The sequence below is a fragment of the Pseudoclavibacter sp. RFBG4 genome (genome assembly GCF_002931515.1).
Lineage (GTDB): Bacteria > Actinomycetota > Actinomycetes > Actinomycetales > Microbacteriaceae > Pseudoclavibacter.
Genome location: NZ_PSYC01000040.1, coordinates 1 through 56679, shown reverse-complemented (window position 1 = coordinate 56679; position 56679 = coordinate 1). Strand labels below are relative to the sequence as shown.

Sequence of the window (56679 nt, the reverse complement as noted above, 5' to 3'; positions counted from 1 at the left end):
CCGACCGCCAGGAGCATGAGGACGTCCATCAGCGCACCCCACCAGCTGGCGCTCCGCCGTCGGGGCCGAATGTGTCGTGGCTCGGCGCGGCTGGGCCTCGGCCGGCACCTGGCGGAGGGGAGATGAGACGCCCGATGGCTCGCCCCGCGACGATGGCGAGGATGCCGCCGACGGTGCCGGCCGCGAACGCGACGACCGCCCATCCGGAGTTCGAGAAGACGAGGGCGAGCGCCAGGGCGATGAGGGAGAACGTGGTGAAGCCGCCGCAGAAGCCGGGGCCGAGGGCCGCCCGCAACGTGGCCAGCCGCTCCGGCCAGTGCGCTCCCGCGACGATGCCGAGCGCGAGGGACCCGGCCACGTTGGCGATGAGCGCCGCGATGATGTCGGAGTCGAGGACGTGCAGGTTCGCGGAGAGTGGGACGTACGTCGTCTGGTCGCCATCGAGCATCGACATCGTCGTCAGGGACGTCACCCAGACGCGCGTGAGCGTCCCGAGGGCGCCGCCGAGGAACACGGCGAGGAGGAGGCGGGCAGGCGAACGCACGCGGCAACCGTACTCCCGGGCTGAGCCGCGCGCCAGCAGCCCGCGGCGACGGCGATCCTGTGGCGCGCTCGTGGCGAGGGGCGCTCCCCGTGGTGGAGAGCGCCCCCGCGCCTGGCGTCTGGCGAGCGCCAGGGCCGCGGCTCAGGCGTCGGAAGTGCCCCCGCCGTTGCTGCTCCTCTCGTCACGCGAGCCGAGGGCGTGCGAGATGCGTTCTCGCACTCGCTCCAGCTCCTGGTCGAGGAACGTCACGATTCCGGGGGAGAGCCGCTGCTCGCTCTGCGCGGCGCGCAGCTCCTGTCGCAGCTCGTGTCGGAACCTGTTGAGCACCAGGTCGGCCTGAGACAGGGCCTCGAGCTGCGCGCGCAGGGCGTCCCGCGGCGGTCGGCTGTCGCCTGCCGGCTCGGATCTCGCGGCCCCGTCGTCTGCCGTGCCGCTGCTCCAGACGTGCGAGCTGCTCGCGGAGGACCACGTGTCGTAGCGCCCATGCGTTCGGTGGCCGTCGCCCGCTTCTGTCGGAGCCTGCGGAGTCCGCGGCGCCTCGGGGGCTCCAGGTGCGTCTGGTCCTGACGGGGGTCGGGGCGGGTCCTGCGGGCGCGGTTCGCCCGCGGCGCTCGAGCCGCCCGTGAACCCCGGCGGGACGAATCCGGGCGGGGTGTCGCCTGGCGTGGTGATCGGGCTCTCGCGCGGCGCATCCCATCCCTTGCCTGCGCCGGAGAAGAAGCCACGAGCGGATGCGGCTCCCGCGGCTCCCGCGCTCGCGGCCTTCTCGAACCCGGCACGTGCATCCGGCCCGAGCTCCTGGGCGAGCCGCGCGAACTCGGCACGCAGCTCCTCGCGGGCACTCGCGAGTCCGTGCCGGACGTCGGCGGCGAGACGGCGGACCGACGAATCGACGTCCTGCTCGATGGAGGCGAGCTCCTCTCGGCGCGAGTCGAGCTCACGCCGGCCGGCTTCCGTGATGCGGTAGACGCTCTTGCGGCCGTCGTTGTGCTTGGTGACGAGCCCTTCCTCCTCGAGTTTCGCGAGGCGCGGGTAGATGGTGCCGGCGCTTGGCGAGTAGGTGCCGTCGAAGCGCTCGGAGAGCGCCTGGATGAGCTCGTATCCGTGGCGCGGCTGGTCTTCGAGCAGGCTCAGCAGGTAGAGGCGAAGGTGTCCGTGGGCGAAGACTGGCGGGGTCACGCGGTGCCTCCCGGCTGTGTGGGGTCGTTCTCGGGCTCGTCGCCCGCGTTCTCGGATGCTGGGGCCGCGGTCTTGCTGTCGCTGTCCCTGGCGGGGTCGCCGTCGGGAACGGGGCGGGTCGCGATGCGGGCGTCGATGCGCTCGTCGAAGTCCGGCGGCGCATCTCCCGCACGCGGCGTTCGGGCGGAGAGGAGCACGGAGACCCGACCGGTGACGGTGCTGATGCGCACGTCGGTGACGGCGCCCTCGGTGGGCTCGGAGCGGTACGTGGTCCCGCGCAGCGGTTCGAGGTGGAGGCCGTCGAGCTGCACGGAGGAGCCGACCGTGGAGACCTGGTAGCTGGGGTGGGTGCCGCCGGGGAGGCGCACCGTGGTGGCGCCGCTGACGGACCTGTTCGCGATGAGGCTGGGGGCGCCAGAGGTGACGTCGACGATCGTGGCGCCCGAGACGGTGCTGCCGTCGAAGCTCACGAGAGCTCCGGTGGCGGTGACGTCCCCTGACGCGGTCTTCACGACGGCGGTGCCAGCGTGGCCGCGGACGCTGATCTCGCCGCCGATGGAGTTGAGGTGCAGCTCGCCGCGGGTCGCATCGAGGAACTGCTCTCCGCCGACCGTGTTGATGTCGATGCGTCCGCTGATCCCGGCGACGAGCACTTCCGCGCTGACGCCGAGCACATCGACGTCCACCCCGGCGGGGACGAGCACGCTCACGACGACGTTCGGCTGGTTCCAGATGGTCTTCGCCGAGGTCTGCACGTCGGTCCAGGACAGCTGGGGGTGGTCGATGAGGAGCTGGTCTCCGTCGATGGCGATCTTGAGATCGCGGCCCGTGATGCCGGACACCTCGATGCGGGTGCTCGGCTCGTCGTGCGCGAGCACGCTGATGGCGCCGCCTGCGAGTCTCGCGCGAACGCTGCGGACGGTCTGCACGTCGATGACGCGGGGTCCGTCCACGATCCACTGTTCAATAGCCACTGCTGCTCCTCGGGAAGGGTTCTCGATGCGCGTCGGCCTTCGCGCCCGACGACTGCAACTCACGTTATATCGCGAGTCTGGGGATTCGCGTGCGCTCGCGACTCTCTCAGCTGACTTCTGGCGTGCGGCATACTGGGCGCACCGTCGGCGGCCCCCGGCGGGTGTGTCGCGAGGGAGCAGGACATCATCACGCAGGAACTGTCATGGGTGTCGGTGCTGCTCACCCTCGTCGTCGGCGCGGGACTGGCCTTCATCGCCGTTCGGCGCACGAGGAACGAGCCTCGGCGCCTCAGCAACGGCGTGTGGATCGTCGCCGCGGCCGTCGTCCTCATCAGCGCCGTCTCCAGCTTCGACGGCCAGGTGTCGATGCTCGTCAGCACGCTGACGTGGCTGCCCTTCGTGCTCTCGCCCGCTCTGCTGCTGGCGCTCATCGTCCTGCTGTACGTCAACGGGGCCCGCATGATCCGACGCGAGGGGCGCTCGCTGGGGAACCTGCTGTCCCTCGCCCTGGCAGTCATCCTGACGGCGCTGGCGGCGCTGCCGTTCGCCGCCATCCTCGTCGGCGACGACGTCTTCATCTCCATCGCGCTCCTCCTCGCGGCCGGAGCCGCCTACCTCGGGGCGGCGTTCGCCCTGTTCCTCGCCTACTCGTGGCTCTACTCGCGGCTCGTTCGCGGTGCCGTCGGCACCTGGGTCGTCGTGCTCGGCTCCGGCCTCAGTGGAGGGCGGCGCGTACCGCCTCTGCTCGCCGCGCGAATCCGGGCGGGCCTGGACGCGGCGCACCGGGTCGGGGCCTCCGTCGTCGTCATGTCCGGCGGGCAGGGTGGCGACGAGGCACTTGCGGAGGGGCGCGCCATGCGCGAGTGGGCGCTCGACCCCGCCAACGCCGACCCCGCCAACTCCGGCGCCGACGGGCGCCACGGGGCCCTGCCGATGGCGGGGAACGCCGCCGAGCCGCGCATCCTGAGCGAGGAGGAATCGGTCAACACCGAGGAGAACCTCCGCTTCACGATGCGGATCCTCGAGCGCGAGGGCGTCACCGGCCCCGGCATCATCGCGACGAGCAACTACCACGCCATGCGCGCCGCGATGCTCGCGAGGGAGCTCGGCATCGATGCGCAGGCAGTGCAGGCACCTGTCGCCCGCTACTACTGGCCGAGCGCGATCCTGAGGGAGTTCGCGGCGATCCTCAGGCGCTACTGGCTGCTCAACCTCGTCGCCGGGGTGCTCTTCGCGTTCCCCATCCCCGCGCTCAGCCTGTGGGTCGCGCTCGGCAACGGCTGATCCCGTCGGCGGCCGGCGCGGCTGATCGGCGAGCGTGACTCGAACCACGGATTCGGGACGCACTCAGCGGGGTCCCCGGCTGTGTCGGCGGTGCGTGCGACACTGACGGAGTGCACAAACTCGCTGAGATGAGCTTGAAGAACCGCGCGCTGATCGCCCTCGTGACGCTCTCCGTGCTCCTCTTCGGCGGACTGTCCATGACCTCGCTCAAGCAGGAGCTCATTCCCTCGGTCTCCCTGCCGATCGTGTCGGTCGTGACGAGCTACCCGGGCGCGTCGCCGGAGATCGTCGACGAGGACGTGTCCAGGCTCGTCGAGACCTCCCTTCAGGGGCTTCAGGGGCTCTCCTCGACGCAGGTCACCTCCAGCGCGAACCTGTCGTCGGTGACGGTCGAGTTCGAGTACGGCACCGACACCGTCTACGCCGAGCAGCGCATCCAGCAGGCGCTCAACCGCATCGAGAGCCAGCTGCCGGAAGGTACGGAGACGACCGTGCTGAGCGGCTCGATCGACGACTTCCCGGTCATCCAGATCGCTGCGACGGGTGGCACGAGCACGGAGGAGCTCGCGGCCAGCCTCGAGAGCTCGACCGTGCCAGGGCTGACCGAGCTCGACGGCGTCCGCGAGGCGGCCGTCAGCGGTGCGCCGGTCTCCCGTATCGAGATCACGCCAGACCAGGCGGCGCTCGCGGGGGCCGGAGCCAGCGTCCAGAGCATCCGCGACACGCTCGACGCGGCAGGCACGCTCATCCCCATCGGACAGATCACCGAGGGCGACGACGCCCTCACCGTGCAGGCCGGAACGCTGCTCGACAACGTCGACGCCATCGCCGCGCTGCCCCTCAGCGGGGCCACCCCCGCCACGACGACCCTCGGCGACGTCGCGACGCTCGAGCTCGGGCCAGAGCCCGCGACCTCCATCTCCCGCGTCAACGGCGAGGACGCGCTCACGGTGTCCGTCACGAAGCTCGCGAACGCCAACACCGTCGAGGTGTCGCAGGCGGTCCGCGACGCGCTTCCGGCGCTGCAGGCATCCATCGGCGGGGGAGCGACCCTGCAGATCGTCTTCGACCAGGCCCCGTTCATCCAGCAGTCCATCGACACCCTCGTCGTGGAGGGCCTCCTCGGGCTCGTCTTCGCGGTCATCGTCATCTTCGTCTTCCTGCTGTCCTTCCGCGCGACGCTCGTCACAGCGATCTCCATACCGACCTCGCTGCTCGTGACGTTCATCGGCCTGCAGGCTGCCGAGTACTCGCTCAACATCCTCACGCTCGGCGCCCTCACCATCGCGATCGGGCGAGTCGTCGACGACTCGATCGTCGTCATCGAGAACATCAAGCGGCACATGTCGATGCACCCGGATGCGAGCCTGCGCGGCACCGAGCGCGTACGCGTCATCACGGAGGCGGTCCGCGAAGTCGCGACCGCTGTCACGAGCGCCACGATCGCCACCGTCGCCGTCTACCTGCCCATCGCATTCGTCGGCGACATCTCCGGAGAGCTCTTCCGCCCGTTCGCCCTCACAAGCGTCATCGCGCTCCTCGCGTCGCTCCTCGTCTCGCTCACGATCGTCCCCGTGCTCGCCTACTGGATGCTCGGAGGGCGGCACCGCAAGCGCCGCGCCCGCGTCGGCACGGCGGAGACCTGGGCCGGAGGCGGCACCCCCGCGGGCGAGACCGCCCGAGACCGGGAGGCAGTCCTCGCGAGCGAGGCGGCGCCCACTTCTGGCGGCGTCACCGCGCAGGAGCCGCTGCCCACCGCGGGCGACGACGAGGCTCCCGTCGAGCCCGTCCGCGTGCGCCCTCGTCGAGAGCGCGCCAAGCGCGACGCCGGTCGGTTCGCGCCGCTCGGCCTGCGCAGCGACGACGAGGACCTGCACCCTCGACGTGCACTCCGCCGCCAGGCGGAGCAAGAGGCCGCCGTCGCCGGCCGCGCAGAGAACGGCCCAGACTCCGAGCTCGCCTCGTCGAGTGAAGAGAGCAGCTGGCTGCAGCGCGGCTACGAGCCGGTCCTCGGCTGGACCCTGCGCCGTCCCTTCATCACGCTCGGCGCGGCGCTGCTCATCCTCATCCTCACGGGCGCGCTCGCGCCGCTCATGAAGACAAACTTCCTCGGCAACACCGGCAGCAACAGCTTCACGGTGACGCAGACCCTCGAACCCAACCTCACGCTCGCCGCCTCCGGCGAGGCAGCCTCCCAGGTGGAGGACCTCATCAGGGCCAAGGAGGGCGTCGAGACGGTGCAGCTCACGATCGGCGGAGGCGGAGCCGCATCGCTCTTCACCGGCGGCGGAGCCTCCCGCGCGAGCTTCTCCGTGACCACCTCCACCGACGCCGACTCCGACGCCATCCAGGCCGAGCTCCGCGAGGAGCTCGACGGCCTCGAGGGTGCAGGCGAGATCTCCGTCGGCGGTGGCGGCAGCGCCGGATTCTCGAGCGCGATCAGCGTCGACCTGACCGCACCGGATGCCGAGACCCTCCGCCAGGCGAGTGACCAGGTCGTCGCCGTGCTCGCGGGAGTCGAGCAGCTGGGCGAGGTCACGAGCGACCTCGACGAGACCCGGCCGTTCGTCGAGATGGACATCGATCAGGCAACGGCCGCCCAGTACGGGCTCAGCCAGACGGCCATCGGGGCGATCGTCGCCCAGCAGCTCCAGCCGACCCCGGTCGGCTCGCTCACGATCGACGGATCCAGCGTCCAGGTTGTGCTCCTGGGGTCCGAACCACCGGCGAACATCGACGCGCTCCGCGCCACGAGCATCCCAACGGCTCTCGGCCCCGTCCCGCTCACCACGCTGGCGAGCGTCGAGATCGTCGATGGACCCGTCTCCATCTCGTCCGAGCGCGGGGTACCGCTCGCCTCCGTCACGGTCGTGCCCACCGACGACAACCTCAGCTCAGCGAATGCGCTCATCACCGAGCAGCTCGACACGATCACCCTGCCAGAGGGTGCCACGGCCGCCCTCGGCGGCGTCAGCTCCGACCAGGCAGCCGCATTCCAGCAGCTCGGGCTTGCTCTGCTGGCGGCGATCCTCATCGTCTACATCGTCATGGTGGCCACCTTCAAGAGCCTCCTGCAGCCGCTGCTCCTGCTCGTGTCCGTGCCGTTCGCGGCGACGGGCGCGATCCTGTTGCAGCTCGCGAGCGGCGTGCCCCTCGGTGTGGCCTCCCTCATCGGCGTGCTCATGCTCATCGGCGTCGTCGTGACCAACGCCATCGTGCTCATCGACCTCGTCAACCAGTTCAGGGAGCGGGGCCTGGCCGTGCATGAGGCCATGCTCGCCGGAGGCGCCAGACGTGTCCGGCCCATCGTCATGACCGCGCTTGCGACGATGCTGGCCCTCACCCCGATGGCGCTCGGCATCACCGGTCACGGCGGCTTCATCTCGCAGCCGCTCGCGCTCGTCGTGATTGGCGGGCTGCTCTCCTCCACGGTGCTGACGCTGCTTGTCCTCCCCGCCCTCTACTCCGTCGTCGAAGGGCCGCTCGAACGCCGCCGGGCCCGCCGCGAGGAGCGCATCGAGCAGGAGCTCGCTTCCGCCGAGCAGAGCGAGGAGCGCAGCACCCCGCGACCTTAGCGGCCAACCGGCCCATGGGCGCTGATCGTGACGACCTCGATGAAGCAGAGGGCCACCGTCCGAACCTTCGCGAGTGCCGCCCTGGCCAGGTCGCGAGTTGTCGAGTATCCTGGCAAGTTGGGCATGCGCCGAATTCTGTGTGAGCAGCGTGCCGGACTGGAGAAGGCACACATGCCCAAGCGCAAAGCAAAGGGCGGGTTCAAGCCCGCGAGCAACTACATCCCCAAGGACTCCTCGGGTCGTGGCGAGCGACCGGCGCGTGCCGGTGGCGGCGCTGGCGCCAACGGAAACCCGCGCTGGGCGAGCGAGAGCCGCCGCGACGGTGCCGGCGGCGACGATCGCCGAGGCGGCCGCGACGAGCGACGTGGCTCCGGCTCCTCGGGCGGCGGCGAGCGCGGTTCGTACCGCGGCGACGACCGCCGTGGCGGCTCGGCAGGCGGCGACGACCGACGAGGCGGCGCGCGTGCAGGCGGCGACGACCGCCGAGGCGGCTACGGCGCACGCAGTGACGACCGACAGGGCGGTTACGGACGCGCCTCTCGGCCAGCCGCCGGCGACGACCGACGCGGCGCGAGCCGCGGCTCTGGTACCGACGAGCGTCGGGGCGGCTACCGTGCAGGCGGCGACGACCGCCGCGGCGGCTACGACGGTGCAGGACGGGCCGAGTCCTTCGACCGTTCCCGCGACAGCTCCCGCAGCTCCGACCAGAGCCGCCCCCGCGGCGAAGACCGCTACAGCACCCGCAAGGGGGCAGCATCCGCTCGCGGAGGTGCACCCACTCGCGGTGGAGCTCCCGCCCGTGGCGGCGGTCGCGGTCGCGACGGCCAGTTCTCGGACCGCAACGAGCGCATCGACCGGCACCACCACGACGCGCTGCGCCAGTCGCACGGCCGCCAGCCGGCGGCGGGTTCCCGCGGTGACCGCAGCGCGAAGCACTTCGACCCGACGGCGCCAGGCGCGAACCAGCCGCAGCGCGGGGCCATCCAGGACTACCGCAGCCACAGCCAGTCGGCTGCCGGTCGTGCCCCCTCTCACGACGAGGACCGCGTGCTCGAGCGCCTCGCCCCGACCGCGGTCGGAGCGAAGAACGCCGACGGCCTGAGCTTCGGCGACCTCGGCCTCGGCGCGAACATCGTCGACGCGCTCGCCGAGCTCGGTGCGCCGAGCCCGTTCCCCATCCAGGCGTCCACGATCCCGGATGCGATCCAGGGCCGAGACGTCCTCGGCCGTGGCCGCACGGGCAGCGGCAAGACGATCGCGTTCGGCGCCGCACTCGTGCAGCGCCTCAGCGTGGCCCGCGGACGCGACGCTGACGCGAGCAAGCGAAAGATCGGGCGCGCGCCCCGCGCCCTCATCGTCGCGCCGACTCGCGAGCTCGCCCTCCAGATCGACCGGACGATCCAGCCCATCGCCCGCAGCGTCGGCCTCTTCACGACCCAGGTCTACGGCGGCGTGCCGCAGCAGCGGCAGGTCACGGCCCTGGGGCGCGGCGTCGACATCGTCATCGGCACGCCCGGCCGCATCGAGGACCTCGAGCGCCAGGGCTTCCTGCGCCTCGATCAGGTCGAGATCACGGTGCTGGACGAAGCCGACCAGATGTGCGACCTCGGCTTCCTGGAGCCGGTGCAGCGCATCCTCCGCATGACGATGCCGGGCGGCCAGCGACTGCTGTTCTCGGCGACGCTCGACGCCGCCGTGCAGCGGCTCGTCACGGAGTTCCTCAAGAAGCCATCAGTGCACGAGGTCGCCGGTGAGGAAGAGCAGCACACCGACATCGACCACAGCGTGCTCGTCGTCGAACGCGACGACAAGCGTGCCGTGATCGAGCAGCTCGCCGGCTCGGGCGGACGAGTCCTCATCTTCACGAAGACCCGCGTGGCAGCAGAAGGCCTCGCGACCGAGCTCTCGATGGCCGGCGTTCCCGCGGCCGCCCTCCACGGCGACCTCACGCAGGGGCGCCGCACGCACAACCTGCGACTCCTCACGAGCGGCAAGGTCAACGTGCTCGTCGCGACCGACGTCGCCGCGCGAGGCATCCACGTCGACGACATCCGCCTCGTCATCCAGTCGGACATGCCCGAGGAGTACAAGTCGTACCTGCACCGTTCGGGCCGCACGGGCCGCGCGGGTCAGCGCGGCACCGTCGTCACGGTCATCCCGAAGCAGCGCCGCCGCCGGATGTCGGAGCTGCTCGAGCGCGCCGAGATCGAGGCTCCCATGATCCCGGCACGCCCGGGTGGCGCTGAGCTCGACGCCTTCATGGCCTACGCCGACTGAGCTGCCGAACGCCGATGACCGATGCCCCTCGGGATGGACGCTGCTCCAGCCCGAGGGGCATCTGTCGTCGCGGCGCACGCGGAACGTTGATGAAGCCCGCGTAGCGTTGCGCCCATGAGCGAACAGCAGGCGAACGACCCGCAGGCGCGGGCAGACCAGGCGAGTGCAGGCGAAGACGTCGCGGCGAACGGCGAAGGCTCTGCCGGCGAGCGTGCGGCTCAGGCGAGCTCGGCTCGCATGAGCACCGAGCAGCTCGAGAACGAGCGCGCGCACGGCGACGGCAACCTCTTCCCCGACGCAGGCTCGCTCTTCGAGCCGGAGCAGGTCGACACCCCGGAGGAGCTCGAGGCGGAGGTCGAGGAGGCGGAGGCGCACGACACGCGCTTCGCCACCGGCCCGGACGAGACGGGCGTGGCCGAGAGCAACTTCGGGCAGAACACCGCCGAGTAGCGCTGGCGCTGCTGCGCTTCGTTCGGCGGCGTCAGCTCAACAGGCTCGGCGCGAGCAGCGCGAAGGCCGTGGTCGCCCAGGCGATGGGCAGAAGCACCCAATCGCCCGTGTCCGTGTGCAGGACGTGACGCTCGGTGCGTGTGCTCGCGAAGCCGAAGGCACGTGCATCCATCGACAGGGCAACTCGGTCGGCGTGCCGCAGCGCGCCCGCGAGCAGCGGGATGGCGACGTCGAGTTGGGAGCGCAGCCACGCGATGGGCCCGCGTCCGCGGTCGATGCCGCGCACGCGGCGAGCTGCCCGGATCACGTCGAGCTCCGACCGGAACCTCGGCACGAACCGGAACGCCGCCATCGCCGCGTAGCCGAAGCGGTAGGGAACACGGAGGTGCTGCACCAGGGAACGCACGAAGTCGTCCCCGGCCGTGGCGATGCCGCCCACGAGCGACAGCAGCACGATCGCGACGAGGCGCAGCGCCGTGCCGAGACCCGTCGCCCAGGCGGCGACCGTGAACGGGCGCCCGGCGATCTCGAAGATCGTGGATGTCCCATCGAGCCCGAATACCGCGAGCAGGGGAGCGGCACTCGTCGTCTCCGCCGCAACGGTCGGGTCCACCCAGACGCCGAGCGTCACCGACAGCACGGCCAGCACGACCGGAACGCCCACGATCAGCAGCAGCGTGCCGCGTCCCGACAGGCGAGTGCCGCTGAGGATGACCAGCGCGCAGAGCAGGATCAGGAGGGCCGGGCTGAACGCGTCCCGTACGACGAACATCGCGACGATGGCGGGCAGCGTCGCCGCGATCTTCACGAGCGGCGTGCGCCGGTGCAGCCACGGCAGGTGCTCACGACGGGAGCGATCGACGCTCGGGCGCGAGACGAGGGCGTTCCCGGCGCCACTCACGAGGCGCCGCCGCGGATATCCGGGTGGCGAGCGAGCGCGACTTCCAGCTGCGAGATCGACGTGATCTCGCGCAGGTGGGCGTGCCGGTGCACCCCGGCGAGCGCTCGTGGCAGGGGCGGCAAGCCGAGACCCGCGGCCTCGAGCGCCCCGGAGGCCACGACCCGGTTCACCTCGCCGTGCGCCGCGACCACGCCGCCATCGAGGACGAGCAGGTGCGTGGCGAGCTCCGTGACGAGCTGCAGGTCGTGGGTCGCGAGCACCAGCGTCGCCCCGTCCCGGTGGAGCTCACGCAGGAGGGCGACGAGCTCTTCCGCCCGCGCCCGGTCCTGTCCGAACGTCGGCTCATCGAGCACAAGCACGTCGGCACCGTCGAGGAGTGCGGCGGCCACCGTGAGCCTTCGCTTCTGTCCACCGGAGAGGAGGAAGGGGTGCCGTGCCGCGTGCTCGGCGAGGCCGAAGCGCTCGAGCATGTCGTCGACGCGGGACCTGGCATCCGCCGCCCCGCGCTCGACCTCGAAGGCGAGCTCCTCGCGCGCCGTGTGGGTGAGGAACTGGTGCTCCGGGTTCTGGAAGACGTAGCCGATGCGCTTGCGCAGCGCGCCCGCCCGCATGCGAGCCGTGTCCTGACCGTCGAGGAGGACCGTGCCGCGCGGTGCCCGGCGGACTCCGGCGAGCGCCTGGAGCAGGGTCGACTTGCCTGCTCCGTTGTGGCCGACGACGGCCGTGATCGAGCCTGGTGGGATGCTCAGGGAGACGGGGCCGAGTACGCGTGTGCGGCCCCGCGTGACCGTGAGCGCACGGGTTTCGAGCCGGGGAGCTGGCTCCCCGGGAGTGCGCTTCCCGGCCAGGCTCGAGCTCGGCAGGTCGCCCGACTGCCGTTGCAGCTCTCTGGCTGCGGCACCCGCTTCAGGCTCCGCAGGAGTCGCCAGCGCGCGCCGACGCGCGTCGCTGTCGCCGGAGGCGGGCAGCGACGCGCGATCCACCCGCTCGAGACGCCGCGCGAGCTCGCTGCCGAGCAGGGGCAATGGGCCGGGGCCGAGATCCCAGCCCGCCGCCGTGAAGCACGCCGCGGCTTCGTGTGCGACCGGGAACCACACGCCGAGCTCGCGCAGCCGCGCGGCGTTCTGCCCGAAGACCTCGCGTGGTGTGCCGTCGAACGCGAGTCGCCCCTTGGTGTCGAGGACGATGACGCGCGTCGCGATGGTCAGGGCCTCGTCGAGGTCGTGCTCGATGAGCAGCAGGCCGTGCGTGCCCGCACGCACGAGCTCACCGAGGGCGAGGTAGATGGAGTGCTTCGCGGCCTGGTCGAGGTTCGCGGTCGGCTCGTCGAGGACAAGCAGGGGCGAGCCCATGGCGAGGGCGCTCGCGATGGCCAGCCGTTGCCGTCCTCCGCCGGACAGGATGTCGGGGGAGTCCTCGCGGCGGTCCCAGAGGCCGAGCTGGCGGAGCGCCCGCTCGACGCGCTCCTCGATGTCCGGGACGGGCAGTCGCAGGTTCTCCGGGCCGAAGGCGACCTCGTCGAAGACCTGCCCGGTGACGATCTGGGCGTCCGCATCCTGGAACACCATGGCGACCTGCTGGCTGGCGGCCGCGACGCCGAGCTCGGCGACATCGTGCCACCCCGAGCCAGGTTCGGAGTCGGCGCTCGGGTCCGACGCAGGGGGAGGAGCTGGCTTGGGATCTGGCTCCGCTTCGGCGAGCAGGACGCGCCCGGTCACCTCGGCTCCGAGGGACTGGGGGATGAGCCCGTTGAGTGCCCTCGCGAGGGTCGACTTCCCACAGCCGGAGGGGCCGAGCAGCAGGACGGCCTCGCCGCGCGAGATCGAGAACGAGACGTCGTGGGGGCGCGCGGCCGCAGCGTCGAAGTGGGTGACGGAGAGGTGCTCGACTCGCAGCAGCGGGGTCGTCACCTGGCTGCTCTGCGGTCTTCGGCGAGGCGCAGGTCGCGGCCGATGCCCGCTCGTTCGAGCTGCTTCGCGAGCCACACCGCGAGCATGGTGCAGAGCGGGGGCGAGATGAAGAAGCTGCCGATGAGGAGCACCGTGCCGAGCACGTCGTACTCGCCGCCACCGAGGATGCGGAATGCCGCCGCGGTCATGATGAGGCCGGCGAAGGCCGCACCAGCGAGGAACAGCCACGCATGCCAGCGCCGATACCTGGTGATGAGGAACGGCAGCTCCTGCAGGACGCCGATGCCGACGCCGATGAGGAACGCCCCGAAGGCGATCGGCTGGAACGGGCTCGCGACGAGCCCGGCGAGGGCAGAGGTGATGAGGCCGACCCAGGGCCGACGAAAGAGCGCCTGGGCTAGGGCGCCCGGAATGAAGTAGAGGCCGATCGTGAGCCCGTAGACCAGGGGGAGCAGGTTCGAGACCGCGCCGCCGATGTAGGCGTTGACGGTGAACACCACGCCGCCCGCGACGCCGATCGCGGCACAGCTCATGAGCAGACGAGTGCTGACGGTTCTCATTGGGCTCCACGCCTTCCCTCAGCGGGATACGGTCCCGCTGGGGTCACGGGCTGACCCAAGTCTACAAAATGTAGAGCGAGTCGCGCGACAGCCCTCCGGGCTTGATAGCCTGGAGATTCGCGGATGCCTGGGTGACGTTCCCCAGGGCGCCACCGCGACAAGAATTGGAGCAGCACAATGCCAGGAACTCGCACTCGAGCGCGGGGTGAGCTCGAACTCGTCGTGCTGCGGCTCCTCTGGGCAGCGGCGGAGCCCCTCACCGCGCGCGAGATCCAGGACCGCTTCCCGGGCCGGGTTCCCGCCTCCACGACGATCCTCACCGCCCTCGACCGGCTCAGGGCCAAGGGCGATGTCACCCGTGTCGGCCACGAGCAGCGGGGCATCCGCTTCGCCGCCACGCAGAGCGAGGCAGAGCACGCCTCCCGGGCCATGCTGAACGCCCTCAAGACGATCGACGGCCGCGAGGCCGCACTGCTGAAATTCGCCGGCAACCTCGACGCCCGCGACGCCGACCTGCTGCGTGCCGCCCTCCAGCACGCGCCTGCCGCGGCCTCCGAGGCCGCCACGGCGGGCTAGCCGGAGCCGGACTGGCATTCACCATGGCTCCGAGAGGGCGTTCGGGCTTGCTGCCCGAGCGCGAGTGATCTCCGATGTGGATCATCCCGGCCCTCGTGTGCCTCGCGTTCGCGGTGTTCACGATGCTCGCCGCGCCCTCGTTGCTGACGCGAGGCACCTGGCAGGTGCGACACCCGCAGCTCGCCCTCGGCCTCTGGCACGGGGCAGTCGTCGGCGGGTCGCTCGCCCTGCTCGCGGCCGTCGCCCTCTCGGTCGTCGCGGTGCTCACCTGGGAGCACGATAAGGGAAGCTGGCTGAGCGGATTCGAGATCGCGCTCGCCTCCGTCTTCGCGAGCGCCGGCCTGATCGCGATGTTCGGCTGGGGCTTCATCGTGACTCGCCGGTCCGGTCGCGCCTTCGCGGACGGACGTCGGGCGAACGACGAGCTCCGAGACGCCGCGCGCGTGCTGTCCTACCGGGACGAGCGAATCGGCGGAGCGCTCGTGCGCTTCGTCGACTCGCCAGTGCCCCACGCCCTCGCGGCCGCGGGGCGCGCGCCGGTCGTCATCGTGTCGAGCGGACTCGTGGAGCTGCTGACGCGGGACCAGCTCGAGGCCGTCGTGGCGCACGAGCGCTGCCATCTGATGCGCTTCCACGCGCTCGCGCAGCGCCTCGCGGAGGTCAACGAGGCCTGCCTGCCGCGGTACGCCGGCGCGAAGAACCTGTCCCGTGCGACGTCGCTGCTCATCGAGCTCATCGCCGACGACGCGGCTGCGAACGAGGTCGGGGCTGATGCTCTCGCCGGTGCGCTCCAGGCGCTCGCGGGTGCAGGCACCGAGGACGACGTGCTCGTGCAGCGTGCGCGGAGGCTCCGCACGCGGACCACCGGAGCAGCGCCGAGCCTCGACGCCTGAGCTCAGCGGGGCAGCGAGGGCGCTCAGCTCACGTCGATCGCTGGCGAAGCTGGACGCGCATCCAGGTGTTCGAATCCGTTCTGTGACGGGACGGAGACGGCCTCGGGGGCTCGACGTGGGAGGCTTGGGTCATGCCTGACTCCACCCCGTTCGAAGAACCACGCCCGGGCTACGACGTCGCGCGCGACGCTGAGCCAGAGCGCGCGCTCACGCCGTCCCGGGTCTCGAGGCTGCGCAAGCTCACGATCCTGCTCGCCGTGATGATCGCAGCCGGCGCGTTTGCCAACTGGCAGCAGGAGGCCGAGTTCCGCTCGGCGAGCGTGCTGAGCTTCGTGGTCATGCTCGTCGTCGTCGTGGTCGGCTACGGTGCGATCTGGAAGGTGCTCGGCTCGCCCAGGCGGAAGCGGGCGGAGGGTGCCCGCACGGCTGGCAGCATCCTGTCGGTCCTTGCCGTCACGGGCCTGCTCCTCACCGGAGTGCTCGCCATCACCGGTGCGAGCCCGACGGGCGCGGTGCAGCTGATCGTGGGGCTCGGCACGGGCGTCGTCGGCGCGATCTGGCTGCACGCCGCGTGGCGCCGCCTCCCAGCCGAGCCGACGGGGCTCCTCGACTGATGCGCTCGCGCGCCGAATGTCGGAGCCCCCGCCTACGCTTGGCCACATGATCTCGTCAGCACGTGGCAGCGAGCTGTGGCAACGGCTGCAGGGCATCGATGCCGAGCATCCCGCCGACTGGAAGCGTCCGGGGCCGTCGCCTCGCGCACTGCGCACCGACATCGTCGTGGCGCTGGTCGCCGTCGCGCTCATGGCCTTCTCGAACTGGGCCGTGCTCGAGCTGCGCAAGGGCGCAGATCCGGCAGAGGTCGGCGCGATCCTCCACGACTCCGACCCCGCCTCGGCGCTGGTCGGCATGTTCGTCGTGCCCGCCATGTACGGGGTCGCCATCGCGCTTCGGCGCCGCTTCCCGTTGTGGATGCTCGTGCTCTGCACGGTTGCGTTCGTCTCGGCATTCGCCTTCACGTACCTCGACACGATCGTCACCCAGATCGGCTACTTCCTGGTGCTCTTCACCGCGGGAGCGTGGAGCAACCAGCGTGCCCTGGTGACGCTGCTCCGCATCGGGATCACGATCGGCATGATCGTGTGGGCGCTCGTCGACTCCCTCACACGCGCCACGCTCGTGTTCACGTTCTCGGACGGGAGCGACAGCGAGAACTGGATCACGAGCGTCTTCGGCGCCTACACCCTGCTCATCAACGTGCTGTACTTCATCGGCGCGTTCTGGTTCGGGAACTCCGACTTCAGGAGGGCTGGCCAGCGGGCGGCGCTCGAGGAGCGCACGCGCGAGCTCGAGGAGTACACGGCGGCGCTTGCCGACGAGCGTCGCCTCGTCGAGGAGCAGGCCATCCGCCTCGACCGCGTCCGCATCGCGCGGGAGCTCCACGACGTGGTCGCACACCACGTCTCGCTCATGGGCCTGCAGGCAGCCGCCGCGCGCCGGACGGCGGAGACCTCGCCGGAGAAGTCCCAGCAGGCGCTCCTCGGCGTCGAGCAGAGCGCTCGAGTCGCGATCGACGAGCTGCACTCGCTGCTGACGACGCTGCGCAGCGCAGACGCTGACGCGGATGCCGAGTCCGCAGACGGCGGCCAGCGCGAGAACGACGGTGCCTCCGGAGCGCAATCCGGCGCATCCGCCCCCTCGACGCACACGATCGAGCAGGTGCCAGCGCTCATCGAGGAGCTGCGCGGGGCCGGCATGCGGGTGGAGTTCAGCACCCTCGGCGAGCCTCGGCCGGTGTCACCCCTGACGGGCATCGCCGTCTACCGGGTGCTGCAGGAATCCCTCACGAACACGCGGAAGCACGCGGGCCCCGATGCCCCGGCAGATGTGCGACTCCGCTACCTCGAGCGCGGCGTCGAGCTCGACGTGACCGACGACGGGCCAGCCTCCCTCGCGCATGCCGCGGCGTCGAAGCGCGCGAACGGCTCCGGCGGCCTTGGCCTCGTGGGCATGCGAGAGCGTGCCAGGGCCGCTGGCGGCGACCTCTCGACGAGCACGCGGGGCGGTGGCGGCTTCCGAGTGCTCCTCCGCGTCCCCTACGAGCGGCAGAGCTGACGGCATGCGACCGTGTCCCAGCACCGATCGGCAAGCTCCCGGTAACCTCGCCCCGATACGGTCACGAGAACGACACCGCTCCGGCGGGTGCCAAAGGAGGCCAAGTGTCTGAGAAGATCCGCGTAGTGCTGGTCGACGATCACCAGCTCGTCCGCATGGGGTTCAAGCTCATTCTCGAGTCGGAACCCGACATCGTCGTCGTCGGCGAGGCGACCGACGGCCGCGAAGCCGTCTCCGTCGTCGCCGAGCTCCGCCCCGACCTCGTCTGCATGGACGTGCAGATGCCGGTCCTCGACGGCATCGCAGCGACCCGCGAGATCACGCAGCTCAAGGGGTCCGTGCCGCGAGTGCTCATGCTGACGACCTTCCGCGACGAGGCTGCCGTCCGCGACTCGCTTCGCGCGGGGGCCAGCGGCTTCGTGCTCAAGAACTCCCCGCCGGAGACCCTGGTGGAGGCGGTGCGGGTCGTGCACTCCGGTGACGCGCTGCTCGATCCCCAGGTGACCCGCGGCGTGATCGCCGGCATGCTGCAGGACCCCGCGGAGGGTGCGCCGTCCCAACCGGGCGACGCGCTCCAGGCCGTGCCAGTCTCGCAGTCCGCCGCCGAGCATCCCGCTCTCGCGAGCCTCACCGACCGGGAGGGGGAGGTGCTCGCCCTCATCGCGGAGGGCCTCAGCAACGCGGACATCGCGCAGCGGCTCTTCGTGTCCGAGGCGACCGTGAAGACGCACGTCTCGAACCTGCTCGCGAAGATCGGCGTGCGCGACCGCATCCACGCCGTGATCTTCGCCTACAACGTGGGCGTCGTCGCCCCCGTCGAGTAGCGGCCGGGTGCGCGCGGCCGGGTGCGTGGCATCGCACAGCCGGGCCCGGCGGTTCCGTCGTGGTCGGCACCTCCTCACCCGAGCGGATGAACGCCGAGCGAGGGCAGTTCCGTCGCGCGGCCGATCCCTCCTCTGACCGATCTCCGTAGCGTTTCCATCAGGCCCAGAGGTGGACGGGCGCAGAGACGGTGCGGCGGACGTCGCGCGAGACAGGAGGGGTGATGCTCGAGATCCAGAACATCTCCAAGACCTACGGAGACCGCAAGGTGCTCGACGACGTGAGCTTCACGGTCGAGCCTGGCAAGCTCACGGGCTTCGTCGGCGGCAACGGGGCGGGGAAGACCACGACCATGCGCACGATCCTCGGCGTCGTCAAGCCGGACTCGGGCGTCGTCACGATCAGCGGCAGGCCCGTCGCCGTCACCGACCGTGCCCGCTTCGGGTACATGCCAGAGGAGCGCGGACTCTACCCGAAGATGAAGGTCAAGGAGCAGGTCACGTACTTCGCCGAGCTGCACGGCCTCAGCGCCAGGGAAGCGGCGAGCAACGCAGACCGCTTCCTGGAGGATCTGGGCCTCACGGAGCGGGCGGGCGACAACGTCGAAGACCTCTCCCTGGGCAACCAGCAGCGCGCGCAGATCGCGGCGTCCCTCGCGCATGAGCCCGAGATCCTCATCCTCGACGAGCCGTTCTCAGGACTCGACCCGCTCGCCGTCGAGGTTGTCCTCGAGACGCTGCAGGGGTTCGCTGCTCGCGGTGTGCCCGTGCTCTTCTCGAGCCACCAACTCGACGTCGTGGAGCGACTCAGCGACAACCTCGTCATCATCTCGGGCGGCGCCATCAGGGCGAGCGGCGACCGGAACGAGCTGCAGGAGCGGCATTCCGAGGGCATGCACCGCATCTCGCTTGCTGGCGACGCCGGCTGGCTGCGCGACGAGCCGGGCATCACGGTGCTCGAGTTCGACCGAGGCGACGCGATCTTCGTCGCCGACTCCGGCGAGACCGCGCAGCGCATTCTCCGCACCGCACTCGACCGGGGCCCCGTCTTCGGCTTCGGCCGCCACATCGTGAAGCTCTCCGACATCTACCGGGAGGTCGTCGCATGACAACAACACAGGACACCAGGGCTCCGAAGCGGGGCGTCTCCACGCCGCCGCGACAGTTCGGTCTGAGCTCGGCGAAGGGCATCCAGCTCATCGCGAAGCGCGAGATCCTCGTGCAGGCACGCTCGCGCGCCCAGCAGATCTCGTTCCTCGTCACGCTGCTGCTCGTCGCGGGCGGCATCGTCGCCGTCGCGCTCTTCGGCGACGCCATCGGGGGCGGCGCGACCAAGGTGGCGACCGTCTCGGGAACGCAGTCCGTCGCCGCAGCTGCCGGACTCGAGACGACGGAGGTCGCATCCGCTGAGGAGGCGGCCCGACTCGTGACGGACGGCGACGTCGAGTACGCGGTGCTGACGCCGACGGATGCGCGCAGCCTCGAGCTCTTCACGGGCGACGGGCAGCCGGCAGGCGACCTCGGCGACGGGGCCTTCGTGCTCGTCGGCCTCGACGGCGTTCCGACCGAGGACTCCATGGCGCTCGCCCAGGTGCCGGCATCGTTCTCGCTGCAGGCGCCCGAGGTGAACCCCGCGCTCGGCTACATCATGGCCGTCGCGTTCGGTGTGCTCTACTTCATGGCCGCCATGGGCTACGCCTACACGATCGCGCAGAGCGTCGTCGAGGAGAAGCAGTCGCGCATCGTGGAGATCCTTCTCTCGACGGTCACGCCCCGCGTCATCATGGCGGGCAAGGTCATCGGCAACAGCGTGCTCGCGCTCATCCAGGTCGCCGCGATCCTGGCGGCTGCGGCGATAGCGCTCGCCGCGACGGGGCAGGGAGCGCTGTTCTCGCTCATCGGGCCCGGCTTCATCTGGTTCCTCGTGCTGTTCGTGTTCGGATTCGTGCTCATCGCGACCCTCTACGCCGGCGCCTCCGCGATGGTCTCGAGGCAGGAGGAGGTGGGCAGCGTCACGACACCGCTCATGATGCTCATGCTCATCCCGTACATGCTCGTGATCCTGTTCAACAGCAACGCACTGCTCATGACGATCCTCAGCTACATCCCCTTCTCGGCGACCATCGCGATGCCGCTCCGGGTGGTGCTCGGCCAGGCTGAGTGGTGGGAGCCGATCCTGGCGCTCGTGATCCTCATCGCGACGAGCGCCGTGTCGATCATGATCGGTGCCCGGATCTACGAGAACTCGATCCTGCGCATCGGTGGGCGCGTGAAGCTCAGCGACGCCCTCAAGGGGTAGCCGCGGTCTGAATCGCACCGGTTTCACCGACATCTCTGGCGGGTCAAGCTAACGCTTGGCCCGCTGAGTTGTATGAAGTGTGCAATTCGGGGGCTCGAGTGGCGCGTGATTCTCGTGCCCTCCCACTGGGAAATGGCGCGTGTCGGTGGCCCGTCTTAGCGTGGATGCACCCCCGAACGTTGCAAAGGAGCATCCGTGTCTGACATCAGCATCAACGATCCGGAACTCGACGAGCCTGTCGCTCTCGAGCAGAGCCGCATCGATGTCGGCTGGCTGTCGCAGCAGCTGCTCGGCACCTGGCCGGAGGAGCGGCTGCGCGCGCGAGCGAACTCGGCCCGGCCCGAGCTCTGGCGCGATCCGGCCCTGGCCATGCCCGAGCATCGTGACCGCGTCATGGGCCAGCTGCGCATCCTGGTCGAGGAGGGGGCCGTCAACCTGGCCTTCCCGAAGCGGCTCGGCGGCGGCGAGAACCACGGCGGCAACATCGCCGCGTTCGAGGAGCTCGTGGTGGCCGACCCGAGCCTGCAGATCAAGGCGGGCGTCCAGTGGGGCCTGTTCGGCTCAGCCGTCATGCACCTGGGCACCGAGTACCACCACGACACGTTCCTTCCCGGCATCATGAGCCTCGAGGTGCCGGGCGTCTACGCCATGACCGAGACGGGCCACGGCTCGGATGTCGCCTCGATCGGAACGACCGCGAGCTACGACGAGGGCACGCAGGAGTGGGTCATCAACACCCCGTTCCGCGGGGCCTGGAAGGACTACCTCGGCAACGCGGCGCTGCACGGCAAGGCCGCGGTCGTCTTCGCGCAGCTCATCACGAAGAACGTCAAGCACGGCGTGCACGCCTTCTACGTGCCCATCCGCGACGACGACGGCGGCTTCCTGCCCGGCGTCGGTGGCGAGGACGACGGCGTCAAGGGCGGCCTCAACGGCATCGACAACGGCCGACTGCACTTCACCGAGGTGCGGGTGCCTCGGCGCAATCTCCTCAACCGCTACGGTGACGTGGCCGAGGACGGCACGTACAGCTCGCCGATCGAGAGCCCTGGGCGTCGCTTCTTCACGATGCTCGGCACGCTCGTGCAGGGGCGCGTCTCGCTCGATGGCGCCTCGGTGGCCGCCTCGAAGGTCGCGCTCAAGATCGCGGTCACCTACGCGAACGAGCGCAGGCAGTTCGCGGGCGGCGATGGCGAGGAGACGGTGCTGCTCGACTACGGCATGCACCAGAAGCGGCTCATCCCGCGTCTCGCGACGACGTATGCGCTCAGCTTCGCGCACGAGAACCTCCTCAAGCAGTTCCACGGCGTCTTCTCCGGCGAGCTCGACACCCCCGAGAACCGGGAAGACCTCGAGACCCTCGCGGCGGCGCTCAAGCCCCTCTCGACCTGGCACGGCATCGACACCCTCCAGGAGGCCCGCGAGGCCTGCGGCGGTGCCGGCTTCCTCGCCGAGAACCGCGTCGCGCAGCTGCGCCACGACCTCGACATCTACACGACCTTCGAGGGCGATAACCACGTGCTGCTGCAGCTTGTCGGCAAGCGCCTCCTCAGCGATTACGCCGAGCAGTTCAAGGGTGCGGACCGAGGGCAGGTGACGCGCATCATCGCCGAGCAGACCGCCGAGCGCGTCTACTCGGGCTCCGGGCTCCGGGGCATCGGCCAGATCGTCCTCGACCGCGGCAGCCGCGCGCGGTCCGTCGGCTGGCTGCGCCAGCCGGCCACGCAGCACGAGCTGCTGACGGCGCGCGTCGAGACCCTCGTCTCCGAGATCGCGGCCAAGCTGCGCAACGCCAAGAAGCTGTCCAAGGCCGAGGCGGCAGCGCTCTTCAACCGCAACCAGCCAACGCTCATCGAAGCGGCCCGCGCGCACGGCCAGCTCCTGCAGTGGGAGGCGTTCACCGACGCGATCACCACCATGCCGGAAGGCAAGACCCGCCAGGTGCTCACGTGGCTGCGCGATCTCTTCGGTCTGGGCCTCATCGAGGAGAACCTCGCCTGGTACCTCATGTCGGGTCGACTCTCCGTGCCACGCGCTCAGGCCGTCTCCGCCTACAGGGAGCGCCTCATCGCGCGCCTGCGCCCGCATGCCGCTGACCTCGTCGATGCCTTCGGCTACGGGCCGGAGCACATCCGCGCCTCCATCGCCTCCGGCGCTGAGCGCGAGCGGCAAGACGAAGCCCGCGCCTACATGCGCGCGCAGCGGGAGTCGGGCACTGCCCCGGTGGAAGAGAAGGCGATGCGCGCTGAGGAGAAGCTCAAGCAGCAGAAGGCGGGCGCCAACGCCTGACGCTCGCGCGCCGAGCCCCGGCCGGCCGCCAACCTGAAGCGGCGGCCTGGGTCGAGGTGCGATACTCGGCGGAGCGTTTCCCGCGCCCCGTGAGTCGAGGAGAGCATCACCGCATGACCGTTGAACCCCGACGTGCCGTCGCGATCATCGGCAGCGGCCCGTCGGCCTGCTACACGGCGCAGGCGCTGCTCAAGCTGCGCCGCGACGTCGAGATCGTCATGTTCGAGCGACTGCCCGTGCCGTATGGGCTCATTCGCTACGGCGTCGCCCCGGACCACGTCGGCACGAAGGCCGTGACTCGGCAGTTCGATCGCCTGTTCACCCGCTCGGGTGTGCGCTTCCTCGGTAACGTCGAGGTGGGGCGGGACGTCGAGTTCGATGCCGTTCGCAGCGCGTTCGACGCGACGGTCGTCGCCACGGGGCTCCACGCCGATGCGGAGCTGCCGCTTCCCGGCTTCGACGACGAGCGGGTCATCGGCGCTGGTCGGTTCATGCGCATCCTCAACCAGCATCCCGGCGACGAGATCTCGCTCCCGCAGCTGGGGAGTCGGGTCGCGGTCGTCGGGAACGGCAACGTCGCGATCGACGTCGTGCGCCTGCTCGCCAAGCACGAGACCGACTTCGAGGGCTCTGACGTGCACTCGCCCCTGCTCGACGCCGCAGCTGGCGGGCTGCGGGTCATCGAGGTGCTCGGGCGGGCAGGCATCGACGACGCCAAGTTCACGCCGTCGCTGCTCGCCGAGCTCGGGCGCATCGACGATGTCCGCGTCGAGGCCTTCGGCGTCGACGACAGCTCTCTGGCGGACACGTCGACTCGGTCCGCACAGGCCGTCGCCCTGGCAGGCCTCCTGGACCGACCGCAGCCGGAGAACCCGCGGGTCACGGTCCGTCTTCGACTCGGCGTCGCGCCGGTGGCGCTCGCGCAGGACGGCGAGATCCTCCGCCTGTCGCTCGCCGGACCGGGCGCGTCCGAGGCGCTCGCCGCCTCGACGAGCGCCGAGCCCGCATCCATCGACGTCGACTCCGTCATCACGGCCGTCGGCTTCCACCGCGGCGACGCACACCTCCTGCACGCGCTCCTCGGTCACGAGGACGATGTCTTCGCGGCGGGCTGGGCGAGACGGGGCCCCAAGGGCACCATCGCCGAGAGCCGCGCCGAGGGCCAGACGGTCGCGCGAGAGGTCGACGCGTGGCTCGCATCCGCGGCGCATGAACCGCACGATGAGCGGGCCGCACTGCTCGAGCGGCTCGACGAGAGCGCTGTGAGCTTCGCCGAGTGGAGCACGATCGACGAGCACGAGCAGCGCCAGGCTGGGCCGGGGCGCGTGCGAGCGAAAGAGCAGAACACCGAGACGCTGCTGCGCATCGCACGCGGCCGAGCCGAGGCCGACTCCTCCGACGCGCACGCCGAGGCCGGTCGTGCGAGTGTCCAAGACCCCCACCCCGCAAGCAACACCTAGGAGCAGTACATGAGCATTGTCATCCTCTACGGCACCGAGTCGGGCAACGCCGAGCTCGTGGCCGGCGACCTCGCCGACGCCATGCCGGACCGCGACGTCACGGTCGAGGACATGTCCGTCTTCGAGCCGGAAGAGCTCGAGGAAGGCACCTTCTACCTCTTCGTCTGCTCGACGCACGGCGACGGAGAGCTCCCGAGCGGGGCACTGCCCTTCTGGGAGGAGCTCGACGCGATCCGTCCCGCGCTCGACGGGTACCGCTACGGCATGTTCGGGATGGGCGACACCACCTACTCGGACACCTACAGCCAGGGGAGCGAGCACATCGACCGGCTCATGACGGAGCTCGGCGCGCAGCGCGTCGGCGAGTACGGTCGCCACGACGCCAGCTCGCGCCAGACGGCGAGCGACGCGGCGCTCGCCTGGCTGCCGACGCTGCTCGCGGCGCTCGAAGCGGCCGGCATCGACGCGTAGCGCCCGTCCGACTGGCCTTCCGCCGCCCATCACGCATCTGCGATGGGCGGCGGCGTGTGTCCGGCAGGTGCTGGGGGAGGGCGGCGGATGGCGGTGGAGAGCGAGAGCGACGTGACGGTGTCCGAGACTCCGGGGATCGCGGCGATGCTCTCCCAGACCTCTTTGATGCGCTCGACCGATCGCGCTTCAAGCAGGACGAACAGGTCGTAGTCGCCTGTCAGGATGTCGCATCTGGTGACCTCGGGGACCTGCGCGAGGGCGGCGAGCACGTCGGAGCCGCGCATGCGGTCGGAGCGGTACACGAACAGGACCGCCGAGATCGGGGTGTCCTGGCTGCCGGCGTCATGTCCCCGAACCAGCGTGTAGCCCTCGATGACGCCGTCGCGCTCGAGTCGCTCGATGCGCTGCTTGACGGCGTTCCTGGAGAGCCGCACCTTGTTGCCGAGGGTCACCAGCGGGGTTCGCGCGTTCTTCGTGAGTTCGCGCAGCAGCTGCGCGTCGATGTCGTCGCGTGGTCGCATCGTCATTGTCTGCTCCCTCTTTGAGTGTGACATTAGCACTCTCGCGTGGTTATATGGCATGGGCGCGGGACGAGAATGACGCGATGGCGCGTCACAGGAGAGGAACACCATGGTTCTCAGCACGACGGTTCGAAGCAGGATCCGGATCTACTGGCCCGTGCAGCCGGAGACGTTCGCCGAGGTCGTCGCTGGCAACGCCGCGGTCTTCGCAGACAGCCCAGACGTTCGGCCCCTGAGAGAGGCCCTCTCGTCGTTCCCGGAGGTCGGGGACTTCGGCGACTACAAGACGGTGACGGAGGTCTCGATCGGCTTCGAGGGCTTCACCGTCGGCCCGGGGGCTCAGCCGACGCTCGGATCCGCCGGAGAGCGCACCATCTCACCGACGCTCGCCGTGACGACCCACGTCGAGAGCGAGCTGGGCTCTCGCCGGCTCACGGAGATCCTCGAGCGCATCGTCGAGGTCCATCCGTGGGAGGTTCCGGTCATCGAGGTCACCGAGGGCGTGACGCTCGTCTCGCGCGCCAGAGACGAGCCTCCTGCCGCCCGCAGCGATCTGTGGCCCCAGCTGCGTTCGGCCATGCTCGGCCGCACGTTCACGGACCTCACGCACGCCTTCCATGCCGGCCAGCCGCGCTTCCCTGCATTCCCCGACGAGGAGCGGTCGGAGATCTTCTCCCTCGACCGCGGCGATGGCTTCACGGCCCACCGGTACTCGATCATCGGCCAGTGGGGCACGCACGTCGACCCGCCCTCGCACTTCGCGCAGGGCGGACGCAGCCTCGATGAGCTGCCCGTCGCGGAGATGATCCTTCCGCTGGTCGTGCTCGATATCAGCGCGCGTGCCGCAGCCGACCCCGATGCGACCCCGACGCTGCAGGACATCGAGCTCTGGGAGAGCGAGCACGGGAGGATCCCCGCTCGATCCTTCGTCGCGCTGCGCACCGACTGGAGCACGCGGTGGCCTGACGCGTCGGCCATGGCGAACGCGAGCGCCGACGGCGTCAGCCACGTGCCTGGATGGAGTCGCGAGGTGCTGGCGTTCCTGGTCACCCAGCGTGATGTCGCGGCGGTCGGCCACGAGCAGACCGACACCGACCCGGGCTCCGCGACCTCGGTGGGCGACTTCAGCCTCGAGCGGTATCTGCTGGAGCAGGACCGCTGGCAGATCGAGCTCATGGCGCACCTCGACCGCGTCCCAGCGGCGGGGGCGGCTGTGGTCGCGACGTGGCCCAAGCCCCTGGGCGGCAGCGGATTCCCGGCGCGCGTCTTCGCCATCCACTGAGCGTCGCTAGGCTGGCCGCGTGGACTCCAACTCGAGCATGGGGCGTGCGCTGGGCGTGCTCACGACCCTCGCCGACCTCACGCGCGTGGCGCCGCACCGAGCGACCGTCGCGCAGGTCGCGGCGATGCTCGAGCGTGACCGCTCGCAGGTGTCTCGGACGCTCAAGTTCCTCACGGAGGAAGGGGCGGTCACGAGGCTCGAGGACCGGAGCTACCAGCTCGGCTGGCGGGGCTACGCCACCGCTCAGGAGCTCACCGATCGTCGCCTCCAGACCGACGGACTCACGCTGCTCGAGGAGCTCGCCGAGAGGACGCGCGAGGCCTGCTTCATCGGCGTGCTGAGCGGTGACAGCACGGTGACGATCGTGGAGGCGCTCCCGACGGCCGCGCGCATGATCGGGTCATGGCTGGGGCGCCCCTACCCCGCGTTCTGCTCGGACGCGGGGCAGGGGGTGCTGTGGGATGCCACCGACGACGAGATCGCCGCGGTGCTCGCCGCGACCGAGTTCCGGGCCGCGGGCCCGAACGCCGCGGCCAGCCTGGAGGAGTTCCTGGCGAGGCTCACGGCTGCGCGCGAGCGCGGCTACTCGATCGTGGATGAGGAGGCCGAACCCGGCCTGTACTCAGTGGGTGCGCCGGTGTACGACTTCCGCGGTGAGGTGGTCGCCGCCGTGCAGATCGTCGGCACACGCGAACAGCTGCGTCCGAAGACGGCAGAGCTGGGTGCGGCCGCCCGGGACTGCGCCCTGACGCTGTCCACGATTCTCGCCGCTCCAGCGCACTGAGCATCGCGTGCTCCCCCGCGCATCCGCGTGGGGTGCTCAGGAAGCGGCGAGCGCGCTGAGGCGATCGGCCGCCGCCGCCATGGCCGCGACGAGACGCGGCTGTGTCGCCTCCGGGAGCGCCCGCGACACACAGCTCAGGGCGCCGACGATGGCCCCTTCTTCGCCGCGAATCGGAGCGGCCAGGTCGGAGGTCCCGTGCTCGAACTCCTCGAACGCGTCGATGTGTCCGGTCGCGCGATCGCGAGTCTGTCGTTCTGAGAGCTCCGTGACCGAGTAGGGGGCTCTCGGGCCGCCGACTCCGACGAATTGTGCGCTCCCGAGCAGCGTCTGGAGCTCATCCGTCGACGCGTCCCAGAGCAGCGCCCTGCCAGCTCCCGTGCACCAGATCGGCGTCACCATCCCCGGGCGGACCGAGGTGCTGGCGCCGGACGCGGGCGACTCGAACCTGAGGAGCAAGGCCCTGTCTCCGAGCGACGCAGAGATGCGGGCATCCACCTGGAACGCGGAAACGAGCCCACGGAGCTCTCGACGCGCCTCCCGGAGCCACGGCATCTGGCGGGCTGCGGCCACTTCGAAATGGCGGCGGCCTGGCCGGAAGGCGAGGTCTCTGTTCTTCTCGAGCATGCCCAGCTGGACGAGCTCCTGAGTGAGTCGCGACACCCGGCTGCGCTCGAGCCCTGTGTGGTCGGCCAGCCTCGAGACAGTGAACGCGCTGCGTCCCGTCGCCTCGCGCTGCGTCGCCGCGGCGAGCAGCTGCAGGCCCTGGGAGAGCGACGATTGCTGGTGCATGCGAGGCTCCCGTCTCTTGGGGCTGCTGGGCAACTCGGTGGTCGTGACGTTTCAGCCTAGCGCCGTGGCACCCTCCAGGGCGTGCACGCCAGTGGCCTTCCGCGGGAGCATTCTTCCCCACGCCGTGTAGAGGTCGGCGGCGAGGTGCCCGTGCGCGAGCTCCAGGTCGGCGCCTGTCACTTCCTCACCGCCCTGTCGGCCGTACAGGACCACCTCGTCACCGGGGAACACGCCGTGCACCTCCGTGACGTCGATGGTGAGGCAGTTCATGGCGAGCAGGTCGATGACGGGAGCGCGCTTGCCCCGGATGAGGACTTCGGCTCGACCGCTCAGGTCGCGGGGGTAGCCGTCGCCGTATCCCACTGGAACCGTCGCGAGCACGGAGTCCCTTGCGAGCGTATGTGCGCGGTTGTAGCCGACGCTCTCGCCGCGCGAGTAGCCGTTGACGGCCGCGACGCGCGACTTGAGCGACATCGCCGTCCGGAACCGCTTCGGGTCGGCGGCCGTGTCGCCGTAGAGTGCCGCGCCGATCCGCACGAGGTCGAGTCTCGATCCCGGGACCGTGAACGCGGCGAAGGAGGTGGCGCAGTGCCGGTCGATCGGCGAACGCGCGCCTCGCTGCGCCAGACTCGCGCGGATGACCTCGGATTCGGCGACGAACCGTGCCGTGCCCGCCCGGACGTCGTCCGCATCCTCTTGAGGAAAGTGCGTCGCGATGCCGCGCACGTCGAGGCCTGGGAGCGAGGCGAGCGCGCGCAGCTCCGCCAGTCCCGCGTCCCGGGAGGCGTCGACGCCGTCACGGGAGATCCCGGATGAGTTGATGGAGAGGTGCACCGGGATGCTCTGTCCAGAGGCGACGGCGACGGCCGACGCGGCGGTCGCGTGGGGGAAGCCGCCGATCCATTCCTCGATCATCCAGGCGGTGCCCGCCTGCATCTCCTGCGGCTGCGCTGAACGCAGCCGCAGGAGACGCCCCGTGAAGCCAAGGGCGCGGAGTTGGGCGGCTTCACGGTTCCTCGAGATGCCGAGCATCTCGATGTCGTGGGCGATGACGACGGGGCCGACGAGATCGATGCCATGCCCGTAGGCGTCGGACTTCAGCACGACGCAGAGCGTGCTGTTGCCGGCGAGCTCTCGCTTGATCTCCCGAAGGTTGTGGTGGATGGCGTCGAGGTTGATCTCAACCCAGACCGGCTCCGCCGTCATCGCGGTGGTCATGACGTGTGGCTCCTCGGTGTGTCCAGCTTTTCTGCTGGGGTGGAGGCGGCTTCCTCGTCGACGAGGAGCGCCGGTTTCGCGCCCCGTCGCGTGTACCGCCACCAGAAGACGACGTAGCAGGCGATGACGAAGGGCACGCCGAAGTACAGCGCGGCGATCTGGTTCGGGTCGAACGCAATCGCGACGATCGAGATGCTGAGGAGCGCGAACGCGAGGATCGGGACGAACGGGTAGAGCGGGGTCCGGTAGGCCAGGGTGCTGACGTCGCCGCCGGCCCGGACGAACTTCCTCCTGTGGAAGAACTGGGACGCGACGATCGACATCCAGACGGCGACGACGGCGAAGCCTGCGACGGAGACGAGGACGAGGTAGACCGTCTCGGGCGCCATGACGCTCGAGATGAGCGAGGCGAGCCCGCCGAGCATGCTGACGCTGAGGGCTGTGAGGGGGATGCCTCGCCGGGTGAGCTTCGTGAAGGCGCGTGGGGCGTGCCCCTCCTCGGCGAGGGAGAAGAGCATCCGCGCGCAGGAGAAGAGTCCGCTGTTGCCTGCGGAGAGCAGGGCCGTGATGATGACGAAGTTCATGATGTCGGCGGCGAACGGGATGCCGATGTACTCGAAGACGGTCACGAACGGGCTGTCGGTCACGCCGGTCTCCTCGTACGGGACGATGGCCGCGATGACGGTGATGGCGCCGATGAAGAAGATGACGAGGCGCAGCACCGTCGACTTGAGCGCACGCGGGATGTTCTTCGCCGGGTCCTTCGTCTCGCCGGCCGCGACGCCGATCAGCTCGGAGCCGCTGAAGGCGTAGAAGACGGCGAGGGCGGTCACCAGCACCCCGGAGATCCCGGTCGGGAAGAGGCCATCCGGCGTCTCGAAGTTCGTGAAGAACACGGGGCCGTGCTCGGCGGCTGGGCCACCGAACGGGGCGAAGCCGAAGATGGCGGCGCCGCCGAGGATGATGAGCACGACGATGGCTGCGACCTTGACGATCGAGAACCAGAACTCCGACTCCCCGAACACGCGCGCCGAGATGGCGTTCATGCCGAAGAGCGCGGCGGCGAACACCAGGCACCAGATCCAGACGTCGACGCCCGGGAACCACCGCTGCATGAGGATCCCGGCGGCGGTGAACTCGGAGCCGAGGGCGACGGCCCAGCAGAGCCAGTAGAGCCATGCTGTCGTGAAACCGGTCGCCGGGTTGATGCTCCGGGCCGCGTAGATGTGGAAGGCGCCCGAGACCGGGTAGGCGACGGCCAGCTCGCCCAGGCAGGTCATCACGAGGTAGACGACGACGGCGCCGATGCCGTAGGCGAGGACGGCGCCGAGGGGGCCAGCCTGCGAGATGGTGTAGCCGGAGCTCAGGAACAGGCCAGAGCCGATGACTCCGCCGAGCGCGATCATGACGAGGTGACGCGCGCCCATGGATCGCTGCAGCTTGCGCAGGGGCACTTGGGTCGACGTCGTGTGCGGGAGCGAGTTGGGCAGCTCTTCGTGCGTTGAGGGGGACATGGGCTCACCTTTGAGTTCTGTGTCGCGGTCGAGGAGCAGTGTGCAACATAGCCACGCGTTGATGCCTATATTGCATCCTCTAGAGGTAATTCCCAAGTATCCCGACGAACTGCGCCGACGCAAGCGTCCGAACCCGCGTCAGGCACATGGGCAGTGCAGCGAGCAGAACGGCAGCCACGAGCAGCGAAAAGACAGCATCGCGCTGCCGCCACTGCAACCCAGGCTGAGGGCACCTAGAACACACAAGGAGACACCGTGAGAAATTACGATCTGGCCCTCATCGGGTTCGGCGGCGTCAGCCGAGCCCTCGCAGAGATCATCAGCAACGACGCTGCACGCCTGACCGCCCAGCTCGGCTTCACCCTCAGAGTCGTCGCCATCACCGACCTCGCATTCGGATCGCTGGTGCAGCCGGGCGGAATCGACCTCGAACATGTCCTCGCACTGCCCCGCGGCTCCGATTTCGGGGGCCTCCCAGGCGGATCGGCAGAACCGAACAACCGAGAGGTCATCCAGGGATGCACGGCGGACATCGTCGTCGAGGCCACCTTCACGAACCCGAGCGACGGAGAGCCTGCGGCCTCCCACGTCAGGTGGGCACTGGAATCCGGCAAGCACGTCACGACGACGAACAAGGGGCCGGTTGCCCTCCACGCCGCGTCGCTCAGTGCGCTCGCGGCGACGCGAGGGCTGGCGTTCGAGTTCGAGGGCTCCGTGCTCAGCGGAACCCCGATCCTCCGGTTCGCGCAGCAGATGCTCCCTGCGCTCACCGTGAACTCCGTCGAGGGCATCCTCAACGGCACGAGCAACTACGTCCTCGGCCGCCGCGAGGCGGGCGTCTCGCTCGAAGCCGCCATCGCTGAAGCGCAGCAGCTCGGGTACGCGGAAGCCGACCCGACCGCGGACATCGAAGGGTCGGATGTGCGGCTCAAGGTCGCCATCCTCGCGCAGCAGGTCCTCGGCGTCGACGTGCCGACGACCGAGGTCGTCACGGAGGGGATCTCCGGCATCACCGATGCGGACATCGTGGAAGCCGCGGCTCAGGGTCTCAGGTGGAAGCTCGTCGGCTCGGCGACGCGCACCGCAGAGGGCGGGGTGGAGGCGAGCGTGCGGCCCGTCGCGCTCAGCGCGGAGCATCCACTCGCCGGCATCACCGGCCCGACCAACGCCGTGACGTTCACGACGGACCTGCTCGGTCAGGTCACCGTGGCCGGGCCAGGAGCAGGCCGAGTGGAGACGGCATACGCGCTCATCTCCGACCTCGTCGCCATCGACAGGGCGGCATCGCGACGCGTCGCCCCCGAAGATGAGCTCGTCGGGCTGTTCGGGGCGACGCTGTGACCGCCCTGTCGTCGCTCTCGAGGGAGCACCGCGCGCTCGCAGCACGGGGGGAGGAGCTCGTCGTCACGAGCCCCGCCGATGGAGCCATCGTCGGCGGGGTCCGGCAGCACCTCGCAGAAGATCTCCCCGAGATCCTGGCCCGAGCGCGGGCGGGCAGCCTCGTCGCGAAGTGCCTGTCGCGGCACGAGCGAGCGAGCGTCCTCGAGCGCGCCGCCGACCTCCTCCGTGACCGGTCGGAAGCCGTCGCCGACCTCATCGTCGCGGAGGCCGGGAAGACCATCCGCCAGGCGCGCAAGGAGGTCTCGCGCTGCCAGAACACCCTCAAGCTGTCGGCTGCCCAGGCCCGCAGCAACGCGGGCGAGGTGATCCCGTTCGACGCATATGAAGGCGAGGAGACCCGCACGGGATGGTTCACACGGGAGCCGCTCGGCATCATCGTCGCCATCACGCCGTACAACGACGCGCTCAACCTCGTCGCGCACAAGATCGGCCCCGCCATCGCCGGGGGGAACGCCATCATCCTCAAGCCATCGCAGCTCACGCCGCTGACCGCCAGGCTCCTCGTCGACCTCCTCGTCGAAGCGGGCCTTCCAGCGGAGGTGATCACCACCGTGCACGGCGACCGTCGCCTGTCGCAGGCGCTCGTCTCGGCCAGGGAGGTCCGCATGGTGTCCTTCACGGGAGGGTTCCGGACGGGTGAGGCGATCGCCGCCTCCGCCGGCATCAAGAAGGTCGCCATGGAGCTGGGAGGCAACGCGCCCGTGCTCGTCTTCGCTGACGCCGACCTCGAGGCCGCCATCGGGCGCTGCGTCTCTGGATCGTTCTGGGCAGCGGGGCAGAACTGCATCGGCACGCAGCGCATCATCGTGCACGAATCGATCGTCGGGCGCTTCCGAACGGCGTTCGTCGCCGCCGCCTCCGAGCTCACCTTCGGCGACCCCAGGCAGGAGACGACCGACGTGGGTCCGATGATCAGCGCCGCCGCCGCCCGATCGGCGGAGGAAGCGGTCGAGGCCGCGGTTCGCGCGGGGGCCGAGCTGCTTCTCGGCGGTCGCGCCGAAGGGCACATCTTCCCGCCGACCGTCCTCACCGACGTCCCTCGCGAGCAATGCCTGTGGGCGGAGGAGGCCTTCGCGCCGATCGTCGTCATCGAGGCCTTCTCCACCTTCGAGGAGGCCGTCGATCTCGCCAACGAGCCCGAGTACGCGCTGCACGCTGCGGTCTTCACGGGCAGTCTCGCGACGGCGATGCGAGCGACTCGCGAACTCGACGCCGGAGCCGTCATGGTCAACGACTCCTCCGACTACCGCTTCGACGCGATGCCGTTCGGTGGTGCCAAGTACGGGAGCATGGGGCGCGAAGGCGTCCGGTTCGCCTACGAGGACATGACGCAGACCAAGGTCGTCGGCATCCTGGAGTGACCCGCATCACACGGGCGCCGTGAACGAGGGCGAGCGGATGCAGTCGGCGTGTGCATCCGCTCGCCGTTCGGCCTCGGTTTGGGAACGCTCGCCGATCATCGACCCGACCGGCCGCCCAGCGGAGTAGATTGCGCGCATGACTTTCAACGAGAACGCGAAGCTCGACACGAGCGGCGTGCAGAAGCGCGGCCGGGGGGCCAAGACCGCCGCGATCGGCGGCGGTTCGATCGGCCTGCTCATCGTGGCGTTCCTCGCCTCGCAGTTCCTCGGAGTCGACCTGACGGGGCTCGTCAGCGGCGTCGACACGGGCCAGCAGTCGCAGGAGCAGGTCGAGGGCACCGGCCTCGAGGCCTGCCAGACCGGCGCTGACGCGAACGCGCAGATCGAGTGCCGCATGGTCGGCGTGCAGAACTCGCTCGCCGACTTCTGGGAGACCGAGAGCGCGGCCGTCGGCGTCACGTACGAGCGGCCCGGGTTCATCCTCTACGAAGGCCAGACGAGCTCGGCCTGCGGTACCGCGTCCAACGCGGTCGGCCCGTTCTACTGCCCCGGCGACTCGTCCATGTACGTCGACACGTCGTTCTTCCAGCTGCTCACCTCGCAGCTGGGCGCCAAGGAGGGCCCGCTCGCGGAGATGTACGTCGTCGCGCACGAGTGGGGCCACCACATCCAGCACCAGATGGGTGTCTTCGACACTACGAACCGCACCGACACGGGGCCGACCTCTGACGGCGTGCGCATCGAGCTGCAGGCCGACTGCTTCGCCGGCTCCTGGCTGGGCGCCGCGGCGACCACCGAGACCGCCGATGGCGTCACGCTCCTCGAGCCGCCGACACGCGAGCAGGTGGATGTCGCCCTGTCGGCAGCATCCGCCGTCGGCGACGACCACATCCAGGGCCAGCAGGGCCAGGTGAACCCTGAGTCGTTCACGCACGGCACGAGCGAGCAGCGCGTGAACTGGTTCGTCACGGGCTACGAGCAGGGCACCGGCGCCTGCGACACCTTCGCGGTCAGCGGCAGCCAGCTCTAGCGTTCATCGCGCGTCGCGCCGGCGAACAGCATCGTGGCCCGGTGCCGCTCATCCTGAGATGAGCCGCACCGGGCCACACCCGTCTCGGCGGTCCGGCGGTCCGGCGCGCTCCTCGGGCTGGCCAACTGGCGTGACGAGGGCGCGCAACTGGCGCCGGACGCCGCCCGAGGCCGCGGCTCGTCCCGAAAGTCGGCCAGCGGTGGCAGGATGCGCCACCGAGAGGCCCCGGGTCGGGCTCCCGGCGAGAGGTGCCGGCGCGGGCTCCGCTCTAGAACTCCTCGTGCGTGTCCGGGTCCTGGTCCCAGATGCGTCCGCGCTCGAGGGCGGAGAGCGCATCCACCTCGGCCTGGTCGAGCTGGAAGCCGAAGATGTCGAGGTTCTTCGCCTGGCGCTCGGTGGACCGTGACTTCGGGATCGGCACCGAGCCGAGCTCGACGTGCCACCGGAGAATCGCCTGCGCTGGCGACACCTCGTGCGCGGCGGCGATCTCGGCGACGACCGGGTGCTCGAGCAGCTCACCGCGACCGAGCGGGCTCCACGCCTCCGTCACGATGCCGTGCTCGGCGTGGAACGCGCGGAGCGCGGCCTGCGGGAAGAACGGGTGCAGCTCGACCTGGTTGACGGCGGGCGTGACACCCGTCGCGTCTGCGATCCTCGTGAGGTGCTCCGGTGTGAAGTTCGAGACGCCGATGGAGCGCACGCGACCGTCCTTCTGCAGCTGCACCAGAGCACGCCAGGTGTCGACGTACTTCTCGAGGCGCGGCAGCGGCCAGTGGATGAGGAGCAGGTCGAGCTGCTCGAGGCCGAGGCGCGCGATCGACTCGTCGAAGCCCGTCAGGGTCTCGTCGTAGCCGTGGAAGCGGCCGGGGATCTTGCTCGTCACGACGATCTCGGAGCGTGGCACCTCGGAGGCCCGGATGCCGCGGCCGACTGCTTCCTCGTTGTCGTAGCTGATGGCGGTGTCGAGCAGGCGGTAGCCGAGCGCAAGCGCCTCGCGAGTGGGGTCTGCCGAGTCCTCGCCCGCGTGGGGATAGGTGCCGAAGCCGATCGCGGGGATCGTGGTGCCGTCGTTGAGCCCGAGTGCAGGAACGTTGCTGGTCACTGTTCGCCTTCCGTCATTTGTCAGAACAAAGCGAGCCTAGGGTGTGCGCTCGGGAGGTTTCCGACCGTGACGCGCGGCGCCGCGTCGATGACGCCATCAGGTGGCAGAGATGGTGGAGGGAGCTGGCGTGGGGGAGTGGAGGTCCGCAAGCGCTTCCGTGATGGCTGCGCGCAGGCCGGCCGGTGGCTCCTCGCGCGTCGCGAGCACCACCTCACGCGTGAGCGTCGCGGGATCGATGGGCACGAATGCCACCGCGTCGTCGTGCCAGCTCGCCACCGAGGCAGGGACCACGGCGACGAGCTGCCCCGCGGCGATCATCCCGAGGATCGCGGGGTAATCGTCCGAGCGCATCCCGGTGCTGGCTTCGAACCCGGCCCTCCTGCAGTGTTCCCGGGTCGCCTCGTCGAGCGTGTCTCCACCGGAGGCACCGAACGCCCAGCGGTCGTCGCGCAGCTCGCCGAATCCCCGGACCGGCTGCCGGCGCTCGGCGGCCGCGAGCGGATGCTCGCGGGGCACGGCGAGGAAGAGCGGCTCGGCGAAGAGGAGCGTGGTGGTGATCTCGGGGGACAGCGGCGTCGGCAGGTCCGACGCCTGGAACAGGACCGCCGCGTCGAGCCGCCCCTGCTCGAGCTGCCGGCCGAGGCGCTCGCACTCGTCGAGGGTCAGCTCGAGGCTGAGCTGCTCCCGTTCGGCGCGGCTCAGGATGCCGGGCACGACCAGGGCGCCGAGCGTGGGGAAGATGCCGAAGCGGACGAGGCGTCGCTCATCGTCGAGCCAGGCGTCGAGCTCGGCGAAGGCCCGGCGTCCGCCCTCGAGCAGCTGCCTCGCCCGAGGTGCGAACACGGTGCCGGCCGCGGTCGGCACGCTTCCCCGAGGGCCTCGTTCGAGGAGCTTCGTGCCCGCCTGCTGCTCGAGGCGCTTCAGGTGGTGGTCGACGGTCGGGTGGCTCCAACCGAGTGTCGTCGCCGCGGCTGAGACGGAGCCTGCCGCGAGCACCGCGTCGAACGCCGCGAGTCCGCGGAAGTCGGGGAGGTCCGCGGATCGGCGATCATACATAGCTTCAGTCTAGGGCTGAAGCGACCCCGGCAACCTGTCATTCTCTCTTGGAACCCGGGGTGCCACGATAGGGGGATGACGCACGCACCTGAGTTCCCCACATTCGCCCTCGACGACGCAGCGGGCGCCTTCGGCGGAGCCGCGGCGAATGCGAGCGTGGACGTGCAGGGACAGAGTCCGATGGGGGCGAGCGGCGCGAGTCGCGAGACCGCCGGCGCCCCCTACGCGGCGGCGCTCGCGATGCACGCTGCCCGCGACTCGACGGCCTTCCTGGTCCCGGGGCACGGCGCCGACGCCAGCGGCCTCGGCCTCGGGCAGGCCGAGTACTTCGGCGAGCGCGTCCTCGAACTCGACGTGACGCCCCTGCTCGACGGCATCGACCTCGGTGACGGCTCGCCCCGCGAGCAGGCCGAGCGGCTCGCCGCCGACGCGTGGGGTGCGTCCAGGACCTGGTTCCTGACCGGCGGCTCCTCGATGGGCAACCGCATGGCCGCGCTCGCGGCCAGGGGGCTGGGCGAGGGCGTGCTCATGCAGCGCAGCGCTCACTCGAGCTTCGTCGACGGCATCATCCTCGGCGGCTCCTCGCCGAGCTTCGTGCTGCCCGAGGTCGACCTCGAGCACGGCATCGCCCACGGCGTCACCCCTGAATCGGTCGCCGAAGCGCTCGCCGAGCGGCAGTCATCCGGCGGCGGCCAAGTCGCGGCCATCTACATCGTGTCCCCGAGCTACTTCGGCGCGGTCGCCGATGTCGCCGGCATCGCCGAGGTCGCGCACGAGGCCGGCGCCGCGCTCATCGTCGACGCCGCCTGGGGTGCCCACTTCGGCTTCCTTCCCGAGCTTCCGGACTCCCCGGTTCGGCTCGGCGCCGACCTCGTCGTGACGAGCACCCACAAGCTCACGTCCTCGCTCTCGCAGAGCGCGCTTGTCCACCTCGGGCACGGGTCCATCGCGCGAGCCCTCGAGCCGCACGTCGAGCGCGCCCACCGCATGACCGCATCCACGAGCGAGAGCTCCCTGCTGCTCGCATCGCTCGACCTCGACCGTCGTGACCTCGTCGAGCGCCGCGACCTGCTCGAGGAGTCGCACGCTGCCGTGCTCGCCGCCAGGGCGATGTTTCGTGCCGACGGCCGGTTCCCGGTGGCCTCCGACGAGTTCGGGGGCTTCCCGTCGACCGTCGCGATCGACCCCTTCCGCATCCCGCTCGACATCCGCGCGACTGGCCTCGACGGGCACACCGTGCGGCTGCGGCTCGCCCGCGAATACGGCGTGATGGTCGAGATGGCGACCGTCAGCTGCATCGTCGCGGTCATCGGCATCGGCAAGACGCCGGATACGCGCGTCCTGCTCGACGCGCTCGCCGAGATCGCGGCAGGCGCCGCCGCCGACTCGCGGTCCGCGGATGCGGCGGGCGACTCGGCCCCCTCGATCCCACCCATGCCGGGGCCAGGGGCCATGCGCATCCGCCCCCGCGCCGCGTACCTCGCCGACGCCGAGACGGTGTCGTTCTCGGATGCGGTCGGGCGCATCTCCGCCGACTCGCTCGCCGCCTACCCGCCAGGGATCCCGAACGTCCTCCCGGGTGAGGAGATCACGCTCGAGGTCGTCGACTTCCTCCGCGCTTCGGCTGCGGCGGGGAGCCATGTGCGCGGTGCGGTGGACTCGGCCGTCTCCGCGTTCCGCGTCGTCGTCGAGTAGCGGGGCAGCGCCGCGCTGGCGCTCCGGCGCGAGCAGTTCGGCGCTCTCGTGACCAGCTTCAGTGCAGAATCGCTGCTCAGCGCTTCCGGGGTGCGTTATGGGGCAGTTTTTGCACTGATGTTGGTCAGGCCGGGCTTCGTCTTGGCCCGGAGTCAGGCGCGTCCGGCGTCGGCCGGTGTGCCGTCGTCGAGGAGCAGGACAGCGCCGCGCTGGCGGTTCGGCGCGAGTAGGTCGGCGCACTCGTGACCAACTTCAGTGCAGAATCGCTGCTCAGCGCTTCCGGGGTGCGTGATGGGGCCGTTTTTGCACTGATGTTGGTCAGGCCGGGCTTCGTCTTGGCCCGGAGTTAGGCGCGTCCGGCGTCGGCCGGTGTGCCGTCGTCGAGGATGAGCTGCAGGAAGACCACGTCGAGCCAGCGGCCGAACTTCGTGCCGACCTGGTCGAGGCGGCCCGCATGCACGAACCCGAGGTGCTCGTGCAGACCGATCGAGGTCACGTTCGCCGCGTCGATGGCGGCCACCATGACGTGCTTGCCAGCGTCGCGGGCGCGGCCGATGAGCGCGAGCGTGAGGGCCTTCCCGAGCCCGCGCCCTCGGGCCTCGCCGCGCACGTAGACGGAGTGCTCGACCGTATGCCGGTAGCCGGAGAAGGTGCGGAAGTCGCCGTAGCTCGCGTAGCCGAGCACCGCATCCGATTCATCGACGGCGACGAGCACGGGCAGGCCGGCGGAGGTTCGCCCCGCGAACCAGGAGCGACGGTCGTCGTCGTCGACCGTCTCGGCGTTCCAGTTGACGGTCGTCGTCAGCACGTCCTCGTTGTAGATCGCGGTGATCGCGGGGATGTCGTCGACGGTGGCATCGCGAATGATCGGGGTCACCCGGCCAGTATCCCGCAGGGCCGCGCCCCCGCGCCCCCGCGCCTCGGCGAGCCCGGGCCGATGCCGATGCCGATGCCGATGCCTCGATGGCTCCGCGGCTCAGGCCGGGGCGCTGCCCGTCGACCCGCGCACCGCGAGACTCGTGACGACCCGCTGCACCCGCTGGAGCTGCACGGGATGCTGCATCCGCTCGAGCAGGAACGTGCCCGCCTGCACGCCGATCGCGAAGTTGCCGGTGTCGACGGACGTGAGGGAGACGACCTGGAATTTCGCGAGCGGGGAGTTGTCGTAGCCGGCGACGGAGAGGTCGGCGGGGACGCGCAGGCCGAGGGTGTCGGCGACCGAGAGCACGCCGATGGCCGAGGCGTCGTTGAAGGCGAAGATCGCGGTGACGCGTTCGGCGGCCGGGTGGCTGAGGAGCCGAGCTGCTGCGGCATGCGCGCTCTCCTCGCTCATGCCACCTGCGTCGACGACGGCGCTCGAGGCGACGCCTGCTTCCGTCATGGCGCGCAGGAACCCCTGCTCGCGCAGTCGGCTGATGCGACCCGGGCCCTGCAGGTACGCGATGCGGGTGTGGCCGAGGTCGAGGAGGTGGCGGGTCACCTGGTGGGCGCCCGCCTCGTCGTCGTTGGTGACGACGTCGATGGAGGGCAGCTCGGGGTCGAGGGTGCCGGCGAGCACGGTGGGGATGTCGTCGGCGATGCGTGCGATGGCATCGGCCTCAGAGGTGGTGCCGATGACGATGATGCCGTCGACGCCCTGCTGCGTGAGGGTCTGCAGCGAGCTGCGCCCGACGCGCTGGTCGGTGCGGCTGTCGGCGAGGAGGGTCGCGTAGCCGGAGGCGTGGAGCGTGGCGGAGACCCCTTCGAGGAGTTCGACGAACCAGGGGTTGCGGAGGTCGTTGACGATGAGGCCGACGGTCTTGGTCTTGGTGCGGGCGAGGCCTCGCGCGTGCGCGTTCGGCCGGTAGCCGAGCTCGGCGATCGCAGCGAGCACTGCCTGGCGTCTCGCGTCGCTCACGTGCGGTGCGTCGCGCAGGACCAGCGAGACGAGGGATTTGGAGACGCCGGCCTGCTCGGCGACGTCACGGATCGTGACTGGCGCCGCGGGGGACTTCGGGGTCTCGCTCACGAGGTCGCCTCCGTGGTCTGCATCTGGTCGTCACCAGCGTATGGCCTTTCTTGGCATCGTGTGGAACTATTTGCATCGATCCATATTTGTCCAAGAGTGGCAAGGCAGAGCAGACGAGCACCGAGGGTGACATGAGCAGACAGAACGCGCGCCGGCTGAGCGCAGGAATGGTCGGTGGCGGCACCGGTGCCGACATCGGCAAGACGCACCGATTCGGGATGCGGATGGACGACCGATACTCCCTCGACGCCGGGGTCTTCGGCCGCGACTGCGAGCAGTCGGCCGAGGTGGCCGCATCGCTCGGAGTCGCTCCGGAACGCAGCTATGCGAGCTACCAGGAGATGGCGGAGGTCGAGGCGACGAGGGAGGGCGGTGTCGACGTCGTCATCGTCGCCACGCCGAACGACAGCCACTTCGAGGTGGCGAAGGCGTTCCTCGAGCGCGGCATCCACGTCGTGTGCGAGAAGCCGCTCACGCAGGACTCCGCGACCGCGCGCGAGCTCGTCGAGCTGGCGGCCGCGAGCGGAGCGATCCTCGCCGTCCCCCATTGCTACTCGGCCTACCCGATGGCGCGCGAGGCCGCCCGAATGATCAGCGACGGACGCCTGGGGCGCCTCACCTTCGTCGACGTCGAGCACGCCTCCGGATGGGCCGCGACGCCGCTGGAGCTGACCGGCCACAAGCAGGCGAGCTGGCGCACGGACCCCGACATCGCGGGCTTCCCGAGCGTGGTCGGGGACCTCGGCACGCACGCCTACCACCTCGCCCGCTACATCACGGGCCTCGAGGTCGAACAGGTCTCCGCCCAGCTGCACACGCTCGTGCCGGGACGCAGGGTCTTCGACAACGCGACGGTCGCGCTCAGGCTCGCCGACGAGACCCCCGGCCGTCTCTGGGCGAGCATGGCCGCGACGGGTCACAACCACGGGCTGCGCATCCGGGTGTTCGGCGATGAGGGTGGCCTCGAGTGGCAGCACGAGGACCCGCACCACCTCACCTTCCAGGACCTGGAGGGGACGACGACGATCTTCACGCACGGCCTCGCGTCGCTCTCCGAGGATTCCGCCAGGCTCACGAGGGTCGGGCTCGGGCACCCCGAGGGGTTCCTCGAGGCGTTCGGCAACTTCTACCGCGACCTCGCCGACGAGCTCGAGGCGCGCCGGGACGCGCGAGGCTCGACGGTCCGCGAGCTGTCGTTCCCGACGGGCATCGATGGTCTCATTGGGGTGCAGTTCGTCGAGGCCGTCGCAGCCTCGCATGCGGCGGATGGAGCGTGGACCGTGCCCGCGAGCGTCGCCGACCGCGACGCCGAGGTGGCTGCGGCTGACGCCGAGCTCCGGGAAGCCGGAGGGAAGTGACATGCAGCGCTTCGCCCTCATCGGCGCCGGGTTCATCGGCGCCGTCCACGCCCAGAGCCTCGCGGCCAACCCGGACGTCGACTTCCGATTCGTCTACGACGTCGACCAGGCCAGAGCCGAGAGGCTGGCTGCCTCGCACGGCGCCGCTGCGGTGCCCTCGCTCGAGCAGCTCTTCGATGCGGCAGAGGTCGACGCGGTGCTCATCGCGTCGTCCACGAACAAGCACGCCGATCATCTGCGGCTCGCGGCCGATGCCGGTATCGCGGCGCTCTGCGAGAAGCCCATCGATCTCGATCTGGAGCGCGCCCGCGAGACGGTCGAGTACGTCGAGGAATCCGGCATCACCGCCATGGTCGACTTCAACCGACGCTTCGACCGCGACTACGCCGAGCTGAAGCGCACCGTGGATGCTGGGGAGATCGGCACCGTCGAGCTGCTGCAGCTCTCGAGTCGCGGCCCCTCCATGCCACCGCTCGAGTACATCGCGGTCTCGGGCGGGCAGATGCGCGACCAGACGGTGCACTTCTTCGACCTCGCGACGTGGATCACGGGACTCGACGCCGTCGCGGTGTACGCGACGGGCAGCGCACTCGCCGAACCGAGGGTCGCCGAGTACGGCGACGTCGACACCTCGATCGCGACCGTGCGGCTCGCGAACGGTGCGCTCGTGCAGATCGACAGCATCCGTCGCTCGGGGTACGGCTACGACGAGCGCATCGAGGTGTTCGGCTCGGAGGGGCTCGTCGAGGCGAAGCGGCACCCCGCAGGTCAGGTCGCGAGGTACGGCAAGGGCGTCGTCGTCGGGTCGGGGATGCACGCCGGCTGGTTCGAGCGCGTGCAGCCCACGTATGCGGCCGCGCTCGCGGAGTTCGTCGCGGCACTTGAGGACGGTCGCGCGCCGTCGCCGTCGCTGCGGGATGCGCTGCGGGCCCAGGCGATCGCGGAGGCCGCGACGCGGTCGCTCGCGAGTGGGCGTGAAGAGCCGGTGGAGTAGAAGTCACCTCTGCTCGTCAGGTGGGCGGTCACTCCGCTGCCGCCCACCTTCTCGCGTCGTGACGAAGCTGAGATGGACGCGTCACAAAAAAGTATTTGCTTAATACACCTGTTGAGCTATTGTCATGACAAGTCAGTGACGTGCTCGTTGCTCTCGGACAAGGATGACCGAGCGAGCACACGTGGGTTCCTCAAGACGCCGTCCCCCAGCGGCTGTCCTGTCGAGCGTCCAACTGGCGTCATCACGGCATTCAAAGGAGTTTTCGTGAAGAAGAAACGTCTCATGTTCGGCCTGGCAGCACTCGCAATGGTGCCGGTCTTCGCGCTCACCGCCTGCTCCTCCGCAGGCGGACGCGACACCGGAACGGCCGAAGACCCGGCGGTCGCGGGCGTCGCAGACACGCCCTCCATCAAGATCGCGATGATCACGCACGCCGCCCCGGGAGACACCTTCTGGGACATCGTTCGGAAGGGCGCCGAGACCGCGGCGGCGAAGGACAACGTCGAACTGCTCTATTCCTCCGACCCGCAGGCCCCGAACCAGGCCCAGCTCATCCAGCAGGCGATCGACCAGGGCGTCGACGGCATCGCCGTCACGATCGCCAAGGGCGACGCGCTCGAAGACTCCATCAAAGCCGCAGTCGACGCCGGTATCCCCGTGGTCGCCTTCAACGGTGGCAGCAAGGAGGCCTTCGAGTTCGGTGCCTTCACCTACATCGGCCAGGACGAAGTGGTTGCAGGCCAGGCCGCTGGCGACAAGATCACCGAGCTCGGCTACACGAAGCCCCTCTGCATCATCCAGGAGCAGGGCCACGTCGGCCTCGAAGCCCGCTGTGCCGGCATCAAGGAGAAGGTGCCAGCCACCGAGATCCTGTACGTGACCGGCACGGACATGACGCAGGTCAAGTCGACCATCTCCGCCAAGCTCCAGTCGACGCCGGACACCGACGTCGTCATCGGACTCGGCGCTCCGTTCACGCTCACGGCGATCGACTCGGTCGCCGAGACCGGCTCCAGCGCCAAGGTCGCGTCCTTCGACCTCAACGCGGACCTCGCGCAGGCGATCGTCGACGGCGACGTCGCGTTCACCGTCGATCAGCAGCCCTACCTGCAGGGATACATGGCAGTCGACTCGCTCTGGCTGCAGAACAACGGCGAGTTCGCCCTCGGTGGCGGCAAGCCCGTGCTCACCGGCCCGACGATCATCGACGAGAGCAACGCGGCCGTTGTCCTCGAAGAGGCCAAGAAGGGTATCCGCTAACCAGCGAGCCACGGTCGGGATGGCTGCGAGCCGCGGCCATCCCGACCTCTCACAAGGAAGTGCAGTCATGGTTCACACCGCAACACCAACTTCAGCATCGCCCCGAACGCCCGCCACCGGCCCCGTATCCTCGAGCGCCGACGAGCGTGTCGGCAGACGCTCGCCGCTGTCGGTCATCCTCGGCCGGCCCGAGATGGGCGCCGTCGTCGGCGCCATCGTCGTGTTCGTCTTCTTCGCGATCGCGGCACCCGTCTTCACCCAGGTCACCTCCCTCGCGACCGTCCTCTACGGCGCCTCCACGATCGGCATCATGGCGGTCGGCGTCTCCCTTCTCATGATCGGCGGCGAGTTCGACCTCTCCGCCGGCGTCGCCGTCATCTCCTCGGCGCTCACCGCATCCCTCTTCAGCTGGTACTTCGCCACCAACGTGTGGGTGGGCGTGCTCATGGGCCTCGTCTTCGCCCTCGTCGTCGGCTTCATCAACGGCTGGCTGCTCATCAAGACGAAGCTGCCGTCGTTCATCGTGACGCTCGCGTCGTTCCTCATGCTGACGGGGCTCAACCTCGGCATCACTCGACTCGTCGGCGGCGGCGTCTCCAGCCCCGCCATCGCAGACATGGATGGCTTCGAGTCGGCCAAGGCGATCTTCGCCAGCGAGATCCCCGTCTTCGGCGTCAACGTGAACGTCACCGTCTTCATCTGGATCGCGCTGGTGCTCGTCGCCACGTTCATCCTGATGCGCACCAAGATCGGCAACTGGATCTTCGCCGTCGGCGGCGACGAGAACGCCGCCCGCGCGGTCGGCGTGCCCGTCACGGCGACCAAGATCGGCCTCTTCATGGGCGTCGGGTTCTGCGCCTGGATCCTGGGCATGCACAACCTCTTCGCCTTCAACGTGGTCCAGTCGGGCGAGGGTATCGGCAATGAGTTCCTGTACATCATCGCGGCCGTCATCGGCGGCTGCCTCCTCACCGGCGGCTACGGCTCGGCGATCGGCGGTGCCATCGGCGCCCTGATCTTCGGCATGGCCAACAAGGGCATCGTCTACGCCCAGTGGAACCCGGACTGGTTCAAGTTCTTCCTCGGCCTCATGCTGCTGATGGCAACGATCGTGAACCTCGTCGTCAAGAAGAGGGCGGAGCAGAAGTGATGACAACGAACCAGACAGCAGCAGCGGACGTGCGGCAACCCGACCGCGTCGAGCAGGGCACGCACCTCATCTCGCTTCGGGATGCGGGCAAGCGGTATGGCAACATCCTCGCCCTGCAGAACGTCGACATGGACGTCGACCCGGGACGCGTCACGTGCGTGCTCGGCGACAACGGCGCCGGCAAGTCGACGCTCATCAAGATCATCGCGGGACGCCACGAGCACACCGACGGAGAGTTCCTCATCGAGGGCGAGTCGGTGCACCTCAAGTCGCCACGCGAGGCCCTCGAGCGCGGCATCGCGGCCGTCTACCAGGACCTCGCGGTCGTGCCGCTCATGCCCATCTGGCGCAACTTCTTCCTCGGCTCCGAGCTCACGAAGGGCTTCGGCCCCTTCAAGAGCCTCGACGTCGACCAGATGAAGGCCATCACGAAGAAGGAGCTGCTCGACATGGGCATCGACCTTCGCGACGTCGACCAGCCCATCGGCCAGCTCTCCGGCGGCGAACGGCAGTGCGTCGCAATCGCCCGCGCCGTGTACTTCGGCGCGAAGGCGCTCATCCTCGACGAGCCGACCGCCGCCCTCGGCGTGAAGCAGTCCGGCGTGGTGCTGCGCTACATCCTCGCGGCCCGCGACCGCGGGCTCGGCGTGATCTTCATCACCCACAACCCGCACCACGCGTTCCCCGTCGGCGACAGCTTCCTGCTCCTCAAACGAGGCAAGTCGATCGGCTACTACGACAAGGCCGACATCACCCTCGACGAGCTCACCGCGCAGATGGCCGGCGGCGCCGAACTCGAAGAGCTCGCCCACGAGCTCGAACAGCTCGGCGGCTACACGCAGGACATCGCCGTCATCCGCGAAGTGGAGGACGACATCCCGGATGTGCCCGTGAAGTAGGCGCGCGCATCCACCGCGAGGTGCTGCGATCAGCGCGCGGAACGGCCGGCACCCTCAGCGGGGTGCCGGCCGTTCCTTGCGCTCGGGGAGACCCGTCAGCGCCGCGGGCTGCCGAACGGGCCGTTGTCGCGGTCGACGACCTCCTTGCCGAGGGGCGAGAGGGAGATCGGGATCATCTTGAAGTCGGCGATGCCCATCGGGATGCCGATGATGGTGACGCACAGCGCGATGCCCGAGACGATGTGGCCGATCGCGAGCCACCAGCCCGCGAGGATGAACCAGATGACGTTGCCGATGAACGAGAACGCGCCGGCGTCGGGTCGCGAGACGACGTCGCGTCCGAAGGGCCAGAGCGCGTAGAGGCCGATGCGGAACGAGGCGATCGCCCACGGGATGGTGATGATCGGGATGCACAGCAGCACGCCCGCGAGGACGTAGCCGCAGAAGAGCCAGAATCCCGAGAGGAGGAGCCAGATGATGTTGAGGAGAGTGCGCATGCGAACAGCCTGCCGGAACTCGCGATGTATCGCGTCATACTGGAGGGTGAACTCATTCATGTTCTTATGTCATGACAAATGAGGTTTCGAGGGCTATGCTCGCTTGCAGGCACGTAGGCGTGCCCCAGCACTCCACTCATTCCGCACACCGAGGTGAACCATGAGCTCCGCCCCCACTCCGCCGTACGTCGGCCTGCCCGTCGATGACATCCTCCAGCTCCTGCGAGCCGAAGAGCGGGAACTCGACTTCCCGAGCTTCACGCTCGAGGATGCCTGGCAGGTCGGCACGTGGCTGCGTCACGAGTCGCTCGTGCGCGGGCACAGCGTCGCCGTCTCGATCGTCCTGGGCGGGCAGCGGGCGTTCCACGCGGCGACCCCCGGCTCCGCGGTGCTCAACGACGCGTGGCTCGCCCGCAAGTTCCGGGTCGTCGAGCACTTCGGCCACTCGACCCTCGCGGTCCGGTACACCTATCAGGCGAACGGCGAGGACTTCGCCGCCGACTCGCTGCTCGACCCGCGCGAGTACGCCGCTGCCGGCGGCGCCTTCCCCATCCGCATCGGGGGAACGCTCGCCGGTGCCGTCGGCGTGAGCGGCCTCGAGATGCACGAGGACCACGCGCTGGTCGTCGAAGCGCTGCGCGTGCACCAAGTGCTCTCGTAGCCGCGAGGCAACAGGACGCTGACTGACCTGCAGTCCGTGCCGCCGCTCAACGTCTGAGGAAGATGGCTTCCGGCGACGCCGATGGGTTCTCGGGGTGCCCGTGCTGGGTTTCGGTGACTGGTGATGGGTTATATCCCATCACGGTCACTGAAACCCAACACGGTTCGAGGTCGGCGGCGCTACTGCTCCGCGATGGCGTCGAGCACGTCGTCGGCGTAGCGCTCCAGCTTCGCCGCGCCGACGCCCGAGATCGCCGCGAGCTGCGCGTGCTGGCGCGGCTTCACCTCGGCGATGGCCGCGAGCGTCGCATCCGTGAACACGATGTACGCCGGCACGCCCTGCTCCTTCGCCGTCTCCGCCCGCCAGGCACGCAGCCGCTCGAACACTTCGCGCTGCGACTCGGTGAGGGCCGCAGCTGCCGCGCTGCCGCCGCCGGAGCGGCCCGAGTACTCGCCGCGCGAGCGTCGCCCGCTCGAGCCGGGCGCCTTCGGGGGCTCCTTGCGGAACATGAGCTGACGCTCGCCGCGCAGCACCGGGGCGGCCTCGCTGGTGAGCGCGAGCACGCCGTACTCGCCGCGCACCGCGAGCACGCCCGCCGCGAGCAGCTGGCGCACGACCCCGCGCCATTCCGTGTCGCCCAGGTCTTTGCCGATGCCGAACGTGGAGAGCTCGTCGTGCTTCCACTGCGTGACCTTGTCGGTGGTCTTCCCTGTGAGGATGTCGATGAGCTGGCCGGCGCCGAACGCCTGGCCGTTGCGCTCCCTGTCGAGCCGCAGCACCGTCGAGAGCAGCTTCTGCGCGGGAATCGTGCCGTCCCACGAGTCGGGAGGTGAGATGCACGTGTCGCAGTTGCCGCACGGCTCGCTGAGCTGCCCGAAGTAGGCGAGGAGCTGCACGCGGCGACACGTGACCGTCTCGCAGAGCGCGAGCATCGCGTCGAGGTGCTGGCTCTGCGCACGCTTGCGCTGCGCGTCGCCATCACCCTCGGCGATCATGCGCCGCTGCTGCACCACGTCCTGGAGTCCGTAGGCGAGCCAGGCAGTCGAGGGGAGCCCGTCGCGTCCGGCGCGACCCGTCTCCTGGTAGTAGCCCTCGATGCTCTTCGGCAGGTCGAGGTGGGCGACGAAGCGCACATCGGGCTTGTCGATGCCCATGCCGAACGCGATCGTCGCGACCATGACGACCCCGTCTTCGCGCAGGAACTTCGACTGGTGCCTCGCCCGCGTCTCGGCGGGCATGCCGGCGTGGTAGCCGAGGGCATTCACGCCTTGCCCACGCAGCCACTCCGAGATGTTCTCGACCGACTTGCGGCTCAGGCAGTAGACGACGCCCGCATCGCCCGCGTGCTCCTCCTGGATGAGGCGCAGCAGCTGCGCCTTCGGGGTCTGCTTGGGGGAGACGCGGTACTGGATGTTGGGGCGGTCGAAGCTCGCGACGAACACCTTCGCGTCGTCGAGCGCAAGCCGCTCGACGATCTCCTGCCGCGTCTCGCTCGTCGCGGTCGCCGTCAGCGCGATGCGAGGAACCCCTGGCCACCGCTCGGCGATCATCGACAGGTTCAGGTAGTCGGGTCGGAAGTCGTGACCCCACTGCGCGACGCAGTGCGCCTCGTCGATGGCGAACAGCGAGATGTTCGTTCGGCTGAGGAGGTCGGCTGCGACGGGCAGGCGTTCCGGCGCCAGGTAGATGAGGTCGAGCTCGCCCGCCAGCAGCTGACGCTCGACGTCGCGGCGCTCGTCGATGGACTGCGTGGAGTTGAGGAAGGCCGCCCGCACGCCGAGCTGCTCGAGTGCCCCGACCTGGTCGTGCATGAGCGCGATGAGCGGCGAGATGACGACGCCGGTACCCTCGCGGACCAGCGCGGGCACCTGGTAGCAGAGGCTCTTCCCGCCGCCGGTCGGCATGAGCACGACGGCATCGTCGCCTGCGCACAGCCGCTCGATGATCTGCGCCTGGTCGCCGCGGAAGTCGTCGTAGCCGAAGACCTCCCTGAGCACCGTCTGCGCACGCTGGAGCAGGGTCCCTGATGGAGCGGGGGCATCTGTCTCGTGCGTTGCGACCATGCAAGCAACCCTAGGCGCGACCTCGGACATCCGCTCGGTCATCCACAGGCGCGGTCGCCCCATGTGTCCGGCCGCGAGCGATGACCCGGTGCTAGCCCGCGGCGCGGATGCGGGGCGCCGGCGGGTAGTACCGGAAGCCCGGGATGAAGAGCGGAGGCGGTTGGGTGGCTGGCTTCCGCCGCGGCAGCGTGTGGCCGAAGGGGTCGGCCTGCGCCGCCCGGTGCTGCTGCTCGGCCTGCCGCTGCGCCTCGGCGTTCGGCTGCGAGGCCAGCCGGTTCGGGGCGCCGCGGGTGCGCGCAGGAAGCCGCGGACTGTTCACGCTCCACTCCCATCGCCGGTGGTCCTGGGGTGTCGTGGCGCCCCAGTCGAGGTGGCCCCACGCTAGCGAGAATCGTCGCGCGGCACACCCGAGAGGATGGGGAGAACTCCCCGTCGCCGTTCGCTGCTCGGCGGCGAGGGTCCCTGCTGCCCTCGTCAGCCGCGCTCGACCGTGTGACCTGCGCCCGCCCACTCCGACATGCCGCCGAGCACGTTGACGACCGGCTTGTCCTGCTGCTCGAGGTAGGCAGTGGCTCGCTCGCTGCGCACACCAGCGGCGCAGATCAGGTAGACCGGGCCGTCATCCGGCACCTCGCCTGCGCGCTCCACGAGTTCGCTGAGCGGCACGTTGCTGGCCCAGGGGATGCGCACGGCCGAGAATTCGTCCGGCTCGCGGACGTCGATGACCGTGGCCTGCTCGCCGAGCGCCGCGAGCTGGGTGATGTCGATGGTCTGCACGAATGCTCCTCCTGAACTGGCTGAGGCCCGACGGGGGCGCGGGCCGCTGCCCACGGTACTTGAGTCGTCTCGGTGGGACCTTCCGCCCCGTTCCAGCCCGATCGTGGCGGGCGCGCGATCCTCGGCATCGGAGACTTGGCAATTCGCCGAGGACGGGTGTATCTTCGCGAAAGGTAAGCCTTACCTGGCCTACCGCGCATGGACGCCTGGGCTATGGCTGGCCCTCACGCCCGCCAGCCCGTACCCCCTCACGCCCAGGAACCCAACATGCTCGGCTCTCTCCTCATCGGACTCCGCGAAGGCCTCGAAGCGGCGCTTGTCGTCGGCATCCTCATCGCCTACGCCAGGCGCATCCAGCGTCCCGACATCGTGCGCCGCATCTGGCTCGGCGTCGCCTTCGCGGTCGTCGCGTCGCTCATCCTCGGCGCCGTCCTCACCTTCGGCGCCTACGGGCTCTCCTTCCAAGCGCAGGAGATCATCGGCGGCAGTCTCTCGCTCGTCGCCGTGGCCATGGTCACCTGGATGGTCTTCTGGATGCTCCGAGTCTCCAAGACCCTCAAGCACGAGCTGGAAGGGCAGGTCGACCGGCACCTCGGGGGCAGTGGGTGGGGCATCGTCGCCGTCGCCTTCGTCTCCGTCGCACGCGAGGGTCTCGAGACAGCGCTCTTCGTCTGGTCGACGACCCGCTCGGGCGACGGTTGGGTGCTCGGCTTCCTCGGCGCCATCGTCGGCCTGCTCCTCGCGGTCGGCCTCGCCTGGGGGCTCTTCCGCGGCGTCGTGCGCATCAACCTCTCGACGTTCTTCACGTGGACCGGCGCCATCCTCATCGTCTTCGCCGCCGGCATCGTCGCCTACGCCATCCACGACCTGCAGGAAGCCGCCGTCCTGCCAGGCCCCTTCATCGCGGCGCCCGAGGGCGCATCCGCCGCCGTGCAGGCCTGGTTCGGCGAGAACGCGTGGGCGTTCCGCATCCCGGAGGTCATCCCGCCTGACGGGCTCCTCGGGGCGCTCCTCAAGGGCACCATCGGCTTCACGCCCGAGATGACGAAGCTCGAGATCCTCGCCTACTTCGCCTACCTGATCCCGACAGCCGCGCTCTTCGTCGTCCGCACGCGCTCCGGCCGTCGTCAACCGACCCCCACATCGCCTCAGCCCGCGGCGACCGCCGCACGCTGAACTCCGCTCTCAGCATCCGCTTTCAGCATCCGCTTTCAGAAGGACAACCATGCACCTCAAGCCACTCACGGTCGGACTGCTCTCCGCCGTCACGCTCGTCTCCCTCACCGGCTGCGTGCCGAACGCGCCGGCCGACTCCGCCGCCTCGCTCGCCGTCTCGAGCACCGACACCGACTGCACGGTCTCCGGCGCCTCCGCCGCCAGCGGCCCCATCACCTTCGAGGTCACCAACGACGGCGAACGCGTCACCGAGTTCTACCTGCTCGCCGACGACGGACTCCGCATCGTCGGCGAGGTCGAGAACATCGCGCCGGGCACGAGCCGCCAGCTCTCGGTCGTCGCACAGCCGGGCAGCTACTTCACCGTGTGCAAGCCGGGCATGCTCGGGGCAGGCATCGGCCAGACCGCCTTCTCCGTCTCGGGCGAGGCAGTCGCGGTCGCCGCCGACGACCAGGCGGCCTACGACGAGGCCGTCACGAGCTACACCGCGTACCTGCGCAACCAGGTCGCCGAGCTCGTCCCCCTCGTGGAGCAGTTCACCACCGCCTACAAGTCGGGCGACGACGAGGCCGCACGCGAGCTCTTCGCCGCCGCGCGAGTGCCATACGAGCGCATCGAGCCGACCGCTGAGGCCTTCGGAGACCTCGACCCGAAGATCGACTACCGCGAGGTCGACGCCGTCGCCGAGGGCCTCGACTGGACCGGCTTCCACCGGATCGAGAAGGACCTCTGGCAGCCGCAGCCCGGCGACAAGAACTCCGACGACACCGACGCGTTCCTCGACTGGGCGCCGTCGACCACGGCGGAGCGCGCGCAGTACGCGGACCAGCTCGTCGCCGACATCCAGCAGCTCGCGGACCTCGTGAACAGCGACGAGTTCTCGATCTCCATCGAGGACATCACGAACGGCGCCATCGGCCTGCTCGACGAGGTCGCGACCGGCAAGATCTCGGGTGAGGAGGACTGGTGGTCCGGCACCGACCTCAGCGACTTCAAGGCGAACGTCGAGGGCGCGGAGGTGGCGTTCGGCATCGTCGAGGACGTCGCCCGGTCGAAGGGCGAGGACGGCGTCGCGATCGCCGACTCGATCAGCACCGAGTTCACCGCGCTCAACGACCTGCTCGCGAGCTACGGCAGCTACGAGGACGGCTTCACCAACTACCGCGACCTCACTCCCGAACAGGTGAAAGAGCTGTCGACCCAGGTCGACGCGCTCGCCGAGCCGCTCTCGCAGCTCACGACCACCGTGCTCGGGCTGCCGGCATAGCGTTCTCAGCGCACCCGGCCGGCTTGCGTGACCATCGGCCTGTGGTCACCCCGAACGCGGTGACCACCCGCGGATGGTCACGCAAGCTGGCCACTCTCATCAGAACGACCCAGGAGGGCTGCCCGTGAGCGCAGGCGAGACCCCGAACGATCACGACGTCGAAGAACCGGCCCGCGGACTGTCCCGCCGCGGCCTCCTCGGCCTCCTCGGCGCAGGCGCGGCCGGAATCGCCGCAGGTGGCGCCGGCGGCTTCGGGATCGCCGCGGCAACCGGTGCCAGTGCGACCTCCCACGCCGGCAGCGGGACCCAGTACCCCTTCAACGGCGAGCACCAGGCCGGCATCGTCACCCCGGCGCAGGACCGCATCCACTTCGCGACCTTCGACGTCCGCGAAGGAACGACGAGGGAGGACCTCGCGGAGCTGCTGCAGGACTGGAGCTACGCGTCGTCACGCCTCGTGCAGGGCCTCGATGTCTCCGCCTCCGGAGCCGTCGGCGGGTCGCCGCTCGCCCCACCAGACGACACCGGCGAGGCCCTCGGACTGCCGCCCTCGGCGCTCACCATCACCTTCGGCTTCGGCCCGACGCTCTTCGTCGACGGCGACGGGGTCGACCGCTTCGGCCTGGCCAGCAAGCAGCCGGCGAAGCTCACGCAGCTCCCACGCTTCTCCGGAGACGCGCTCGACAGCGCGCTCTCGGGCGGCGACCTCTGCATCCAGGCCTGTGCCGACGACCCCCAGGTCGCGGTCCACGCGATCCGGAACCTCACGCGCATCGGCTTCGGCCGCGTCATCCTGCGCTGGTCGCAGCTGGGCTTCGGGCGCACCTCGTCGACCTCGACCAGCCAGGCCACACCTCGCAACCTCTTCGGCTTCAAGGACGGCACCGCGAACGTTAAGGCGGAAGAGACGAGCGCCACGACGGAGCACGTCTGGGTCGCGCCAGGCGACGGCGCCGACTGGCTGGCCGGCGGCTCCTACCTCGTGGCGAGGCGCATCCGCATGATGATCGAGTCGTGGGACCGGGTCCGGCTCGAGGAGCAGGAGCAGATCATCGGCCGCGACAAGCGCGCCGGGGCGCCGCTCAGCGGCGGCGAGGAGTTCGCCGAACCCGACTTCGCGGTCGAGAGCAGCACGACGTTCGGGCAGCCGGCGATCGACGCGAACTCCCACGTCGCGCTCGCGCACCCCGGCAAGAACGCGGGAGCTCGGCTCCTGCGCCGCGGCTACAACTTCGTCGACGGCAACGACGAGCTCGGACGCCTCAACGCCGGCCTCTTCTTCCTGTCCTACCAGCGAGACCCGGAGCAGTTCATCCGCGTGCAGCAGTCGCTCAGCACCGACCTCCTCAACGAGTACATCAAGCACACGGGAAGCGGCATCTGGGCGATTCCCCCCGGCGCTCGCGAAGGCGGGTACGTCGGCGAGACGCTCTTCGGCTGACTCGATGGGTGGGCGAGCGGATGCGGCGCACAACGTTGCGCGCCCGTTGCCGACCCCATACCCAGCGCTCAGGCGCCTCATAGCTCCTCCATAGATCGAGGAGGAGACTAGAGGCATGCCTCCCACCGATCAGTCGAGCTCGCGACTCGGCCCGATGCTCAAGGCGGCCGACGGGTCCGCCATCCGAGTGCTCGTCGTCGACGACGAGCCCTCGCTCACCGACCTCCTCAGGATGGCGCTGCGCTACGAGGGCTGGGAAGTGCGCACCGCCGCGGACGGGGCATCCGCGGTGAAGGTCGCCCGCGAGTTCAAGCCGCACGCTGCCGTGCTCGACATCATGCTCCCCGACACGGACGGGCTCTCGCTGCTGCACCGTATCCGCGCCGACGACGAGACGCTGCCCGTGCTGTTCCTGACCGCGAAGGACGCGCTCGCCGACCGACTCGCGGGGCTCACAGCTGGCGGCGACGACTACGTCACGAAGCCCTTCAGCTTGGAGGAGGTCATCGCGCGCGTGCGCGGCCTCGTTCGCCGCTCCATGCTCACGCAGGGCGGCGCCAACGACCCCGTGCTGCGCGTCGGCGACCTCAGCCTCGACGAGGAGAGCTACGAGGTGCGCCGCGGCGACGACCTCATCGAGCTCACGGCCACCGAGTTCGAGCTGCTGCGGTTCCTCATGCGCAACCCCCGCCGAGTGCTGTCGAAGGCGCAGATCCTCGACCACGTGTGGAGCTACGACTTCGGCGGGCGCGAGACCGTCGTCGAGCTGTACATCTCCTACCTGCGCAAGAAGGTCGACGCCGGCCGCGAGCCCATGATCAGCACGGTTCGCGGCGTCGGCTACATGCTCAAGGCCACGGAATGAGCGCGCCGGGAGGCGCATCCCCTGCAGCTCTCCCCCCGAACTCCCCACCGTCGGGCACGGATGGGAAGCGCGAGCGTGCGCCGCTGACCCTCCGAAGGCGACTCGTCCTCGGACTCGTCGCGACGCTCGTCATCGTGACCGCCGTCATCGGCGCCGTGAGCGTGACGCTGCTGCACAACGTGCTCGTCGACCGCCTCGACCAGCAGCTCTCCTCGGCGAGCGACCGCGGCCGCGAAGGCGCGTCCGGTCCCGGTGACACGGGCGGGCCGCTCTCCATCACCCCGAACGCGACGTTCGTGCTGAAGCTCCCCGGCCAGGCGGAGGGCACCGTCGGCGCGGTCATCGACGACGACACCGTCATCTCGGCGGGTGCCCTCAACAGTCTCGGCGAAGTCGTGCTGATCTCCCCGGCAACCGCAGAGGCGCTCGCGAGCGTCCCACAGGACGGGCAGGCGCACACCGTCACCGTCCTCGGAATCGGCGAGGTCAGGGCGCAGGCGAGCGACGGGCCAGCCGGGTACGGCGTCGTCATCGCGCTCCCACTCGGCGACGTCAACGCGACGACGACGACGCTGAGCCTCATGATCGCCCTCATCGGACTCCTCGGCATCGGGCTCGCGGCGGTCTTCACGTCGCGTTGGATCCGCGCATCCATGGCCCCGCTCGAGCGGGTCGAGCATCTCGCGACCAGCATCTCGAAGCTGCCCCTCACCTCGGGCGACGCCGCCCTCGACGTGCGGGTCGAACCTCGCGACGCGGACCCGCGCACCGAGGTCGGGCGCATGGGCCAGGCCTTCAACACGATGCTCGGGCACATCTCCCGCGCCTTCACCGCGAGGGAGGCGAGCGAAGCGAAGATGCGGCAGTTCGTGGCGGATGCGAGCCACGAGCTGCGCACCCCCCTCGCGTCCATCCGCGGCTATTCCGAGCTCACGCGCCGCAGCCGCGCAGACCTGCCGGAGGACACTGCTCGCGCGCTCGAGCGGATCGACTCGGAGTCCGTCCGCATGACCGCGCTCGTCGAGGAGCTCTTGCTGCTTGCCCGCCTCGATGAGGGGGTCGACGTCGAGCACGGGACGGTCGACCTGTCGCTCATCGCCCTCGAGGCGGTCGGCGACGCGCACGCCGCGTGGCCGAAGCATCGGTGGAACCTCGACATCCCAGGCGTCGCCATCGAGGTGACGGGTGTCGACGCGCAGCTGCGCCGAGTCGTCTCGAACCTCCTCGCCAACGCGAACGCGCACACCCCGGCGGGAACGAACGTCACCCTGACGCTCGGCGTCGAGGGCAGCAACGCCGTGCTCAGCGTCGTCGACGACGGGCCGGGCATCGATCCCGGCGTGCTCGAGCACCTCTTCGAGCGGTTCGTGCGAGGCGACGTGTCTCGCACGCGCGGCGAGACCGAGGCGAGCTCCATCCCGGTCACCCGCGGCACGGGACTCGGCCTCTCGATCGTGAAGAGCGTGGTGGATGCGCACGGCGGCACGATCTCCGTCGACAGCCGCCCTGGCGAGACGCGCTTCACGGTGCGCCTGCCGCTCGCCGAGCCTCAGCCGTCCCGGGACTGAGCCACCTCGCGGGGCTGAGCCCGTCGCAAGGCTGAGCCTCCTTTCGGGCTGAGCCGTCCCGCCGCCGCGCCCCGCGCGCCCGCCGCCCTCTGCCGTCGAATGGGTCGTTTTCACCCCAAAGCGGCGGGCAACACGCGGTGAAAGTGACCTTTTCGCTGGCGGGTGCGCCCTGGGGTGGATGCGCGCGGGTGCGGAGGCCCACCGGGGGCGGGGATGCGCGGCTGATGCGCGCTGGCTGGGTGGGGTCGCGCGGCGGATGCGCGCGAACGCGGGTCGGGTGTGCTCAGGGTGGGTGCGCGCGGCGTTGGGGCGGAGGCCCGCGCCTGCGCCCGCCTCCCCTCCGCCGTCCGCCTCCCCTCCGCCG

Annotated in this window: 51 protein-coding genes (1 of these 51 only partly in view); 31 read left to right on the top strand and 20 right to left on the bottom strand. The window is 70.0% G+C overall.

Features of this window, described 5'->3' with window-relative positions; genetic code table 11:
- From C5E10_RS15450 to C5E10_RS15435, 4 genes are all read right to left on the bottom strand, one after another.
- On the bottom strand, positions 1 to 29 hold the 5' portion of the coding sequence (locus C5E10_RS15450; RefSeq protein WP_181062800.1) for a CrcB family protein. Its footprint begins 436 nt before the window's first position; only the first 29 of its 465 coding nucleotides appear in the window; its start codon is at positions 27 to 29; the stop codon falls past the left edge of the window.
- Positions 29 to 544: a CrcB family protein gene (locus C5E10_RS15445; protein WP_181062799.1), complete on the bottom strand. Its 516-nt coding sequence runs from the start codon at positions 542 to 544 to the stop codon at positions 29 to 31. Before C5E10_RS15445 ends, C5E10_RS15450 begins: the two co-directional genes overlap by 1 nt.
- Positions 545 to 685: 141 nt before the next feature.
- Positions 686 to 1723, bottom strand: a complete 1038-nt coding sequence (locus tag C5E10_RS19575) for a PadR family transcriptional regulator (protein WP_104332375.1) — start codon at positions 1721 to 1723, stop codon at positions 686 to 688.
- On the bottom strand, positions 1720 to 2697 hold the full coding sequence (locus C5E10_RS15435) for a hypothetical protein (protein WP_146080300.1): 978 nt from the start codon (positions 2695 to 2697) through the stop codon (positions 1720 to 1722). Before C5E10_RS15435 ends, C5E10_RS19575 begins: the two co-directional genes overlap by 4 nt.
- A gap of 207 nt (positions 2698 to 2904) precedes the next feature.
- Between C5E10_RS15435 and C5E10_RS15430 the strand changes: the two genes are divergently transcribed.
- Positions 2905 to 3981 (top strand): YdcF family protein, encoded by a 1077-nt coding sequence (locus tag C5E10_RS15430; protein ID WP_104332373.1) that lies wholly within the window; start codon positions 2905 to 2907, stop codon positions 3979 to 3981.
- 128 nt (positions 3982 to 4109) lie between these two features.
- Complete coding sequence (locus C5E10_RS15425) at positions 4110 to 7556, top strand: efflux RND transporter permease subunit (protein ID WP_258071169.1); 3447 nt, start codon at positions 4110 to 4112, stop codon at positions 7554 to 7556.
- Here C5E10_RS15425 and C5E10_RS19465 read toward each other — a convergent pair.
- The gene (locus C5E10_RS19465) at positions 7553 to 7681 is read right to left on the bottom strand and encodes a hypothetical protein (RefSeq protein WP_258071168.1); all 129 of its coding nucleotides are present in this window, start codon (positions 7679 to 7681) and stop codon (positions 7553 to 7555) included. The genes C5E10_RS15425 and C5E10_RS19465 overlap by 4 nt on opposite strands.
- Before the next feature lie 46 nt (positions 7682 to 7727).
- Here C5E10_RS19465 and C5E10_RS15420 point away from each other — a divergent pair, with 46 nt between their 5' ends.
- Both C5E10_RS15420 and C5E10_RS15415 read left to right on the top strand, forming a co-directional pair.
- The gene (locus C5E10_RS15420) at positions 7728 to 9833 is read left to right on the top strand and encodes a DEAD/DEAH box helicase (protein WP_104332371.1); all 2106 of its coding nucleotides are present in this window, start codon (positions 7728 to 7730) and stop codon (positions 9831 to 9833) included.
- A gap of 114 nt (positions 9834 to 9947) precedes the next feature.
- Positions 9948 to 10283: a hypothetical protein gene (locus C5E10_RS15415; protein ID WP_104332370.1), complete on the top strand. Its 336-nt coding sequence runs from the start codon at positions 9948 to 9950 to the stop codon at positions 10281 to 10283.
- A gap of 31 nt (positions 10284 to 10314) precedes the next feature.
- On the opposite strand, the gene C5E10_RS15410 is transcribed toward C5E10_RS15415, so the two are convergent.
- Genes C5E10_RS15410 through C5E10_RS15400 form a run of 3 tightly spaced genes read right to left on the bottom strand, consistent with a single transcriptional unit; the run spans position 10315 to position 13654 of the window.
- Positions 10315 to 11184 carry an energy-coupling factor transporter transmembrane component T gene (locus tag C5E10_RS15410; RefSeq protein WP_104332369.1) on the bottom strand — a complete coding sequence of 290 codons (870 nt, stop codon included), beginning with the start codon at positions 11182 to 11184 and terminating at the stop codon, positions 10315 to 10317.
- The gene (locus C5E10_RS15405; protein WP_104332368.1) at positions 11181 to 13094 is read right to left on the bottom strand and encodes an ABC transporter ATP-binding protein; all 1914 of its coding nucleotides are present in this window, start codon (positions 13092 to 13094) and stop codon (positions 11181 to 11183) included. Before C5E10_RS15405 ends, C5E10_RS15410 begins: the two co-directional genes overlap by 4 nt.
- Positions 13091 to 13654: an ECF transporter S component gene (locus C5E10_RS15400; RefSeq protein ID WP_104332367.1), complete on the bottom strand. Its 564-nt coding sequence runs from the start codon at positions 13652 to 13654 to the stop codon at positions 13091 to 13093. The genes C5E10_RS15405 and C5E10_RS15400 overlap by 4 nt, the downstream gene beginning before the upstream one ends.
- Positions 13655 to 13831: 177 nt before the next feature.
- Between C5E10_RS15400 and C5E10_RS15395 the strand changes: the two genes are divergently transcribed.
- The 10 genes from C5E10_RS15395 (at position 13832) to C5E10_RS15350 (ending at position 24578) form a co-directional block, all read left to right on the top strand.
- Positions 13832 to 14230, top strand: coding sequence for a BlaI/MecI/CopY family transcriptional regulator (locus C5E10_RS15395; RefSeq protein ID WP_104332366.1), 399 nt, complete (start codon positions 13832 to 13834; stop codon positions 14228 to 14230).
- A gap of 74 nt (positions 14231 to 14304) precedes the next feature.
- The gene (locus C5E10_RS15390) at positions 14305 to 15123 is read left to right on the top strand and encodes a M56 family metallopeptidase (RefSeq protein WP_104332365.1); all 819 of its coding nucleotides are present in this window, start codon (positions 14305 to 14307) and stop codon (positions 15121 to 15123) included.
- A 131-nt stretch (positions 15124 to 15254) separates the two neighbouring features.
- Positions 15255 to 15737, top strand: coding sequence for a hypothetical protein (locus C5E10_RS15385; protein ID WP_104332364.1), 483 nt, complete (start codon positions 15255 to 15257; stop codon positions 15735 to 15737).
- Positions 15738 to 15783: 46 nt separating this feature from the next.
- On the top strand, positions 15784 to 17238 hold the full coding sequence (locus C5E10_RS15380) for a sensor histidine kinase (RefSeq protein WP_181062798.1): 1455 nt from the start codon (positions 15784 to 15786) through the stop codon (positions 17236 to 17238).
- Positions 17239 to 17342: 104 nt separating this feature from the next.
- Positions 17343 to 18062, top strand: coding sequence for a response regulator transcription factor (locus C5E10_RS15375; RefSeq protein WP_104332362.1), 720 nt, complete (start codon positions 17343 to 17345; stop codon positions 18060 to 18062).
- 221 nt (positions 18063 to 18283) lie between these two features.
- Positions 18284 to 19168, top strand: a complete 885-nt coding sequence (locus C5E10_RS15370) for an ABC transporter ATP-binding protein (protein ID WP_104240198.1) — start codon at positions 18284 to 18286, stop codon at positions 19166 to 19168.
- Positions 19165 to 20358, top strand: a complete 1194-nt coding sequence (locus tag C5E10_RS15365) for an ABC transporter permease (protein ID WP_104332361.1) — start codon at positions 19165 to 19167, stop codon at positions 20356 to 20358. Before C5E10_RS15370 ends, C5E10_RS15365 begins: the two co-directional genes overlap by 4 nt.
- Positions 20359 to 20553: 195 nt before the next feature.
- The gene (locus tag C5E10_RS15360) at positions 20554 to 22647 is read left to right on the top strand and encodes an acyl-CoA dehydrogenase (RefSeq protein ID WP_104298143.1); all 2094 of its coding nucleotides are present in this window, start codon (positions 20554 to 20556) and stop codon (positions 22645 to 22647) included.
- A 113-nt stretch (positions 22648 to 22760) separates the two neighbouring features.
- Positions 22761 to 24107, top strand: a complete 1347-nt coding sequence (locus tag C5E10_RS15355) for an FAD-dependent oxidoreductase (protein ID WP_104332360.1) — start codon at positions 22761 to 22763, stop codon at positions 24105 to 24107.
- Positions 24108 to 24116: 9 nt separating this feature from the next.
- A complete protein-coding gene (locus C5E10_RS15350; RefSeq protein WP_104332359.1) occupies positions 24117 to 24578 on the top strand; it encodes a flavodoxin domain-containing protein in 462 nt (153 codons plus the stop codon).
- A 29-nt stretch (positions 24579 to 24607) separates the two neighbouring features.
- Here C5E10_RS15350 and C5E10_RS15345 read toward each other — a convergent pair whose 3' ends face one another.
- Positions 24608 to 25105: an Lrp/AsnC family transcriptional regulator gene (locus C5E10_RS15345; protein WP_104240203.1), complete on the bottom strand. Its 498-nt coding sequence runs from the start codon at positions 25103 to 25105 to the stop codon at positions 24608 to 24610.
- Positions 25106 to 25676: 571 nt separating this feature from the next.
- On the opposite strand from C5E10_RS15345, the gene C5E10_RS15340 reads away from it, so the two are divergent.
- Complete coding sequence (locus tag C5E10_RS15340; protein WP_104332388.1) at positions 25677 to 26381, top strand: cyclase family protein; 705 nt, start codon at positions 25677 to 25679, stop codon at positions 26379 to 26381.
- 19 nt (positions 26382 to 26400) lie between these two features.
- Positions 26401 to 27165, top strand: coding sequence for an IclR family transcriptional regulator (locus C5E10_RS15335; protein WP_258071167.1), 765 nt, complete (start codon positions 26401 to 26403; stop codon positions 27163 to 27165).
- A 36-nt stretch (positions 27166 to 27201) separates the two neighbouring features.
- On the opposite strand, the gene C5E10_RS15330 is transcribed toward C5E10_RS15335, so the two are convergent.
- From C5E10_RS15330 to C5E10_RS15320, 3 genes are read right to left on the bottom strand one after another with little or no spacing between them, the layout of a single operon-like run.
- Entirely contained in the window at positions 27202 to 27954 is a 753-nt protein-coding gene (locus C5E10_RS15330; protein ID WP_104332358.1) for an IclR family transcriptional regulator, read from the bottom strand.
- A 51-nt stretch (positions 27955 to 28005) separates the two neighbouring features.
- Complete coding sequence (gene alr, locus C5E10_RS15325) at positions 28006 to 29172, bottom strand: alanine racemase (protein ID WP_104332357.1); 1167 nt, start codon at positions 29170 to 29172, stop codon at positions 28006 to 28008.
- Positions 29169 to 30686, bottom strand: coding sequence for an amino acid permease (locus tag C5E10_RS15320; protein WP_374953518.1), 1518 nt, complete (start codon positions 30684 to 30686; stop codon positions 29169 to 29171). Before C5E10_RS15320 ends, alr begins: the two co-directional genes overlap by 4 nt.
- 255 nt (positions 30687 to 30941) lie before the next feature.
- On the opposite strand from C5E10_RS15320, the gene C5E10_RS15315 reads away from it, so the two are divergent.
- From C5E10_RS15315 to C5E10_RS15305, 3 genes are all read left to right on the top strand, one after another.
- Positions 30942 to 32027 (top strand): homoserine dehydrogenase, encoded by a 1086-nt coding sequence (locus C5E10_RS15315; RefSeq protein WP_104332356.1) that lies wholly within the window; start codon positions 30942 to 30944, stop codon positions 32025 to 32027.
- Positions 32024 to 33448, top strand: a complete 1425-nt coding sequence (locus tag C5E10_RS15310; protein ID WP_308471720.1) for an aldehyde dehydrogenase family protein — start codon at positions 32024 to 32026, stop codon at positions 33446 to 33448. The genes C5E10_RS15315 and C5E10_RS15310 overlap by 4 nt, the downstream gene beginning before the upstream one ends.
- A 136-nt stretch (positions 33449 to 33584) precedes the next feature.
- The gene (locus tag C5E10_RS15305; protein ID WP_104240207.1) at positions 33585 to 34478 is read left to right on the top strand and encodes a neutral zinc metallopeptidase; all 894 of its coding nucleotides are present in this window, start codon (positions 33585 to 33587) and stop codon (positions 34476 to 34478) included.
- Positions 34479 to 34746: 268 nt separating this feature from the next.
- Here the strand turns inward: C5E10_RS15305 and C5E10_RS15300 are convergent, their stop codons facing one another.
- Together C5E10_RS15300 and C5E10_RS15295 are read right to left on the bottom strand one after the other, a co-directional pair.
- Positions 34747 to 35580: an aldo/keto reductase gene (locus C5E10_RS15300; protein WP_104332355.1), complete on the bottom strand. Its 834-nt coding sequence runs from the start codon at positions 35578 to 35580 to the stop codon at positions 34747 to 34749.
- 96 nt (positions 35581 to 35676) lie between these two features.
- On the bottom strand, positions 35677 to 36636 hold the full coding sequence (locus C5E10_RS15295; RefSeq protein ID WP_104332354.1) for a LysR family transcriptional regulator: 960 nt from the start codon (positions 36634 to 36636) through the stop codon (positions 35677 to 35679).
- Positions 36637 to 36711: 75 nt separating this feature from the next.
- Here C5E10_RS15295 and C5E10_RS15290 point away from each other — a divergent pair, with 75 nt between their 5' ends.
- Complete coding sequence (locus C5E10_RS15290; RefSeq protein ID WP_258071166.1) at positions 36712 to 38331, top strand: aminotransferase class I/II-fold pyridoxal phosphate-dependent enzyme; 1620 nt, start codon at positions 36712 to 36714, stop codon at positions 38329 to 38331.
- A gap of 346 nt (positions 38332 to 38677) precedes the next feature.
- On the opposite strand, the gene C5E10_RS15285 is transcribed toward C5E10_RS15290, so the two are convergent.
- Together C5E10_RS15285 and C5E10_RS15280 are read right to left on the bottom strand one after the other, a co-directional pair.
- Positions 38678 to 39208 carry a GNAT family N-acetyltransferase gene (locus C5E10_RS15285; protein ID WP_104332353.1) on the bottom strand — a complete coding sequence of 177 codons (531 nt, stop codon included), beginning with the start codon at positions 39206 to 39208 and terminating at the stop codon, positions 38678 to 38680.
- 99 nt (positions 39209 to 39307) lie between these two features.
- A complete protein-coding gene (locus C5E10_RS15280; RefSeq protein WP_104332352.1) occupies positions 39308 to 40339 on the bottom strand; it encodes a LacI family DNA-binding transcriptional regulator in 1032 nt (343 codons plus the stop codon).
- Positions 40340 to 40470: 131 nt separating this feature from the next.
- Here C5E10_RS15280 and C5E10_RS15275 point away from each other — a divergent pair, with 131 nt between their 5' ends.
- From C5E10_RS15275 to C5E10_RS15255, 5 genes are all read left to right on the top strand, one after another.
- Positions 40471 to 41697 (top strand): Gfo/Idh/MocA family protein, encoded by a 1227-nt coding sequence (locus C5E10_RS15275; protein WP_104332383.1) that lies wholly within the window; start codon positions 40471 to 40473, stop codon positions 41695 to 41697.
- Position 41698: 1 nt separating this feature from the next.
- Positions 41699 to 42691, top strand: coding sequence for a Gfo/Idh/MocA family oxidoreductase (locus tag C5E10_RS15270; protein WP_104332351.1), 993 nt, complete (start codon positions 41699 to 41701; stop codon positions 42689 to 42691).
- 282 nt (positions 42692 to 42973) lie between these two features.
- Positions 42974 to 43951: a substrate-binding domain-containing protein gene (locus C5E10_RS15265; RefSeq protein WP_104298270.1), complete on the top strand. Its 978-nt coding sequence runs from the start codon at positions 42974 to 42976 to the stop codon at positions 43949 to 43951.
- 67 nt (positions 43952 to 44018) lie between these two features.
- On the top strand, positions 44019 to 45101 hold the full coding sequence (locus tag C5E10_RS15260) for an ABC transporter permease (RefSeq protein ID WP_104332350.1): 1083 nt from the start codon (positions 44019 to 44021) through the stop codon (positions 45099 to 45101).
- Complete coding sequence (locus C5E10_RS15255; protein WP_104240214.1) at positions 45101 to 46000, top strand: ATP-binding cassette domain-containing protein; 900 nt, start codon at positions 45101 to 45103, stop codon at positions 45998 to 46000. The genes C5E10_RS15260 and C5E10_RS15255 overlap by 1 nt, the downstream gene beginning before the upstream one ends.
- 95 nt (positions 46001 to 46095) lie before the next feature.
- Here C5E10_RS15255 and C5E10_RS15250 read toward each other — a convergent pair whose 3' ends face one another.
- A complete protein-coding gene (locus tag C5E10_RS15250; RefSeq protein WP_104332382.1) occupies positions 46096 to 46497 on the bottom strand; it encodes a YccF domain-containing protein in 402 nt (133 codons plus the stop codon).
- A gap of 160 nt (positions 46498 to 46657) precedes the next feature.
- Here C5E10_RS15250 and C5E10_RS15245 point away from each other — a divergent pair, with 160 nt between their 5' ends.
- Positions 46658 to 47158 (top strand): heme-degrading domain-containing protein, encoded by a 501-nt coding sequence (locus C5E10_RS15245; RefSeq protein ID WP_104332349.1) that lies wholly within the window; start codon positions 46658 to 46660, stop codon positions 47156 to 47158.
- A gap of 179 nt (positions 47159 to 47337) precedes the next feature.
- Here the strand turns inward: C5E10_RS15245 and recQ are convergent, their stop codons facing one another.
- The 3 genes from recQ to C5E10_RS15230 form a co-directional block, all read right to left on the bottom strand.
- The gene (gene recQ / locus C5E10_RS15240) at positions 47338 to 49251 is read right to left on the bottom strand and encodes a DNA helicase RecQ (protein ID WP_104298271.1); all 1914 of its coding nucleotides are present in this window, start codon (positions 49249 to 49251) and stop codon (positions 47338 to 47340) included.
- A 61-nt stretch (positions 49252 to 49312) separates the two neighbouring features.
- Positions 49313 to 49540, bottom strand: coding sequence for a hypothetical protein (locus tag C5E10_RS15235; protein ID WP_104332348.1), 228 nt, complete (start codon positions 49538 to 49540; stop codon positions 49313 to 49315).
- Positions 49541 to 49695: 155 nt separating this feature from the next.
- Positions 49696 to 49998 (bottom strand): rhodanese-like domain-containing protein, encoded by a 303-nt coding sequence (locus C5E10_RS15230; protein ID WP_104332347.1) that lies wholly within the window; start codon positions 49996 to 49998, stop codon positions 49696 to 49698.
- A 267-nt stretch (positions 49999 to 50265) separates the two neighbouring features.
- Here C5E10_RS15230 and efeU point away from each other — a divergent pair, with 267 nt between their 5' ends.
- The 5 genes from efeU (at position 50266) to C5E10_RS15205 (ending at position 56315) form a co-directional block, all read left to right on the top strand.
- Positions 50266 to 51174: an iron uptake transporter permease EfeU gene (gene efeU, locus C5E10_RS15225; protein ID WP_104332346.1), complete on the top strand. Its 909-nt coding sequence runs from the start codon at positions 50266 to 50268 to the stop codon at positions 51172 to 51174.
- Between the two features lie 49 nt (positions 51175 to 51223).
- Positions 51224 to 52441: an iron uptake system protein EfeO gene (gene efeO, locus C5E10_RS15220; RefSeq protein ID WP_104332345.1), complete on the top strand. Its 1218-nt coding sequence runs from the start codon at positions 51224 to 51226 to the stop codon at positions 52439 to 52441.
- Positions 52442 to 52565: 124 nt separating this feature from the next.
- On the top strand, positions 52566 to 53882 hold the full coding sequence (efeB, locus tag C5E10_RS15215) for an iron uptake transporter deferrochelatase/peroxidase subunit (protein WP_258071165.1): 1317 nt from the start codon (positions 52566 to 52568) through the stop codon (positions 53880 to 53882).
- A gap of 115 nt (positions 53883 to 53997) precedes the next feature.
- Positions 53998 to 54747, top strand: coding sequence for a response regulator transcription factor (locus C5E10_RS15210; RefSeq protein WP_104240221.1), 750 nt, complete (start codon positions 53998 to 54000; stop codon positions 54745 to 54747).
- Positions 54744 to 56315: a cell wall metabolism sensor histidine kinase WalK gene (locus C5E10_RS15205; protein WP_104332343.1), complete on the top strand. Its 1572-nt coding sequence runs from the start codon at positions 54744 to 54746 to the stop codon at positions 56313 to 56315. Before C5E10_RS15210 ends, C5E10_RS15205 begins: the two co-directional genes overlap by 4 nt.
- The last annotated feature ends 364 nt before the right edge of the window (positions 56316 to 56679 follow it).

Bases quoted from the DNA above. Each gene is read 5' to 3' on its own strand.
- C5E10_RS15425 (WP_258071169.1), top strand. From the start codon at position 4,110: ATGAGCTTGAAGAACCGCGCGCTGATCGCCCTCGTGACGCTCTCCGTG.
- C5E10_RS19465 (WP_258071168.1), bottom strand. From the start codon at position 7,681: ATGCCCAACTTGCCAGGATACTCGACAACTCGCGACCTGGCCAGGGCG.
- C5E10_RS15420 (WP_104332371.1), top strand. From the start codon at position 7,728: ATGCCCAAGCGCAAAGCAAAGGGCGGGTTCAAGCCCGCGAGCAACTAC.
- C5E10_RS15415 (WP_104332370.1), top strand. From the start codon at position 9,948: ATGAGCGAACAGCAGGCGAACGACCCGCAGGCGCGGGCAGACCAGGCG.
- C5E10_RS15400 (WP_104332367.1), bottom strand. From the start codon at position 13,654: ATGAGAACCGTCAGCACTCGTCTGCTCATGAGCTGTGCCGCGATCGGC.
- C5E10_RS15395 (WP_104332366.1), top strand. From the start codon at position 13,832: ATGCCAGGAACTCGCACTCGAGCGCGGGGTGAGCTCGAACTCGTCGTG.
- C5E10_RS15390 (WP_104332365.1), top strand. From the start codon at position 14,305: ATGTGGATCATCCCGGCCCTCGTGTGCCTCGCGTTCGCGGTGTTCACG.
- C5E10_RS15385 (WP_104332364.1), top strand. From the start codon at position 15,255: ATGCCTGACTCCACCCCGTTCGAAGAACCACGCCCGGGCTACGACGTC.
- C5E10_RS15380 (WP_181062798.1), top strand. From the start codon at position 15,784: ATGATCTCGTCAGCACGTGGCAGCGAGCTGTGGCAACGGCTGCAGGGC.
- C5E10_RS15370 (WP_104240198.1), top strand. From the start codon at position 18,284: ATGCTCGAGATCCAGAACATCTCCAAGACCTACGGAGACCGCAAGGTG.
- C5E10_RS15365 (WP_104332361.1), top strand. From the start codon at position 19,165: ATGACAACAACACAGGACACCAGGGCTCCGAAGCGGGGCGTCTCCACG.
- C5E10_RS15355 (WP_104332360.1), top strand. From the start codon at position 22,761: ATGACCGTTGAACCCCGACGTGCCGTCGCGATCATCGGCAGCGGCCCG.
- C5E10_RS15350 (WP_104332359.1), top strand. From the start codon at position 24,117: ATGAGCATTGTCATCCTCTACGGCACCGAGTCGGGCAACGCCGAGCTC.
- C5E10_RS15345 (WP_104240203.1), bottom strand. From the start codon at position 25,105: ATGACGATGCGACCACGCGACGACATCGACGCGCAGCTGCTGCGCGAA.
- C5E10_RS15340 (WP_104332388.1), top strand. From the start codon at position 25,677: ATGCTCGGCCGCACGTTCACGGACCTCACGCACGCCTTCCATGCCGGC.
- C5E10_RS15330 (WP_104332358.1), bottom strand. From the start codon at position 27,954: ATGCACCAGCAATCGTCGCTCTCCCAGGGCCTGCAGCTGCTCGCCGCG.
- alr (WP_104332357.1), bottom strand. From the start codon at position 29,172: ATGACCACCGCGATGACGGCGGAGCCGGTCTGGGTTGAGATCAACCTC.
- C5E10_RS15320 (WP_374953518.1), bottom strand. From the start codon at position 30,686: ATGTCCCCCTCAACGCACGAAGAGCTGCCCAACTCGCTCCCGCACACG.
- C5E10_RS15305 (WP_104240207.1), top strand. From the start codon at position 33,585: ATGACTTTCAACGAGAACGCGAAGCTCGACACGAGCGGCGTGCAGAAG.
- C5E10_RS15295 (WP_104332354.1), bottom strand. From the start codon at position 36,636: ATGTATGATCGCCGATCCGCGGACCTCCCCGACTTCCGCGGACTCGCG.
- C5E10_RS15290 (WP_258071166.1), top strand. From the start codon at position 36,712: ATGACGCACGCACCTGAGTTCCCCACATTCGCCCTCGACGACGCAGCG.
- C5E10_RS15275 (WP_104332383.1), top strand. From the start codon at position 40,471: ATGAGCAGACAGAACGCGCGCCGGCTGAGCGCAGGAATGGTCGGTGGC.
- C5E10_RS15270 (WP_104332351.1), top strand. From the start codon at position 41,699: ATGCAGCGCTTCGCCCTCATCGGCGCCGGGTTCATCGGCGCCGTCCAC.
- C5E10_RS15265 (WP_104298270.1), top strand. From the start codon at position 42,974: ATGTTCGGCCTGGCAGCACTCGCAATGGTGCCGGTCTTCGCGCTCACC.
- C5E10_RS15260 (WP_104332350.1), top strand. From the start codon at position 44,019: ATGGTTCACACCGCAACACCAACTTCAGCATCGCCCCGAACGCCCGCC.
- C5E10_RS15255 (WP_104240214.1), top strand. From the start codon at position 45,101: ATGACAACGAACCAGACAGCAGCAGCGGACGTGCGGCAACCCGACCGC.
- C5E10_RS15250 (WP_104332382.1), bottom strand. From the start codon at position 46,497: ATGCGCACTCTCCTCAACATCATCTGGCTCCTCCTCTCGGGATTCTGG.
- C5E10_RS15245 (WP_104332349.1), top strand. From the start codon at position 46,658: ATGAGCTCCGCCCCCACTCCGCCGTACGTCGGCCTGCCCGTCGATGAC.
- recQ (WP_104298271.1), bottom strand. From the start codon at position 49,251: ATGTCCGAGGTCGCGCCTAGGGTTGCTTGCATGGTCGCAACGCACGAG.
- efeU (WP_104332346.1), top strand. From the start codon at position 50,266: ATGCTCGGCTCTCTCCTCATCGGACTCCGCGAAGGCCTCGAAGCGGCG.
- efeO (WP_104332345.1), top strand. From the start codon at position 51,224: ATGCACCTCAAGCCACTCACGGTCGGACTGCTCTCCGCCGTCACGCTC.
- C5E10_RS15210 (WP_104240221.1), top strand. From the start codon at position 53,998: ATGCCTCCCACCGATCAGTCGAGCTCGCGACTCGGCCCGATGCTCAAG.
- C5E10_RS15205 (WP_104332343.1), top strand. From the start codon at position 54,744: ATGAGCGCGCCGGGAGGCGCATCCCCTGCAGCTCTCCCCCCGAACTCC.